Annotated in this window: 51 protein-coding genes and 1 tRNA gene (1 of these 52 only partly in view); 22 read left to right on the forward strand and 30 right to left on the reverse strand. The window is 75.2% G+C overall.

What is annotated here, in order from left to right; genetic code table 11:
* Nucleotides 1-68 precede the first annotated feature (68 nt).
* A complete protein-coding gene (locus tag ACPCUX_RS07755; protein WP_423388484.1) occupies nt 69-1,163 on the forward strand; it encodes a Gfo/Idh/MocA family protein in 1,095 nt (364 codons plus the stop codon).
* A gap of 21 nt (nt 1,164-1,184) precedes the next feature.
* Here the strand turns inward: ACPCUX_RS07755 and ACPCUX_RS07760 are convergent, their stop codons facing one another.
* Nucleotides 1,185-1,394, reverse strand: coding sequence for a hypothetical protein (locus ACPCUX_RS07760; protein ID WP_021482922.1), 210 nt, complete (start codon nt 1,392-1,394; stop codon nt 1,185-1,187).
* Between the two features lie 122 nt (nt 1,395-1,516).
* On the opposite strand from ACPCUX_RS07760, the gene ACPCUX_RS07765 reads away from it, so the two are divergent.
* Nucleotides 1,517-2,020 carry a MarR family winged helix-turn-helix transcriptional regulator gene (locus ACPCUX_RS07765; protein ID WP_051027593.1) on the forward strand — a complete coding sequence of 168 codons (504 nt, stop codon included), beginning with the start codon at nt 1,517-1,519 and terminating at the stop codon, nt 2,018-2,020.
* Between the two features lie 86 nt (nt 2,021-2,106).
* Here the strand turns inward: ACPCUX_RS07765 and ACPCUX_RS07770 are convergent, their stop codons facing one another.
* A complete protein-coding gene (locus ACPCUX_RS07770; RefSeq protein ID WP_415297891.1) occupies nt 2,107-2,835 on the reverse strand; it encodes an HAD-IA family hydrolase in 729 nt (242 codons plus the stop codon).
* Between the two features lie 100 nt (nt 2,836-2,935).
* On the opposite strand from ACPCUX_RS07770, the gene tmk reads away from it, so the two are divergent.
* Nucleotides 2,936-3,700, forward strand: coding sequence for a dTMP kinase (gene tmk, locus ACPCUX_RS07775; RefSeq protein ID WP_083385458.1), 765 nt, complete (start codon nt 2,936-2,938; stop codon nt 3,698-3,700).
* Nucleotides 3,697-4,833 (forward strand): DNA polymerase III subunit delta', encoded by a 1,137-nt coding sequence (locus ACPCUX_RS07780; protein WP_061266602.1) that lies wholly within the window; start codon nt 3,697-3,699, stop codon nt 4,831-4,833. The genes tmk and ACPCUX_RS07780 overlap by 4 nt, the downstream gene beginning before the upstream one ends.
* Nucleotides 4,834-4,839: 6 nt before the next feature.
* Here the strand turns inward: ACPCUX_RS07780 and ACPCUX_RS07785 are convergent, their stop codons facing one another.
* The 3 genes from ACPCUX_RS07785 to ACPCUX_RS07795 form a co-directional block, all read right to left on the reverse strand.
* The gene (locus ACPCUX_RS07785) at nt 4,840-5,829 is read right to left on the reverse strand and encodes a TIGR03557 family F420-dependent LLM class oxidoreductase (protein ID WP_034650456.1); all 990 of its coding nucleotides are present in this window, start codon (nt 5,827-5,829) and stop codon (nt 4,840-4,842) included.
* 70 nt (nt 5,830-5,899) lie between these two features.
* A complete protein-coding gene (locus ACPCUX_RS07790) occupies nt 5,900-6,280 on the reverse strand; it encodes an SHOCT domain-containing protein (protein WP_051027601.1) in 381 nt (126 codons plus the stop codon).
* Nucleotides 6,281-6,388: 108 nt separating this feature from the next.
* A complete protein-coding gene (locus ACPCUX_RS07795) occupies nt 6,389-7,714 on the reverse strand; it encodes a low temperature requirement protein A (RefSeq protein ID WP_423388485.1) in 1,326 nt (441 codons plus the stop codon).
* A 126-nt stretch (nt 7,715-7,840) separates the two neighbouring features.
* On the opposite strand from ACPCUX_RS07795, the gene ACPCUX_RS07800 reads away from it, so the two are divergent.
* The 3 genes from ACPCUX_RS07800 (at nt 7,841) to ACPCUX_RS07810 (ending at nt 10,279) form a co-directional block, all read left to right on the forward strand.
* On the forward strand, nt 7,841-8,449 hold the full coding sequence (locus ACPCUX_RS07800; protein WP_423388486.1) for a hypothetical protein: 609 nt from the start codon (nt 7,841-7,843) through the stop codon (nt 8,447-8,449).
* An 88-nt stretch (nt 8,450-8,537) separates the two neighbouring features.
* Nucleotides 8,538-10,091 carry an alpha/beta hydrolase gene (locus tag ACPCUX_RS07805; protein ID WP_423388487.1) on the forward strand — a complete coding sequence of 518 codons (1,554 nt, stop codon included), beginning with the start codon at nt 8,538-8,540 and terminating at the stop codon, nt 10,089-10,091.
* Nucleotides 10,092-10,203: 112 nt separating this feature from the next.
* A tRNA-Thr gene (locus ACPCUX_RS07810) sits at nt 10,204-10,279 on the forward strand.
* A gap of 100 nt (nt 10,280-10,379) precedes the next feature.
* On the opposite strand, the gene ACPCUX_RS07815 is transcribed toward ACPCUX_RS07810, so the two are convergent.
* From ACPCUX_RS07815 to ACPCUX_RS07825, 3 genes are all read right to left on the reverse strand, one after another.
* Nucleotides 10,380-11,147: a hypothetical protein gene (locus tag ACPCUX_RS07815; RefSeq protein WP_423388488.1), complete on the reverse strand. Its 768-nt coding sequence runs from the start codon at nt 11,145-11,147 to the stop codon at nt 10,380-10,382.
* A gap of 92 nt (nt 11,148-11,239) precedes the next feature.
* Nucleotides 11,240-11,839, reverse strand: a complete 600-nt coding sequence (locus ACPCUX_RS07820) for an alpha/beta family hydrolase (protein ID WP_423388489.1) — start codon at nt 11,837-11,839, stop codon at nt 11,240-11,242.
* 135 nt (nt 11,840-11,974) lie between these two features.
* Nucleotides 11,975-14,341: a heavy metal translocating P-type ATPase gene (locus tag ACPCUX_RS07825; RefSeq protein WP_423388490.1), complete on the reverse strand. Its 2,367-nt coding sequence runs from the start codon at nt 14,339-14,341 to the stop codon at nt 11,975-11,977.
* A 357-nt stretch (nt 14,342-14,698) separates the two neighbouring features.
* Between ACPCUX_RS07825 and ACPCUX_RS07830 the strand changes: the two genes are divergently transcribed.
* A complete protein-coding gene (locus ACPCUX_RS07830) occupies nt 14,699-15,193 on the forward strand; it encodes a hypothetical protein (RefSeq protein ID WP_409141362.1) in 495 nt (164 codons plus the stop codon).
* 69 nt (nt 15,194-15,262) lie between these two features.
* Here ACPCUX_RS07830 and ACPCUX_RS07835 read toward each other — a convergent pair whose 3' ends face one another.
* On the reverse strand, nt 15,263-15,973 hold the full coding sequence (locus tag ACPCUX_RS07835) for a hypothetical protein (protein ID WP_423388491.1): 711 nt from the start codon (nt 15,971-15,973) through the stop codon (nt 15,263-15,265).
* A gap of 46 nt (nt 15,974-16,019) precedes the next feature.
* Complete coding sequence (locus ACPCUX_RS07840; RefSeq protein WP_085386519.1) at nt 16,020-16,352, reverse strand: cupin; 333 nt, start codon at nt 16,350-16,352, stop codon at nt 16,020-16,022.
* A gap of 165 nt (nt 16,353-16,517) precedes the next feature.
* Between ACPCUX_RS07840 and ACPCUX_RS07845 the strand changes: the two genes are divergently transcribed.
* Nucleotides 16,518-18,584, forward strand: coding sequence for an ABC1 kinase family protein (locus ACPCUX_RS07845; RefSeq protein ID WP_415297897.1), 2,067 nt, complete (start codon nt 16,518-16,520; stop codon nt 18,582-18,584).
* Nucleotides 18,585-18,586: 2 nt separating this feature from the next.
* Here the strand turns inward: ACPCUX_RS07845 and ACPCUX_RS07850 are convergent, their stop codons facing one another.
* Nucleotides 18,587-19,540, reverse strand: a complete 954-nt coding sequence (locus ACPCUX_RS07850) for a universal stress protein (protein WP_423388492.1) — start codon at nt 19,538-19,540, stop codon at nt 18,587-18,589.
* 170 nt (nt 19,541-19,710) lie between these two features.
* On the reverse strand, nt 19,711-20,358 hold the full coding sequence (locus ACPCUX_RS07855) for a hypothetical protein (protein WP_409141364.1): 648 nt from the start codon (nt 20,356-20,358) through the stop codon (nt 19,711-19,713).
* Nucleotides 20,359-20,639: 281 nt separating this feature from the next.
* Here ACPCUX_RS07855 and ACPCUX_RS07860 point away from each other — a divergent pair, with 281 nt between their 5' ends.
* From ACPCUX_RS07860 to ACPCUX_RS07895, 8 genes are all read left to right on the forward strand, one after another.
* Complete coding sequence (locus ACPCUX_RS07860) at nt 20,640-23,207, forward strand: ATP-dependent Clp protease ATP-binding subunit (RefSeq protein WP_031315080.1); 2,568 nt, start codon at nt 20,640-20,642, stop codon at nt 23,205-23,207.
* A 521-nt stretch (nt 23,208-23,728) separates the two neighbouring features.
* Complete coding sequence (locus ACPCUX_RS07865) at nt 23,729-24,847, forward strand: ABC transporter substrate-binding protein (RefSeq protein ID WP_423388493.1); 1,119 nt, start codon at nt 23,729-23,731, stop codon at nt 24,845-24,847.
* Entirely contained in the window at nt 24,844-25,707 is an 864-nt protein-coding gene (locus ACPCUX_RS07870; RefSeq protein ID WP_423388494.1) for an ABC transporter permease, read from the forward strand. The genes ACPCUX_RS07865 and ACPCUX_RS07870 overlap by 4 nt, the downstream gene beginning before the upstream one ends.
* Nucleotides 25,683-26,501, forward strand: a complete 819-nt coding sequence (locus ACPCUX_RS07875; RefSeq protein ID WP_423388495.1) for an ABC transporter ATP-binding protein — start codon at nt 25,683-25,685, stop codon at nt 26,499-26,501. Before ACPCUX_RS07870 ends, ACPCUX_RS07875 begins: the two co-directional genes overlap by 25 nt.
* Complete coding sequence (locus ACPCUX_RS07880) at nt 26,498-27,907, forward strand: LLM class flavin-dependent oxidoreductase (RefSeq protein ID WP_409141368.1); 1,410 nt, start codon at nt 26,498-26,500, stop codon at nt 27,905-27,907. Before ACPCUX_RS07875 ends, ACPCUX_RS07880 begins: the two co-directional genes overlap by 4 nt.
* The gene (locus ACPCUX_RS07885) at nt 27,904-28,980 is read left to right on the forward strand and encodes an LLM class flavin-dependent oxidoreductase (protein WP_114553918.1); all 1,077 of its coding nucleotides are present in this window, start codon (nt 27,904-27,906) and stop codon (nt 28,978-28,980) included. Before ACPCUX_RS07880 ends, ACPCUX_RS07885 begins: the two co-directional genes overlap by 4 nt.
* A 167-nt stretch (nt 28,981-29,147) precedes the next feature.
* Nucleotides 29,148-30,020 carry a methyltransferase gene (locus tag ACPCUX_RS07890; protein ID WP_423388496.1) on the forward strand — a complete coding sequence of 291 codons (873 nt, stop codon included), beginning with the start codon at nt 29,148-29,150 and terminating at the stop codon, nt 30,018-30,020.
* Between the two features lie 155 nt (nt 30,021-30,175).
* A complete protein-coding gene (locus ACPCUX_RS07895; RefSeq protein ID WP_423388497.1) occupies nt 30,176-30,745 on the forward strand; it encodes a hypothetical protein in 570 nt (189 codons plus the stop codon).
* Nucleotides 30,746-30,748: 3 nt separating this feature from the next.
* Here the strand turns inward: ACPCUX_RS07895 and ACPCUX_RS07900 are convergent, their stop codons facing one another.
* Nucleotides 30,749-31,462, reverse strand: a complete 714-nt coding sequence (locus ACPCUX_RS07900) for a uridine kinase family protein (protein WP_409141371.1) — start codon at nt 31,460-31,462, stop codon at nt 30,749-30,751.
* Between the two features lie 72 nt (nt 31,463-31,534).
* Between ACPCUX_RS07900 and ACPCUX_RS07905 the strand changes: the two genes are divergently transcribed.
* Entirely contained in the window at nt 31,535-32,230 is a 696-nt protein-coding gene (locus ACPCUX_RS07905; protein WP_409141372.1) for an NUDIX hydrolase, read from the forward strand.
* A 64-nt stretch (nt 32,231-32,294) separates the two neighbouring features.
* On the opposite strand, the gene ACPCUX_RS07910 is transcribed toward ACPCUX_RS07905, so the two are convergent.
* Genes ACPCUX_RS07910 through ACPCUX_RS07920 form a run of 3 tightly spaced genes read right to left on the reverse strand, consistent with a single transcriptional unit; the run spans nt 32,295 to nt 35,379 of the window.
* Complete coding sequence (locus ACPCUX_RS07910) at nt 32,295-32,981, reverse strand: LutC/YkgG family protein (protein WP_423388498.1); 687 nt, start codon at nt 32,979-32,981, stop codon at nt 32,295-32,297.
* Nucleotides 32,978-34,588: a LutB/LldF family L-lactate oxidation iron-sulfur protein gene (locus ACPCUX_RS07915; protein WP_423388499.1), complete on the reverse strand. Its 1,611-nt coding sequence runs from the start codon at nt 34,586-34,588 to the stop codon at nt 32,978-32,980. The genes ACPCUX_RS07910 and ACPCUX_RS07915 overlap by 4 nt, the downstream gene beginning before the upstream one ends.
* The gene (locus tag ACPCUX_RS07920; RefSeq protein WP_086149108.1) at nt 34,585-35,379 is read right to left on the reverse strand and encodes a (Fe-S)-binding protein; all 795 of its coding nucleotides are present in this window, start codon (nt 35,377-35,379) and stop codon (nt 34,585-34,587) included. The genes ACPCUX_RS07915 and ACPCUX_RS07920 overlap by 4 nt, the downstream gene beginning before the upstream one ends.
* A 174-nt stretch (nt 35,380-35,553) precedes the next feature.
* Between ACPCUX_RS07920 and ACPCUX_RS07925 the strand changes: the two genes are divergently transcribed.
* Complete coding sequence (locus ACPCUX_RS07925) at nt 35,554-36,258, forward strand: FadR/GntR family transcriptional regulator (protein WP_144681765.1); 705 nt, start codon at nt 35,554-35,556, stop codon at nt 36,256-36,258.
* 40 nt (nt 36,259-36,298) lie between these two features.
* On the opposite strand, the gene ACPCUX_RS07930 is transcribed toward ACPCUX_RS07925, so the two are convergent.
* The 4 genes from ACPCUX_RS07930 to ACPCUX_RS07945 all read right to left on the reverse strand — a co-directional run bounded on the left by ACPCUX_RS07930 (nt 36,299) and on the right by ACPCUX_RS07945 (nt 38,717).
* A complete protein-coding gene (locus ACPCUX_RS07930) occupies nt 36,299-37,630 on the reverse strand; it encodes an RNA polymerase sigma factor (protein WP_423388532.1) in 1,332 nt (443 codons plus the stop codon).
* Between the two features lies 1 nt (nt 37,631).
* The gene (locus ACPCUX_RS07935; protein ID WP_009862891.1) at nt 37,632-37,988 is read right to left on the reverse strand and encodes a YciI family protein; all 357 of its coding nucleotides are present in this window, start codon (nt 37,986-37,988) and stop codon (nt 37,632-37,634) included.
* Nucleotides 37,988-38,161, reverse strand: coding sequence for a hypothetical protein (locus ACPCUX_RS07940; RefSeq protein WP_157838011.1), 174 nt, complete (start codon nt 38,159-38,161; stop codon nt 37,988-37,990). The genes ACPCUX_RS07935 and ACPCUX_RS07940 overlap by 1 nt, the downstream gene beginning before the upstream one ends.
* A gap of 139 nt (nt 38,162-38,300) precedes the next feature.
* Nucleotides 38,301-38,717 carry a TIGR03618 family F420-dependent PPOX class oxidoreductase gene (locus ACPCUX_RS07945; RefSeq protein ID WP_085388515.1) on the reverse strand — a complete coding sequence of 139 codons (417 nt, stop codon included), beginning with the start codon at nt 38,715-38,717 and terminating at the stop codon, nt 38,301-38,303.
* A 124-nt stretch (nt 38,718-38,841) separates the two neighbouring features.
* Between ACPCUX_RS07945 and ACPCUX_RS07950 the strand changes: the two genes are divergently transcribed.
* Nucleotides 38,842-39,867: a beta-ketoacyl-ACP synthase III gene (locus ACPCUX_RS07950; RefSeq protein ID WP_137279661.1), complete on the forward strand. Its 1,026-nt coding sequence runs from the start codon at nt 38,842-38,844 to the stop codon at nt 39,865-39,867.
* 23 nt (nt 39,868-39,890) lie between these two features.
* Here ACPCUX_RS07950 and ACPCUX_RS07955 read toward each other — a convergent pair whose 3' ends face one another.
* On the reverse strand, nt 39,891-40,427 hold the full coding sequence (locus ACPCUX_RS07955) for a DUF488 family protein (RefSeq protein ID WP_034656293.1): 537 nt from the start codon (nt 40,425-40,427) through the stop codon (nt 39,891-39,893).
* A 107-nt stretch (nt 40,428-40,534) separates the two neighbouring features.
* On the opposite strand from ACPCUX_RS07955, the gene mgrA reads away from it, so the two are divergent.
* Nucleotides 40,535-41,584, forward strand: coding sequence for an L-glyceraldehyde 3-phosphate reductase (gene mgrA / locus ACPCUX_RS07960; protein ID WP_409141377.1), 1,050 nt, complete (start codon nt 40,535-40,537; stop codon nt 41,582-41,584).
* Between the two features lie 63 nt (nt 41,585-41,647).
* On the opposite strand, the gene ACPCUX_RS07965 is transcribed toward mgrA, so the two are convergent.
* The 3 genes from ACPCUX_RS07965 to ACPCUX_RS07975 all read right to left on the reverse strand — a co-directional run bounded on the left by ACPCUX_RS07965 (nt 41,648) and on the right by ACPCUX_RS07975 (nt 44,371).
* Complete coding sequence (locus ACPCUX_RS07965; RefSeq protein WP_423388500.1) at nt 41,648-42,985, reverse strand: RNA polymerase sigma factor; 1,338 nt, start codon at nt 42,983-42,985, stop codon at nt 41,648-41,650.
* Between the two features lie 33 nt (nt 42,986-43,018).
* On the reverse strand, nt 43,019-43,456 hold the full coding sequence (locus tag ACPCUX_RS07970; protein ID WP_423388501.1) for a YciI family protein: 438 nt from the start codon (nt 43,454-43,456) through the stop codon (nt 43,019-43,021).
* 117 nt (nt 43,457-43,573) lie between these two features.
* Nucleotides 43,574-44,371, reverse strand: coding sequence for an ABC transporter ATP-binding protein (locus tag ACPCUX_RS07975; RefSeq protein WP_423388502.1), 798 nt, complete (start codon nt 44,369-44,371; stop codon nt 43,574-43,576).
* Nucleotides 44,372-44,621: 250 nt separating this feature from the next.
* Here ACPCUX_RS07975 and ACPCUX_RS07980 point away from each other — a divergent pair, with 250 nt between their 5' ends.
* Complete coding sequence (locus tag ACPCUX_RS07980) at nt 44,622-46,907, forward strand: SpoIIE family protein phosphatase (protein WP_423388503.1); 2,286 nt, start codon at nt 44,622-44,624, stop codon at nt 46,905-46,907.
* An 80-nt stretch (nt 46,908-46,987) separates the two neighbouring features.
* Here ACPCUX_RS07980 and ACPCUX_RS07985 read toward each other — a convergent pair whose 3' ends face one another.
* The 6 genes from ACPCUX_RS07985 to ACPCUX_RS08010 form a co-directional block, all read right to left on the reverse strand.
* Nucleotides 46,988-47,461, reverse strand: coding sequence for an ATP-binding protein (locus tag ACPCUX_RS07985; protein ID WP_061266630.1), 474 nt, complete (start codon nt 47,459-47,461; stop codon nt 46,988-46,990).
* Nucleotides 47,458-47,793, reverse strand: coding sequence for an STAS domain-containing protein (locus tag ACPCUX_RS07990; protein ID WP_228485224.1), 336 nt, complete (start codon nt 47,791-47,793; stop codon nt 47,458-47,460). The genes ACPCUX_RS07985 and ACPCUX_RS07990 overlap by 4 nt, the downstream gene beginning before the upstream one ends.
* 227 nt (nt 47,794-48,020) lie before the next feature.
* Nucleotides 48,021-51,620, reverse strand: coding sequence for an Ig-like domain-containing protein (locus tag ACPCUX_RS07995; protein ID WP_423388504.1), 3,600 nt, complete (start codon nt 51,618-51,620; stop codon nt 48,021-48,023).
* A 194-nt stretch (nt 51,621-51,814) separates the two neighbouring features.
* On the reverse strand, nt 51,815-53,998 hold the full coding sequence (locus ACPCUX_RS08000) for a beta-galactosidase (RefSeq protein WP_423388505.1): 2,184 nt from the start codon (nt 53,996-53,998) through the stop codon (nt 51,815-51,817).
* Between the two features lie 138 nt (nt 53,999-54,136).
* A complete protein-coding gene (locus ACPCUX_RS08005; protein ID WP_043654300.1) occupies nt 54,137-55,468 on the reverse strand; it encodes an ABC transporter substrate-binding protein in 1,332 nt (443 codons plus the stop codon).
* Nucleotides 55,469-55,578: 110 nt separating this feature from the next.
* Nucleotides 55,579-56,057, reverse strand: the 3' portion of a protein-coding gene (locus ACPCUX_RS08010; protein WP_043654299.1) for a carbohydrate ABC transporter permease. It continues 460 nt past the right edge of the window; only the last 479 of its 939 coding nucleotides appear in the window; the start codon falls outside the window, past its right edge; the stop codon is at nt 55,579-55,581.

Genomic DNA, 56,057 nt, shown 5'->3' on the forward strand with positions numbered 1-56,057 from the left:
TCGCGCGCCCGACGCGCGGCCTGTGGACGAGCGGCGGCGAGGCCCGCGCAGGGCGATAGCGTGGGCGCATGAGCACCGTCGCCCCGCCGCCCGCCGCGCACCCCGACGAGACCCCGGCCGCCACCGGCGTCCACCCGTTCCCCGACCTGTCCGCCGAGGTGACGGGCACGGTCCCCGACCCGCGCAGCGCGCCCCCGATCCGCTGGGGCATCCTCGGCGCAGGCGGCATCGCGTCGTCGTTCGCGGAGGCGGTGCGCCTGCACACCCAGGGTCGCGTCGCCTCGGTGGGCTCGCGCGACCGCGTGCGCGCCGAGCGCTTCGCGACCGCGCACGGCGTCCCGACGACGCACCACGGCTACGACGAGCTCGTCGAGGACCCGCAGGTGGACGTCGTGTACGTCGCGACGCCGCACTCGCACCACCACGAGCACGCCCTGCTCGCGATCCGCGCGGGCAAGCACGTCCTCGTCGAGAAGGCGTTCACGCGCAACGAGGCCGAGGCGGTCGAGGTGCTCGACGCCGCGCGCGAGGCGGGCGTGTTCGTCATGGAGGCCATGTGGACGCGGTTCCTGCCGCACGTCGCCGCGCTGCGCGGCGTGATCGCGCGCGGCGAGATCGGCGACGTCGTGAACCTCAGCGCGGACCACGGCCAGTGGTTCCCGTTCGACCCCGAGCACCGGCTCTACGCGCCGGAGCTGGCGGGCGGCGCGCTGCTCGACCTGGGCGTCTACCCGGTGTCGTTCGCGCACGACCTGCTGGGCGCGCCGTCGACAGTGACGGCCGTCGGTGCACTCACGGAGACGGGCGTGGACGGGCAGGTGAGCATCGTGCTCGGCTGCGGCGACACGCAGGCGACGCTCTCGACCACGCTGTGGTCGCGCACCGCGAACACGGCGGTGATCTCGGGCACGGCGGGCCGCATCGAGGTCGAGGGCACGTTCTACGCGCCGACGTCGTTCCGGGTCGTCCGGCACGACGGCGCGTCCTGGTACTACGACGGCTTCTCCGGCGAGGGCAAGCAGTACCAGGCCGCCGAGGTCGCGCGCCGCGTCGCCGCGGGCGAGACGCAGAGCCCGCGCATGTCGTGGGACTCGACGCTCGAGGTCATGCGCACGCTCGACGAGGTGCGTCGCCAGGTCGGGGTCGTCTACCCCGGGGAGTGACGCCCGCGGGCGGGCGTCGCGTCAGTCGGTGTGCTCGACGACGTAGCTGCGGCCGTCGGGGCCGGTGACCCGCTCGAAGCGGGTGCGCAGCTCCTGGTCGCGCTCGCGCTCGGCGTCGGACACGCCGCGGCCGTCGGCCTCCTGTCGCCCCAGCTGTGCCGGGCCGAAGATCGGCAGGAAGCCCTCGGTGATGCGCATGCCGAGCGTGCGCTTGTCGTTCTTGCGCGCCACGGTGTCCTCCGCTGGTGTCGCGTCGCCGGCCCGGGGGCCGGTGGCTGGTGCTCGTCCGCTGATGGTTGGTGCACCAATGATTGGCGTACCAAGAATAGCGCGATCCTCGGTAGCATGGCGCCATGACGAGCGAGGAGAACGGCGGGGCGTCCGCACCGGGCGCGGCGACGCTGTTCGCGGACCCGCTCGCGCTCGAGGCGCAGGTGTGCTTCGCGCTCTCGGCGGGCGCGCGCGGCATGGTCGCCCTGTACCGGCCGCTGCTCGAGCCCCTGGGCATCACCCACCCGCAGTACCTCGTGCTGCTCGCGCTGTGGCAGGACGACGCGGCGGGCACGACGTCGACCGTCGGCGACCTCGCGGCGCGGCTGCACCTCGACGCGGGGACGCTCTCGCCGCTCCTCAAGCGGCTCGAGAGCCTCGGCTACGTGCGCCGTTCTCGCTCGCCCGACGACGGCCGCCAGGTCCGCGTGACGCTCACGCCCGAGGGGCGGGCGCGGCGTCGTGACGCGGAGCGCATCCCGCCCGCGATCGTCGCCGCCACGGGCCTCACCCTCGACGAGCTGGCGGAGATTCACGCCGCCGCGTCGAAGGTCGTCGCGGCCGCCCAGCGAGCGTCCGTCTACTGAGGATCAGCCCGCTGCAGTCCGCCGAGCAGGGGGGTTGGCCCGTCAAGGGAGGAGGACGGGAGACGACCGCAGGGTCGGCGGGGTGGTCAGGCGTCCGTGATCCGGATGCCGTCCGGGCCTGCGGCGAAGCGCACCGCCGCCAGACCCGCCGCCAGCGCGTCGGGTGCAGGGGACGCGGACGCCAGCTCGTCGGCCGTGTGCGTGCCCGTCACGACGAGCACGGCGCACCCCGCGGCGCGGGCGGACGCGACCCCGGCCGGGGCGTCCTCGACGACGAGGCACCGCGCCGGGTCCACGCCCAGGCGCTCCGCGCCGAGGAGGAACGGGTCCGGGTCGGGCTTGCCGTGGGCGACGTCGTCCGCGGTGACGACCACCGACGGCGCGACGAGGCCCGACGCGGCCATGCGCGCCGCCGCGAGGGGGCGGGTGCACGACGTGACGATCGCCTGCCGCTCCGGGGGCAGGGCGGCGAGCGCGTCGCGCGTCCCCGGCAGGATCGTCACGCCCTCGTTGTCCTCGAGCTCCAGCTCGTGGATGCGGTCGTACGCGGGCTCGACCTGGTCGGCCGGCAGGAGCGTCGCGATGAGCGTGCGCGCGGGGGTGCCGTGCTGGATCTGGAAGTCCTCGGCGTCGGGCAGCCCGTGCTCCGCGGCCCAGCGACGCCAGTTCCGGTCCACCGCCGGGACCGAGTCGATGAGGGTGCCGTCCATGTCGAACAGCACGGCGTGGAACGTCCGCCCGGCGAACGCGACGCCGGGGGTGGGCAGAGGAGCGGGCGCGGGGTCCGTCGCGGGGGCGGTCACGGGATCGGGCATGGCCCGAGGCTATCCCGCGCGTCCGGCGCCTGCGGCCGTCCCGCACGACCGGCGGCCGGGGGACCGGCCCGTGTCCGACGTCGCGACTAGGGTGGTCGCCGTGAGCGCACCCGGGTACTTCATCTCTTTCGAGGGCGGCGACGGCGTCGGCAAGTCGACGCAGGCGCGCCTGCTCGGGCAGTGGCTCGGCGAGCTCACAGGGCGCGAGGTCGTGCTGACGCGCGAGCCGGGCGGCACGGAGCTCGGCAAGGAGCTGCGCGCCGCGGTGCTCCACGGGCAGGACATGGACCCCCGCACGGAGGCGCTCATCTACGCCGCGGACCGCGCGCACCACGTCGCGAGCCTCGTGCGCCCCGCGCTCGAGCGCGGCGCGATCGTCGTCACGGACCGCTACCTCGACTCGTCGGTCGCCTACCAGGCGGGCGGGCGCGAGCTCGGTGCGGACGAGGTCGAGCTCATCTCCCGCTGGGCCGTGCAGGACCTCCTGCCCGACGTGACGATCCTGCTCGACCTCGACCCGGCGGTCGCCGCCGGTCGCATCCGCCGCCAGCACGACCGCCTCGAGCGCGCGGGGGCGGAGTTCCACCGCCGCACGCGCGAGGCGTTCCTCACGCGCGCGGCGTCGGACCCGGACCGCTGGGTCGTCCTCGACGCCGCGGGCTCGGTCGACGACCTCCAGGCGCAGATCCGGGTCGACGTCGCCGCGCGGCTCGAGCTCACGCCCGTCGTCGAGGAGGCCGAGGACACGGTCGCCGCGCTGCCCGACGACGGCTTCGACGACACGGACAGCGCGATCGGCTACGCGCCGGGCACGGACCTCCTCCCGGGCGCCCCGGCGCGGCCTGCCGGGGACGCGCGCGCATGAGCGTCTGGGACGACGTCGTCGGGCAGGAGCAGGCCGTCGCGACGCTCCGTGCCGCGGCCACCGACCCCGCCGCGATGACCCACGCGTGGCTGCTCACCGGCCCGCCCGGGTCCGGCCGCTCGAACGCCGCGCGCGCGTTCGCGGCCGCGCTCCAGTGCGAGCAGGGCGGCTGCGGGCGCTGCCAGGCGTGCCGCACGACCCTCGCCGGGACGCACCCGGACGTGACGCTCGTCGCGACCGAGCTCGTGACCATCAAGATCGACGACGTGCGCGACCTGGTGACGGTCGCGAGCCGCAGCCCGTCGCAGGGTCGGCGTCGGGTCATCGTCGTCGAGGACGCCGACCGCATGGCGGAGCGCACCACGAACGTCCTCCTCAAGGCGATCGAGGAGCCCGCCCCGCACACGGTGTGGATCCTCTGCGCCCCGAGCCCGCAGGACGTGCTCGTGACGATCCGCTCGCGGTGCCGCGGGGTCGTGCTGCGGGTGCCGCCGGTCGAGGCCGTCGCGGGCCTGCTCGTGCAGCGCGACGGCGTCGACGAGCACGTCGCCCTCGTCGCGGCGCGCGCGGCCCAGAGCCACATCGGCCTCGCCCGGCGCCTCGCGCGGGACGCGGGCGCGCGCGAGCGCCGCACGTCCGTGCTGTCGCTCGCCCGGCGGGTCCGCGGGGTGGGCGACGCCGTGCTCGCGGCGGGAGAGCTCGTGGACCTCGCGCAGGCCGAGGCGAAGGCGGCGACGGAGGAGCGCGACGCCGCGGAGAAGGCCGAGCTCCTGCGTGCGCTCGGCGTCGCGGACGGCGAGACGCTCCCGCCGCGGCTGCGCTCCCAGCTCCGCGACCTCGAGGCCGACCAGAAGCGGCGTGCGACGCGCCACCAGCGCGACGTGCTCGACCGCGCGATGGTCGACCTGCTCTCGCTGTACCGCGACGTGCTCGTGGTCCAGCTCGGGGCGCAGGTCGAGCTCGTCAACACCGAGCTCGCCGAGACGGTGAGCGCGCTCGCGCAGGACTCGACGCCCGAGCAGACGGTGCGGCGCATGGACGCGATCGGCGTCGCGCGCGAGCGGCTCGAGGGCAACGTCGCGCCGCTGCTGGCCGTGGAGGCGATGGTCGTCGCGCTGCGCCCCCAGGGCTGACGGCCGCTAGCTCGACGGCGCCGCCGCGCGGAGCTTCTCCAGGAGCGGCCCGGCCGCGGTCTCGAGGAACTCGCGCTGCCCGACCTCGCCCACCTGGACGAGCGCGAGGTCGGTGAATCCTGCCTCCCACCACGCGGACGCCGCCTCGACGACCGCGTCCAGGTCGGGGCCGCACGGGATGGACGCGGCCACGTCCTCGGGCCGCACGAACGCCGTCGCCGCCTCGAACGCCTCGGTCGTCGGCAGGTCCGCGTTGACGCGCCAGCCGCCGCCGAACCACCGGAACTGCTCGTGCGCGCGCGCCACGGCGGTCTCCTCGTCCGGGTCCCAGCAGATCGGCATCTGCCCGACGACGCGCGACGGCGCGAGCTCGGCGCGCTCGCGGACGGAGGACCACCGCTGCACGACACCGGCCTCGGGCTCGGTGGTGACGAGGTGGTCGGCCAGCGGGGCGAACCGCTCGATCGACTGCGGCCCGGAGACGGCCACGCCGATCTCGACGGTCTCGTCGGGCAGGTCCCAGAGCTTGGCGGAGTCGACGCGGTAGTGGACGCCGTCGAACGTGAGGCGCTCGCCGTCGAGCAGCGAGCGGATGATCTGCACCGCCTCCTCGAGCATGTCGTGCCGCTCGCCGACGGCGGGCCAGCGCTCGCCCGCCACGTGCTCGTTGAGGTTCTCCCCGGCGCCGAGCCCGAGGGTGAAGCGGTCGTCGGACAGGAGCGCCACGGTCGCGGCCTTCTGCGCCACGACCGCGGGGTGGTAGCGCAGGAGGGGGCAGGTCACGTACGTCATGAGGCCGACGCGCTCGGTCGCCTGGGCGACCGCCCCGAGCACGGACCACGCGTACGGGGCGTGGCCCTGGGCGTCGAGCCAGGGGAAGTAGTGGTCGCTCATCACCTCGAAGTCGAAGCCGACGCGCTCCGCGTCGACCGCGTGCTCCACGAGCGCACGAGGGCCGGACTGCTCGGTCATGAGGGTGTAGCCGAAGCGGGTCATGTCTCGATCGTGGGACGGGCCGGGCGCACCCGCACGCGGGTACGCCCGGCCCGGGGGAGGGAGGGGTCGGTCAGGCGAGCGCCTTCGCCTTGAGCTGCGCGAACTCCTCGGGGGTGATGGCGCCCGAGTCGAGGAGCGACTTGGCGTGGGAGATCTGCTCGGCCGGCGACGTCGTCGCGACCTGGCGGATGTAGGCGTCCGTGTCGTGCTTCGCCTGGACGACGGCCGCGGCCTGTCGCTCCGCCATGCCGCGCCCCCGCGCGATGAGGTAGACGAGCGACGTCAGTACGGGCAGGAAGATGAGGAAGATGATCCAGACTGCCTTCCACCACCCGGAGAGCTCCCGGTCACGGAACAGGTCCGCGATGATCTGGAAGAGCACGATGAGGTACGCGATGAAGAAGAAGCTCCACACGAGGAGCCAGAAGAAGTCCCAGAAGTCCACGGTCACGCCCTTTCTCGACGGGTCCCGCGACGCGACGGCCTGCTGCCCCGCGCCATCAGGGCGAACGTAGCGACGTCGCGACGATCGCGCCCGGCGAGACGCACGGTGCCCGGCTCACGGGGTCCCGGACGGCGCCTCGGGGGGTGGCCCCGTCGGCGCGCCCGGCCCGTCCGACGGCGCACCCGACGGCCCGTCCGACGGCGCGGCCGACGGTGGGGTCGGGACCCGCCGCGCGCGGACCACGTCGCCCACGATGACCGCCAGCAGGACGCCGTCCGTCACCCAGTTGAGCGCGAGCGGCGAGAGCCACGCGTGGAGGGCGAAGAGCACGCCGACCGCGACCGCGCCCAGCACGTGCGGGAGCGACCAGCGCCCGCCCGTCGCGCGCCGGAACAGCGCGTTCCCCACGAGGTACGTCGCCGCCGCCCCGCACACGAGGCCGGCGGTCCAGGCGTCGGCGTGACCGCCGTCGTGCCCGAGCGGGTGCAGGAGCACGAGCTCGTCGGCGACGGCGGTGAGCACGATCCCGGCGACGATGACGAAGGGGACGTACGTGTACGCCGTCTGGGCGACCATCCCGCGCTCGGCGCGCGACGTGAAGTACTCGGTGGCGCGCCGTTCGGACCGGTCGAAGAACAGCAGCCACATGAGCACGGTGCTCGCGAACGCGGAGCAGAACGCGGAGACGGTCGTGAGGTCGAGGGGGAGCTCGGCGAACGCGGCGCCCGTGACGATGATCGACTCGCCCAGGCAGATGATGACGAACAGGCTGACGCGCTCGGCCATGTGCTCCCCGCGGACCACCCACGTGCTCGCGCGCGACGCCCCGATCCCCGGGAGCCAGAACATCGCGCGCGGCCCGGCGACGTCGATCGCGGCCGCGACCGCCCACAGCAGCAGCCGGTGCTCCTCGACGAGGCCGCCCGCGACCCAGAGCACGCCCGAGGCCGCGAGCCACGTCGTGATGCGGACGAAGTTCACCGCGTTCTCGGGCCACACGCGGCCCATCGCGACCATCGTGAAGAGGCTGCGCCCCACCTGCATCGCGACGAGCATGACGGCGAACAGCAGGCCCTTGTCGTCGAACGCCTCCGGGATCGCGCTCGCGAGGACGAGGCCCAGCAGCATGAGCACCACGAGCAGGCCCCGCACCGGCAGGCGCTCGGGGTCGAGCCAGTTCGTCACCCACATCGTGTCGACCCACACCCACCAGACGGCGACGCCGAGCAGGAGCGTGTGCCCGAGCGCCTCGACGCCGGGGTGCGCGATGAGCCCGTGCGAGAGCTGGGTGACCGCGAAGACGAACACCAGGTCGAAGAACAGCTCCACGTACCCGACGCGGCTCGAGTCGCCGCCGTCGCCGTGCCGCAGGAGGTCGGTGCGCAGGCCCCAGCGCAGCGGGGGCCGCTCGGTGCCGCGGGTCGGGTGCGGTGCGTCCATGCGGGGATGCTCCCACCCCGGGTCACCGTCGGGTCACGATCCCGCGGCGCGTCGGCGGTTCGGCGCGCGCGAGGTCCCGGCGCGGACCACGATGGTCGCGCACCCGTCGCCGACCGAGGAGTCCCCATGGTCCCCGCCCGTCGTCCCGCCGCCCGGACCGCGCGCCTCACCGCGGCGCTCGCGCTCACGGCCACGGTCGCCCTGCTCGGGGCGTGCGCGTCCGACACTGACGGGGGCGGTGACGGCACGAGCGCCACCGAGGAGACCACGGAGCCCGACGGCGACCCCTCGTCGGATCCCTCGGCGGAGCCGACCGACGACCCCACCGACGAGCAGCAGGGCCTGCCCGACGCCGCGACGATGGACGTCGTTGCGGGCGCGCACGGCAAGGGCCTGCCGCCCGGCGCGGACGCGCCGACCGAAGGCGGCACCGGCGCCGCGTGGAGCGCCGAGCCGGGCCTCCTGCTCGTCGTGACGTTCGGGTCCAGCTCGTGCCCGCTGCTCGCCGAGGACGACGCCGCGGTCGAGGGGAGCGACGTCGTCGTGTCGTTCGTCGACATCCCCGCCGACACCGCGTGCACCATGGACTACGTCCCCGCGACGTCCGTCGTCGCGGTGCCCGACGACGTGGACACGAGCGCCGACGTGAGCGTCGTGCTCGGGGACCGCGGGACCGTCGTCGTGCCGCCGCCGGCCGAGGGCGCGGCCGGCGAGTTCGCCTGGACCGCGGGGTGACGACCCGCGCGGTGAAGAGCGCGTGAAAGGACGGGCCGCCGCCGGTGGGCCGTCTCCCGCGCGACGGGCGAGCGGCTACCGTGTCCGGGTGACGACGTCCCCCTCCTCCCGCCCCGCTCGCCGCGCCCTGGCCTGCGCCGCGACCCTCGCGCTGGCCCTCGTCGCGGGCGCGTGCTCGGCGCCCCCGAAGCAGCAGACCCCGGTCGAGGACGTCCCGACCGCGTCGTCGACCGGCACGGGCGAGACGGGACCGGAGGGCTTCGAGGAGTTCTACGGGCAGACCCTCGCGTGGGAGGACTGCGGGGCCGGCTGGGAGTGCACGACGGCGCGCGCCCCCCTCTCCTGGCAGGACCCGGCGGCGGGCGAGATCGAGCTCGCGGTCAAGCGCCAGCCCGCGACCGGCGAGCGCATCGGCTCGCTCCTCACCAACCCCGGCGGGCCCGGCGCGTCGGGCGTCGACTTTGTCGCGTCGCTCGCGCCGACCGTCGGCGAGAGCGTCACCGCGGCCTACGACCTCGTGGGCTTCGACCCTCGCGGCGTCGGGCAGTCGTCGCCCGTCGTGTGCCTCGACGACGCCGCCAAGGACGAGTCCCTGTCGCGCGACTTCGACACGGACGAGGCGGGGCTCGAGGCGCTCGCGGAGGACCGTCGCGCGTGGGCCGACGCGTGCGCCGAGAACACGGGCGAGCTGCTCGGCCAGGTCGACACCCAGAGCGCCGCGCGCGACATGGACATGCTGCGCGCCGTCCTCGGCGACGAGAAGCTCGCGTACCTGGGCTACTCCTACGGCACGCAGCTCGGGGCCACGTACGCCGGGCTGTTCCCGGACAAGGTCGGCCGCATGGTGCTGGACGGGGCGATCGACACCTCGCTCGACCCGGACGAGATCTCCGAGCAGCAGGCCGTCGGCTTCGAGAACGCCCTGCGCGCGTACGTCGAGGACTGCGAGGCCGGCGCCAAGTGCCCCCTGGAGGGCGACACGGACGCGGGGATGCGTCAGATCCGCTCGCTCCTCGACGCCGCGAAGGCGAACCCGCTCCCGACGGACTCGGGTCGCAGCGTCACGCAGACCCTCGGTTTCTACGGCGTCGCCGTCACGCTGTACAACGACCAGAGCTGGCCCGTGCTCACGCAGGCGCTCACCGAGGCGTTCGAGGAGGGCACCGGCAACGGCCTGCTCTACCTCGCCGACTTCTACAACGACCGGAACGCCGACGGCACGTACTCGTCGAACTCGTCCGAGGCGTTCCGGGCCGTGAACTGCCTCGACGGGCGCCAGGACGACGACCCCGCCGCGATGCAGGCCCAGCTCGAGCGGCTCGAGGAGGAGGCCCCGACCATGGGCTACTTCTTCGCGTTCGGCGGGCTCACGTGCGAGGGCTGGGCGTACCCCGTCGTCGACCAGGAGTTCGACCTCGCCGCGGAGGGCGCCGCGCCGATCCTCGTCATCGGCACGACCAACGACCCGGCCACCCCGTACGTGTGGGCCGAGGGCCTCGCCGACACGCTCGACTCCGCCGTCCTGGTCACCTGGGAGGGCGAGGGACACACCGCGTACGGGCGCGCGAACGACTGCCTGAGCGACGCCGTGGACGCCTACCTCGTGGACGGGACCGTCCCCGAGGACGGGCTCCGCTGCTGACGCGGAGGGTGCCCGACGGCGGCCCTCGGGCCCGCTTTGGAATCTGGCCCGGTCGTTGGGTACAGTAGGCGCTCGTTGCCACCGGTTCGCCGAGCGGACCGCGACGTAGCACGCCGCCTTAGCTCAGTCGGCAGAGCGATTCACTCGTAATGAATAGGTCAAGGGTTCGATTCCCTTAGGCGGCTCCATCACGGCAGGTCAGGCCGGGTCCTCGGACCCGGCCTTTTCTGCTCCCGGAGCACGGTGTCGCCGTGGACCCCCGGCCCGCCGCAGAGCCTCGTCGAGGCCTCAGCCCACGCGGCGCACGAGCAGGATCACGCCGCCGGCCGCCGCGGCGACGAGCCCGCCGACACCCACCGCGGCGAAGGTCGGGAAGGTCTCGCCCGCGGGCGGGGGCGGCGCCGTGCGGTCGACGGACGCGAGCGGGACGCGCGCGGGCTCGGGGCCCGCGGTCGTGGGCGCGGCGGTCGGCGTCGGTTCGGCAGGGGCGGCCGTGGTCGGTTCCTCCGTCGGCTCGGCGGTCGGCTCCTCCGTGACGTCGGGCTCCGGCGCCTCCGGCGTCTCGACGGGCGCCTCCACGACCGCCGCGACCGGCGGCGCCTCGGCCGTCGGGGCCGAGGTCGCGGGGGCGTCGGGGGTCGGCGCCGGGGGCGGCGTCGTGGGGGAGGGCGCGGCCTGCGCCGTCGTGCAGACGGGGTCGTCCCCGTTCCAGCGCGCGTGCTGCGCGCGCAGGCCGGACACCTGGGCCCACGTGACGCAGTAGCCGTCGGGGAACGTGCGCGACGGCACCGAGAAGGCCAGGAACCCGTCCGCGGAGTCGCGCGGGCCGTAGGAGTCGGAGTAGTACCGCTCGCGGCTCCCGTCCGGCGCGCTCACGGCGTACGAGACGGCGCCCCACTCGGACCAGAGGCGCTCCGGGTCGAACGAGACGCCGTCGACGCTCACCTCGAGCCCGCTCTCGCCGTCCCGCCCGACGGCGGTCGCGGGTGCGGCGGCGACGGCCACCACGAGCACCGCCAGCGGTGCGAGGGCGAGCAGGCGGCCAGCGGCACGCATCAGCACCTCCGGGTCGTTCGGGAGCGGTCCGCGGCACATCGTACGCAGTCGTGCGGGCCGGTCGGAACGCCGGAGCGGCGCCCTGGGGTGCGTCAGGCCCCGAGCGTCGCGAGCCACCGGACGACGGCCTCGCACACGGCCGCGTCCTGCCCCTTGAGGTCGTGGGCACCGGGCAGCTCGACGCGCGTGACGGGCCCGGGGATCGCGGCCGCGTGCTCGGCGAGCTCGTCCGGCGTCGCGAACGGGTCGGTGCGCCCGGAGACGAGGAGGACCGGCACGTGGAGGTCCGGGAAGTGCTCGGTCCGCAGCCGCTCGGGCTTGCCCGGCGGGTGCAGCGGGTAGCTGACGAGGGCCAGCCCGGCGGCGGGGAGCCCCTCGGCGACGGCCATCGAGCACATGCGGCCGCCGTACGAGCGGCCACCGAGCAGGAGGTGGTCCGTCGTGGTGCCGAGCTCGGCGGCGAACGCCTCCGCCTCGGCGCGGACGTGCGCGATCGCGACGGGCGGCCGGTCGGGCATCCGCTTGCCGGCGATCCGGTAGGGGAAGTCGACGCGGCGCACGGGGACGGGCGGGTCGAGGGCGGCCAGCGCCTCGTCGATCGCGACGAGCGCGCGGTGGTCGCGGCTCGCGCCGGCGCCGGGCGTGAGGAGGACGCCGGCGACGGGCCGGTCGTCGGGGTGCGGCGTGGTCACCGGCCCAGTCTCGCAGCGCGCACGAGGTTCCTCACGGTCGAGCACGACCTTCCGCGCGGCCGACCACGAGGTTGCTGTCGCCCTGCGCGGCAGGACGACAGCAACCTCGTGGTCGAGGGGGTCTCGCGGCCCCGGTCACCGCGACGCGAGCCGGGCCGGGTCGAGGTCGGTGCGGCGCAGGAGCTGCGCGTTGAGCGCGACGATGACCGTCGACGCGGACATGAGGATCGCGCCCACCGCCATCGGCATGACGAACCCGACGGGCGCGAGCACGCCCGCGGCGAGGGGCACGGCCGCGATGTTGTAGCCCGCGGCCCACCACAGGTTCTGCTGCATCTTGCGGTACGACGCGTGCGACAGCTCGATGATCGACAGCACCGCCCGCGGGTCCGAGCTCGCGAGGATCACCCCGGCGGACGCGATCGCGACGTCGGTGCCCGCGCCGATCGCGATGCCGACGTCCGCCTGCGCGAGCGCCGGGGCGTCGTTGACGCCGTCGCCGACCATCGCCACGACGCGCCCGCCGTGCTGCAGCTCGGCGACCTTCGCGTCCTTGTCCTCGGGGCGGACGCCCGCGAAGACCTGGTCGATGCCGAGCTCGCGCCCGACCGCGCGGGCGACGGGCTCGGCGTCGCCGGTGATCATGACGACCCGGATGCCGCGCCGGTGCAGCGCGTCGACGGCCTCGCGCGACTCGGGACGGATCGCGTCCGCCAGGGCGAACGCGCCCACCACCTCGCCGGACCGCGCGTCCGGTGCGGTGCCGGTGCCGGTGCGGGCGCCGGCGTCGTCCGAGACGACCACGTGCAGGACGGTCGACCCGTCCTCGGCCCACGCCGCGGCGTCGGGCAGGGGGTCGAGCCCGCGCTCGCGCAGGAGTGCCGGCCCTCCGACCGCGACGCGGCGCGCGCCGTCGGGTGTCGGGACGGTCGCCTCGACGCCGACGGCCGTCAGCGACCGGAAGTCGGTGGCGCGGGGGACGTCGTCGCCCCGCTCCTCGGCCGCCCGCACGATCGCGCGGGCGAGCGGGTGCTGGCTGTCCGCCTCGGCCGCCGCCGCGAGCGCGAGCAGCGCGGCCTCGGACGTGCCGCCCGCGGTCGCGAGGTGCACGACGACCGGCTCGCCCGCGGTGAGCGTCCCGGTCTTGTCGAACAGGACGGTGTCCACGGTGCGCATGCGCTCGAGCGCCAGGCGGTCCTTGACGAGGACGCCCGCCTTCGCGGCGCGCTCCGTCGACAGCGAGACGACGAGCGGGATCGCGAGGCCCAGCGCGTGGGGGCACGCGATGACGAGGACGGTGATCGCCCGGATCAGCGCCTGCTCGGGCGTGCCGAAGACCAGCCAGAGGCCGATCGTCAGGGCAGCCGCCCCGAGCGCGTACCAGAACAGCCACCCGGCGGCGCGGTCCGCGAGGCGCTGCGTCTTGGTCGACGACGCCTGCGCGTCCGCGACGAGCCGCTGGATGCCCGCGAGCGCGGTGTCCTCGCCGACGGCCGTGATCCGCACGCGCAGCGCGTCGTCCGTCGCGACGGTCCCCGCGACGACGGCGTCCCCGACGGCGCGGCGCACGGGGCGCGACTCGCCGGTGATCATCGACTCGTCGACGTCCGCCGAGCCGGACGCGACCTCGCCGTCCGCGGGCACGCGCCCTCCCGGCCGGACGACGACCAGGTCGCCCACGCGCAGGTCCGTCGGCGCGACGGTCGTCACGGTCCCGTCCTCGGCGACCCGCTCCGCCTCGTCCGGGAGGAGCGCGGCGAGCGAGTCGAGCGCGGACGCCGTCTGCGCGAGCGAGCGCATCTCGAGCCAGTGGCCCAGCAGCATGATGACGACGAGGAGCGCGAGCTCCCACCAGACGTCGAGCTCGTGCGCGAGCAGGCCCAGGCTCGCTCCCAGCGACGACACGAACGCGACCGTGATGGCGAGCGAGATGAGCGTCATCATCCCGGGCTTGCGGCTCCGCAGCTCGCTCACCGCACCGGTGAGGAACGGGCGCCCGCCCCAGGCGTAGATCACCGTGCCCAGGACGGGGGACACCCAGGGCACCCACGCGGCGTCGGGCAGGTCGTAGCCCAGGAGCATCGCGAACATGGCGTTCAGCGCGACCGTGGGGATCGCGAGGACGAGCATGATCCAGAACAGGCGGCGGAACTGCCCGACGTGGTCGCCGTGCCCGCCGTGCCCCCCGTGCCCGGCCATGTCGTGTCCGGCGTGGCCCGCCGTGCCGTGACCGGCCGTGTGGTGACTCTCGTGCCCGGACGTGCCGTGGCCCTCGTGCCCGGCGGTGCCGTGACCCGCGGTGGCGTGACCCGCGTGGTGGTCCTCGTGCCCCGTGTCGTGGCCGCGGTGCGCGGCCGGGTCGTGCGTCGCGTGGTCGACGGCGGCGGTCGCCGCCGCGCCGGGGTGCCCGTGCGCCTCGGGGTGCCCGTGCGCCTCGTGGTGCTCGTGCTCGCCGTCCGCGCCGGTCCGACGCCCGGGGCCGTGCTCCGTGCGGTGGTCCACCGTGTCTCCTCTCGGCTGCTGATACCCCTAGGGGGTATCGTCTCCTCCCGATCATGCCCCCGTGGTGCCGATCCGTCAACCGTTCGAGCGCGACCCGTCCGTGAGGGGCGGCGGCAGGGGCGCGGGGTGGGCTCCCGCAGCACGACCGGGCACCGGACCGCCACGCGCCGGGGTGCGTCGTCGCCCGGGCGACCGCGAGGCGCAGCGCCTGCTCGCCGACCTCGGCGTCGCTGGGGGTGGGCCCGGGCGCGGGACCCGGCGGGCGGCGCGCCGCGCCGCCGGGTGGGCCGCCCCGGGAGCGGCTACGTTCGGGAGAACCCGGTCGACCGGGCCACCACCACACCGCAGGAGGACCCCATGACGTCCCAGGACGCAGCCGCCCCGCGCGGCACGACGGCGGTGCTCGCCCGGGCCCTCGCGCTCGGCGTCGCCGCGGGCTCGCGCAGCAGCCTCGGGGTCGCGGCGCCGGTGCTGGCCGGCCTCGTGCGGCCCCGCGGGTCGCGCCGGTCGGGCCACGGACCCGGGCCGCTCGCGCGCGGCGCGGCGCTCCTGGGCGTCGTCGGCGAGCTGGTCGGCGACAAGCTGCCGCAGACGCCGAGCCGGCTCGCGCCGCCCGGCCCCGTCGTCCGCGTCGCGAGCGGCGCCGTCGGCGGCGTGCTCGTCGCCCGGCACCGGACCGGTCCGGTCGGGCTGGTCCTCGCCGCCGTCGCGGGAGCCGCGGGCGGGGCCGTCGGGACGTGGGGCGGTGCGGCGTGGCGACGCCTCGCCGTCGGCGAGCGGCCCGACTGGCCGGGCGCCGTCGCGGAGGACGTCACGGCGCTGGCCCTCGCCGCCTGGGCCGTCCGGGTCTGAGCGCCCGCCACGGCGACCCGGGGCACGACGTCCCGGGAGTGAGTCTCCCGGGCGGGAGGACGCCGTCCGTCAGCAGCCCGCCTGCTCGTAGCGGCACAGCAGCTCCCACGCGGCACCGGCCTGCTCCGCGACCGTCTCGCGGGCCGCGCCCACGGTGCTCTCCCCGCCGTCGAGCGCGACGAGCGTGACCGCGGCACCGCGGCGCGTGGTCGCCAGGTAGGTCCCGAGCGCCGTGTCCAGGTCCCCGCTCCCGCCCGACCCGTAGTAGTCGGTGGCCAGGCCGCCGCCCTGGGCGCCGACGTCGAGCGGCTCGGCCGTGTACGTCGTGCCCTCCGCCCCGCCCTGCGCCGCGCACGCGGCGAGCAGGTCCGCGAGCCGCGCGGCTTCCGCGGTGGCGGCGTCGGCGTCGGCGAACACCGCGACCTGGTGGACCCCCACGACGCCCTCGGCCGCGCCGTCGCCCTCGGTCGCGGTGCGCATCGCCGTGGCGTCCGCGGGGCCGCCGTCGGCGCACGCCTCCGGAAGGTGCCAGTCCGCGACCCCCTCCGCCTCGTCGCGTGCTCCATCGCCGCCCCACGCGCCCGCGGGGAGGAGGACGTCGGCGGGCGCGTCCGTCGGGAGCGCCGCGGCGGGATCGCCTGGTGCCGGGGTCGCGGCAGAGGTCGAGGGGGCCGGGGCCGACGGTTCCGGGGTGCCCGGGGCGTCGCCGGGGGTCGCGGTGCAGGCCGCGAGGACCAGGGCGCTCGCGGCGAGGACGGTCGTCGTTGTCGAGGCTCTCATCCGCACCACCCTGGCAGCCGTGCGGGCGGTTCGCAGGAGCAGGCGCTCAGCTGCCCGGGACGCTCGTCACGGTCGTCAGGAGGAACGCCGCGTCCTCGATCGCGCTCACCGCGTGCCGCTCGTGCGTGAGCACGCGCAGCTCGCCCTCGCCCAGCTCCACGTCGCCCTCGCCGAGCGCCGTGACCCGGACCCGCCCGCGCAGCACCTGGATCGACGCCGCGGGCGGGGAGTTGTGCTCCCCGAGCTCGACGCCCGCGCGCAGCGCGAGGATCGTCTGGCGCAGCGGGCCGTCGTGCAGCACGACCTCGGCGCTGCGACCGTTCGGCGCGGTGCGGGCGGTCGTGAGGTGGGCTTCCGTGAGGAGGTCGACGTTCGTCATCGGGGCTCCGGCCTGTCGGGGAGCTCCATCATGCCGCGCCGCGGACGTCGGTGCCCCCCCATGCCGCGGCCGTGCGGCGCTGGTCGCCGCGACCGGCTCGGGCGGGCGGGGCGCGCCGGTGGCGCGTGCTGGTGGTCTGCCGTGCGGTCCGGAAGAGTGGCCGCCATGCAGGTGGTCTCCGGTCTCCTCGTCGGTCTGTTCGGCCTCGTCTTCACCGTCGGCATGCTGCTGCTCCTCGCCGCGACGGCGCGGCGCGTCATGGGCGCGCCGGTCGGCTGGATCCGCTCGGCGGTCGTGGCCCTCGCGATGCTGTCGGTCGCGTCCTGGGTGCTCACGGGCGGCCTGCTCGACGTCGGCTGGTCGCGCCCGGACGGGACGCTCACCGTCGCGCCGGGCGTCGCGCTCGTCGCCGTCGTGCTCGCGTTCGCGTGGGCGTTCGTGCTCGGGCTGTGCGTGCTCCTCGTGCTCGAGCTCCTCGTCCCGACGGGTTCCGTCCCGGGGCCGTGGCGCGCGCTCCGGGGGCTGCGCCAGGGCCGCCGCGAAACGCGGCGCTACGCCCAGATCCTGGGGATCGGCGTCCGGCACGGCCTCGGCGGGGCGCTCACGCGCGGGGCTCGGCAGCCGGACGGGTCGCGCCTGTCGCGCACCGACCAGCGGCGCCAGGCCGCCGCGCTGCGCGACGCTCTCAGCGACGCCGGCGTGACCTTCGTGAAGTTCGGCCAGGTGCTGTCCACGCGCCGGGACCTGCTCCCCGCCGCGTTCGCGGACGCGCTCGCCACGCTCCAGAGCGAGGTCCCGCCCGCGCCGTGGTCGCAGGTGGAGGCGGCCGTCGCGGGCGCGCTCGGGCGCCCGGTCGACGAGGCGTTCGCCGGCTTCTCGCCGGAGCCCCTCGCCTCGGCGTCCGTGGGCCAGGTCCACGCGGCCCGCCTGCTCGACGGGCGCGACGTCGTGGTCAAGGTGCAGCGCCCGGGCGCCCGTGCCCAGGTCGAGACGGATCTCGCGATCCTCGGGCGGCTCGCGCGCCGCATCGAGCGCGACACCGCGTGGGGCCGCTCCCTCGGCGTCGTCGACCTCGCCGACGGCTTCGCCGCGTCGCTGCGCGAGGAGCTCGACTACACGGTCGAGCTGGAGAACACGCTCGCGCTGCGCGCCGCGCTCGCGCGGGGAGCAGCGAGGGACCGGCGCCCCGACGACGGCGCCACCGACCCGGGCGCGGGCCCGCGCGTCCGGGTCCCCGACGTCTACCCCGAGCTCTCCGGGACGACGCTGCTCGTCATGGAACGGCTCGACGGCGTTCCCCTCGGCCGCGCCGCGGACGTGCTCGCGAGCCTCGACGACGCCGTGCGCGCCGACCTCGCCTCGCGGCTCCTCACCGCGACGCTCGAGCAGGTGCTGGTCGCGGGCACCTTCCACGCCGACCTCCACCCCGGCAACGTGCTCGTCACCGCCGACGGCCGCCTCGGCCTGCTCGACATGGGCTCCGTCGGGCGGCTCGGCGAGCCCGACCGGCTCGCGCTCGCGGCGGTGCTGCTCGCGGTCGACGCCGACGACGCCGTGGCCGCGACCGACGCCCTCCTGGAGCTGCTCGACGCCCCGGCCGACCTCGACGTGCGCCGCCTGGAGCGCGCCGTCGGGCAGGTGATCGTGCGGTTCCGCGGCGCCGGCGCGAGCGGCGCGATGTTCACCGCGCTGTTCCGGCTCGTCACCGACGCGGGCCTCGCCGTCCCGTCGCAGGTCGCCGCCGCGTTCCGCACGTTCACGTCGCTGGAGGGCACGCTGCGCCTGCTCGACCCCGGGTTCGACCTCGTCGCCGGGGCCCGCGCGACCGCGCAGCCGCTCGTGCGGCGCGTCGTGACGCCGGAGGGCCTGCGCGAGCGGGCGACGAGCCTGTTCCTCGGCCTCGCGCCCGAGCTGGAACGGCTCCCGCGCCGGCTCGCGAAGATCACGAGCGACGTCGAGGCCGGGCGGCTCACCGTCAACGTCCGCTCGTTCGCGCACCCCGAGGACCGCGCGTTCCTCACCGGCCTCGTGCAGCAGGTCGTGTCCACCGTCATCGCTGCCGCGGCCGTCGTCGCGGCGGTCGTGCTCGTCTCCGCGGACTCCGGCCCCGAGCTCGTCGAGGGTCTGCGCCTGTTCGCCGTCCTCGGTGCGGCGCTCGGGTTCGTCGGGACCGTGCTCGCCGTGCGCGTCCTCGTGTTCGCGTTCCGGGGGTCGGCCGCGCGCCGCGGGTGACCTCAGGCGTCGTGCGCGCCCGAGGGGTGCGTCGCGTCCGCGGGCCGCACGACCGTGACCGGGCAGTGCGCGTACTCGACCGCGTGCCGGCTCACCGAGCCCAGGAGCAGCCGGTCGAACCCGCCGACGCCGCGGTTGCCGAGCACGAGCCGCTCCGCGCGCGACGACGCCTCGATGACCCCCTTCGCGGCGTGCACGTGCTGCACGCTGCGCACGAGGCGGTCGTCGGGCAGGTCGACCCCCGCCGCCTCGAGCGCGGCGTCGAGCTTCTGGGCGGCGAACTTCTCGTAGTCGTCGATGGGCGGCGTCCATCCCCACGAGTCGGGCAGGGGGGCGAGCGAGACGATCTGCCAGCAGAACAGGGCCTCGAGCGTCGCGCCCGTGCGCCGCGCGACGTCGGCGCCGTGCCGCAGCGCCTGGACCGACGTCGACGACCCGTCGACCCCGACGACGACGGGCCGCGCGTGGTCGTGGCGCACGTCGGGCGTCCCGCGCACCACGGTCACGGGGACGGTCGCGTGCTGCACGACGGCGGTCGGCACCGACCCGAGGACCATCCGTCCGAGGCGGCCCCGGCCGCAGCGGCCGAGGACGAGCAGGTCGGCGTCGTCGCGGTCGGTGGTGTCGGGCCGCACGTCGTCCTGGGCGGCCTGCGCGACGCGCGGCTGGGCGAGGGCGAGCAGGACGGCCGCGGGGCTGCCGCGCTCGGCGACGGCCGTCGCGGTGACCGCGTCCGGGCCGATCCCCGTGCGGGCGTGCGCGGCGTCGAGCCACTCCTGGGCGAGCGCCCGCTTCTCCTCGGCCGCCGCGTCGGGGCCGTCGCCCGGCCCCTGCCGCGACTCGAACGCGAGCACGGCCGTCAGTGGCACCGCCCGGTCGGCTGCCTCGCGCAGCGCCCAGTCGAGCGCGCCGCCCGACTCCTCCGACCCGTCGACACCGACGATCACGCCGCGCATCTCGCCACCTCCGCCCGGTCGGCCGACCGCGTGCGCCGTCGGCGTGCTGTCCCCGACGCCGTCGGCGGCGCCGGTGCTGACTCGACCCTAGGCCGCGGGGCCGCGCCGCGCCCGGGACGGGCGTCCCGGGGTGGTGGACGAGAGTCCCGTGGCGCGGCGCGCGGAGCCGGTCAGAACCGCGGGTCGGGCTCGTCCTGGAGGATGTTGCGCAGGGGGCGGGTGACGACGTCGACCCGCGCGAGCAGGTCCGCCGGGCCCGAGACGACCAGCGCCCGGTCCTCGACCGGCACGTACGCCGCGGCGTGCTCCCGCACGGTGACGTACAGGCAGGGGCGGGTCTCGCCGTCGACCCGGAACGTGGTGCGCACGACGGGCGCGACGTCCACCTCCTCGACGATCGCGCGCATCGCGGCGCGGTACTCCTGGTAGGAGTCGAGGAAGTCGTCGTCGCCGGGGGAGTCCGAGTGCAGGGGCGCGGCGAGCGCCCCGCTGAGCGCGGTGCGGGCGATGTCCTCGGCCTGCTCGTCGTGCGCGGCCCGCACCCGCAGCGTCTCGACGTCGAGCGTCTCGCCCGTGAACGACACGTAGGAGCGCAGGAAGCGCTCCTCGGCCGGGTCGTGCGCGCCGTGGCCGGCGCCCGTGAGCGTCTCCTCGTCGAGGTCGAGACCCCAGGTGAGCGGGTCGTCGACCTCCGCGACGGCGCCGTGGAACCGCGCGACCACCTGCTCCCACGACGCGGCCGAGCCCGTGGGGCGTGCCTCTCGCTCGTCCGCGTCCGGTGCGGGGGTGTCCTCCGGCGGCTGGTCCGGTTGGTGCATCGCTCTTCGCCACCCTTCTGGACGTCGTGCGGGGCGCACTCCCGAGCCTGCCCGTGGCGCGGGCCGCGGTCAACGCCCCCGGCGCGTGTCGGGCCGGGTGATCTCCGCCGTCGTGCCCCCGGGACCGCCCGGCAGGTCACGGCGCGACCCCTCTTTCACGCCCCTGGCGAACAACGGCATACGGAGGGGGTGCGGCTCGTTCGAACCGCATAGAGTCAATGCGGTCAGGCTTGTACCCGTCGTCCGGCGGGCAGGTGTACGCCGCTCACGAGGAGCAGCACATGTTCGAGAGATTCACAGACCGAGCCCGTCGGGTCGTCGTCCTCGCCCAGGAAGAGGCGCGGATGCTCAACCACAACTACATCGGCACCGAGCACATCCTCCTCGGCCTCATCCACGAGGGCGAGGGTGTCGCGGCCAAGGCGCTGGAGTCCCTCGGGATCTCCCTCGACGGCGTCCGCACCCAGGTGACCGAGATCATCGGCGAGGGCCAGCAGGCCCCGAGCGGGCACATCCCGTTCACGCCGCGCGCCAAGAAGGTGCTCGAGCTGTCGCTGCGCGAGGCGCTCCAGCTCGGCCACAACTACATCGGCACCGAGCACATCCTGCTCGGCCTCATCCGCGAGGGCGAGGGCGTCGCCGCCCAGGTCCTGACGAAGATGGGCGCCGACCTCAACAAGGTGCGCCAGCAGGTCATCCAGCTCCTGTCCGGCTACCAGGGCAAGGAGCCGGTCGCCGCCGGCGGTCCCACCGAGGGCCAGCCGTCGGGCTCGGCCGTGCTCGACCAGTTCGGGCGCAACCTCACCCAGGCCGCGCGCGAGGGCAAGCTCGACCCGGTCATCGGGCGCAGCCTCGAGATCGAGCGCGTCATGCAGGTGCTGAGCCGCCGCACCAAGAACAACCCCGTCCTCATCGGCGAGCCCGGCGTCGGCAAGACGGCCGTCGTCGAGGGCCTCGCCCAGGACATCGTGCGCGGCGACGTCCCCGAGACGCTCAAGGACAAGCAGCTCTACACGCTGGACCTCGGCGCGCTCGTGGCCGGGTCCCGCTACCGCGGCGACTTCGAGGAGCGCCTCAAGAAGGTGCTCAAGGAGATCCGCACGCGCGGCGACATCATCCTGTTCATCGACGAGATCCACACCCTCGTCGGGGCGGGTGCCGCCGAGGGCGCGATCGACGCCGCCAGCATCCTCAAGCCGATGCTCGCGCGCGGCGAGCTGCAGACCATCGGCGCGACGACGCTCGACGAGTACCGCAAGCACGTCGAGAAGGACCCGGCCCTGGAGCGCCGCTTCCAGCCCATCCAGGTCGCCGAGCCGTCGCTCCCGCACGCCATCGAGATCCTCAAGGGCCTGCGCGACCGCTACGAGGCGCACCACCGCGTGTCCATCACGGACTCCGCGCTCGTCTCCGCGGCCACGCTCGCGGACCGGTACATCAACGACCGGTTCCTCCCGGACAAGGCGATCGACCTCATCGACGAGGCGGGCGCGCGCCTGCGCATCCGCCGCATGACGGCCCCGCCGGAGCTCAAGGAGCTCGACGAGGAGATCGCCGAGGCGCGCCGCGAGAAGGAGTCCGCGATCGACGCGCAGGACTTCGAGAAGGCCGCCGGCCTGCGCGACAAGGAGAAGCAGCTCACCGCGAAGCGCGCCGACAAGGAGAAGGCGTGGAAGTCCGGTGACCTGGACACCGTCGCGGAGGTGGACGAGGAGCTGATCGCCGAGGTCCTGGCCATGGCCACGGGCATCCCGGTCTTCAAGCTCACCGAGGAGGAGTCCAGCCGCCTGCTCAACATGGAGGACGAGCTGCACAAGCGCGTCGTCGGCCAGGAGGCCGCGATCAAGGCGCTGTCGCAGGCCATCCGCCGGACGCGTGCTGGCCTCAAGGACCCGAAGCGCCCCGGTGGGTCGTTCATCTTCGCCGGCCCCACGGGCGTCGGGAAGACGGAGCTGGCCAAGGCGCTCGCCGAGTTCCTCTTCGGGGACGAGGACGCGCTCATCCAGCTCGACATGTCGGAGTTCTCCGAGAAGCACACCGTCTCGCGGCTGTTCGGCTCGCCCCCCGGCTACGTCGGGTACGACGAGGGTGGCCAGCTCACCGAGAAGGTGCGGCGCAAGCCGTTCTCGGTCGTCCTGTTCGACGAGGTGGAGAAGGCCCACGCGGACATCTTCAACTCGCTCCTGCAGATCCTCGAGGACGGTCGCCTGACCGACTCGCAGGGCCGCGTCGTGGACTTCAAGAACACCGTCATCATCATGACGACCAACCTCGGCACGCGGGACATCGCCAAGGGCGTCCAGACCGGCTTCAACGCCGGCGGCGACCTGGTCACGTCCTACGAGCGCATGAAGGCGAAGGTCAACGACGAGCTCAAGCAGCACTTCCGGCCGGAGTTCCTCAACCGCGTCGACGACGTGGTGGTCTTCCCGCAGCTCTCGCAGGCCGAGATCATCCAGATCGTCGACCTGATGATCGCCCGTCTCGACGCCCGCCTGCGGGACAAGGACATGGGCATCGAGCTCACGCAGCCCGCGAAGCAGCTCCTCGCCGAGAAGGGCTACGACCCGGTCCTGGGTGCTCGTCCGCTGCGCCGCGCGATCCAGCGCGACATCGAGGACGTGCTCTCGGAGAAGATCCTGTTCGGCGAGCTCAAGGCCGGCGAGATCGTCCTGGTCGACGCCGAGGGCGAGGGCCTGCTCGGCGAGTTCACCTTCCGGGGTGTCTCGAAGGGCGAGCACGACCGCGGCCCGGTGAGCGTGGGCGCGGCCGCCGCGCTCGACGCCCCGACCGGCGTCTCGGTCCGCGACCTGCCCCCGACGGGCGAGCTGCAGGCCGGCGCGGAGTGACGCACTCCTGAACGCCTGACACACGGGCCCCGATCCTCCTCCGGGAGGGTCGGGGCCCGTCGTCGTCCCGGCGCCCCCTCTCCCGCCGAGCAGGTGGTCGTGGCGCGTCCGGGGCGACCGACGCACCACCATCGCCTGCTCGGCCGACACGGACCACCTGGTCGGCGGGCGAGGGGCCGTTGCACGGCGTTACGTCCGTCCTCGTCGTGGGACACGGGTCGACCGCCCTTTGCGGGGCGTGCGCACGCTGGCACAGTCGCCCGCATGCCGACGAAACCGGGGGGCCTCGTCGCCCTCCCCGCCACCGACGCCGGGCACGTGCCCGGACTCGCGTGTCGTCGCGCCCTGCGTGCGCGCCTGCGCCGTCGGGCCGCGTGTCGTCCGACCCCGTGCCGCTGAGCACCCCGACGCACTGACCGACGGCCGCCCCGGGCCGCCGTCGAGCCGTCCCACCACCCTCCCGCGCACGGCACCCGCGCGCCCTCGTGCGTCCCCGTGCGCTCTCCCTGAGAGGACCCGTCATGCCTGCTTCCCCGCCCCGTCCGTCCGCACCGCCCGGCCGCCGGAGGGCGACGGCCGTCGCGCTCGGTCTCGTCGCGCTCCTCGCCGCCGGTGCGTGCAGCACCGCCGAGGCGTCCGGGGGCGGTGACCCGGCCGACGGCGGCACGCTCGCCCCGGACGCCGAGCTGCCCACCGAGGTGCCGGAGGGCACCGTCCTGCGGGTCGGCGACCCGACGACGCAGAAGGCGTTCGAGCTCGCGGGCGACGACCTGGACAGCGACTTCTCGTTCGAGATCGAGTGGGCCAACATCTCGGGCGGCCCGGCGACGACGGAGGCGTTCCGGGCCGGCTCGCTCGACGTCGGCGCCGTCGCGGAGATCCCGCCGATCCACGCGACGTGGACGGGCCTGGACGTGCAGGTGTACGCGTCCGTCTACCGGGAGAACTGGGAGGACGCGCCGGTCTACGAGTTCGCGGGGGCGCCGGGGGTCGAGCTCGACTCCCTCGAGGACTTCCGCGGTCACCGCATCGCGTTCAGCCCGGGCCAGGCGCAGGGCGCGATCGTCCTCAAGGCGCTGCAGGAGGCCGGGCTCACGCAGGACGACGTCGAGCTCGTCGAGCTCCCGAGCACGGGCGACGTCTACTCGACGGCCCTCGCGGCGGGCGAGGTCGACGTCGCGCCGCTCGGCGGCACGCAGCTCTTCCGGTACCTCGCGACGTACGAGGCCGACGGCGCGACGTCGGTCCAGCACCACCTGCGCGACGACGCGTCGCACCTCTACGGCCCGACCGAGGTCGTGCGCGACCCGGCCAGGGCGGCGGCGCTGCGGGAGTACGTCGCCGCGTGGGCGGCCGCGAAGATCTGGGTCGCGGAGCACCCCGAGGAGTGGAAGCAGGGCTACTACATCGAGGACCAGGGGCTGAGCGAGGAGGACGCGCAGTATCTCGTCGACCACGCGCCGGTCCCGGACGTCCCGTCCGACCTCACGGAGGGCATCGAGCGCACGCAGGCGACGGTCGACCTGCTCGCGGCGGAGCTCGACGAGCAGCCGCTCGACGCGGCGGACCTGTTCGACGTGCGCTTCGGCCCGGTCGCGGGCGAGGCGGCCGCCGCCGCGCGGGACGGGGGCGCGCAGTGAGCGCCGCGGTCGTCGAGCGGGTCGACGTCGCGGTCCCGCGGGACGACGCCGCGCCGTCGACCCCGGCGGACGTGCGACCGCGCGGCACGCGCCTCGGGCTCGGCCGGCCGGTCCCGCTCGCGGCGCTCGTCGGGGTCACGCTCCTCGCGGTCGTCTGGTCGGTGGGGTCCGCGACGGGGCTCGTCGACCCGCGCGTGCTGTCCGCGCCGTGGACGGTCGTCTCGACGGGCGCGGAGCTCGTCGCGAACGGCAAGCTCGGGGCGCACCTCGGCGTCTCCCTGACGCGCGCCGCGCTCGGGCTCGTGGCCGGCATCGTCGCGGGCGTCGTGCTCGCGCTGGCCGCCGGGCTGAGCCGGGTCGGCGACGCCGTGCTCGACGGCCCGATCCAGGTCAAGCGCGCCATCCCCAACCTCGCGCTCCTGCCGCTGCTCATCCTGTGGTTCGGCATCGGCGAGGAGATGAAGGTCATCACCATCGCGCTCGGCGTCTTCATCCCCATCTACCTGCACACGCACAACGGCCTGCGCGCGATCGACAGCCGCTACGTCGAGCTCGCCGAGACGGTGCAGCTCTCGCGGTGGCAGTTCGTGCGCCGCGTCATCCTGCCGGGCGCGCTGCCCGGTTTCTTCCTCGGCCTGCGGTTCGCGGTCACGGGCTCGATGCTCGCGCTCGTCGTCGTCGAGCAGGTCAACGCGACGGCCGGGATCGGCTACATGATGGAGCTCGCCCGGACGTACGGGCAGACGGAGATCATCCTCGTCGGCCTCGTGGTCTACGGCGTGCTGGGCTACTCCGCGGACCTCGCCGTCCGCCTCCTGCAGAGGAGGGTGCTCTCGTGGCGGCGCACGCTGGAGGACTGACCGCGCAGGAGGCCCGCCCGACGGCGCCGGGCGCGGCCGTGCGGGTCCGCTCGCTCGTCCGGTCGTACGGGGAGCAGCGCATCCTCGACCACCTCGACCTCACCGTGGACGACGGCGAGTTCGTCGCGATCCTGGGCCGGTCCGGCTCGGGCAAGAGCACGCTCCTGCGCGCGCTCGCCGCGCTCGACCACGGGGTCGCGGGCTCGGGCGAGGTCGTCGTGCCGGACCAGGTGTCCGTCGTCTTCCAGGACTCGCGGCTCCTCCCGTGGGCGCGCGTGCTGGACAACGTGGTGCTCGGTCTCGACGCCGGGGCGCGCGGGCGGAGCGCCGCGCGGGACGCCGGCCGCGCGAGCCTCGCGGAGGTCGGTCTGGCCGGGCGCGAGCGCGCGTGGCCGAACGAGCTCTCGGGCGGCGAGCAGCAGCGCGTGTCGCTCGCCCGTTCGCTCGTGCGCTCGCCGCGGCTCCTGCTCGCCGACGAGCCGTTCGGCGCGCTCGACGCCCTGACGCGCATCCGGATGCACGCCCTGCTGCGCGACCTGTGCGCGCGGCACCGCCCCGCGGTCCTGCTCGTCACGCACGACGTCGACGAGGCGATCGTGCTCGCGGACCGCGTCGTCGTGCTCGACGAAGGACGGATCGCGGCCGAGCGCCGCATCGACCGGAGCTACGGCCCCACCGAGGCCCGCGACCCCGCGGACCCCCGCTTCGCCCGGCTCCGCACGGAGCTGCTCGACGCGCTCGGCGTCGTCCGCGACGCCCCGACGACCTCCGACCGGAAGGACACCGCCGCATGACCCGCCACGCCTCCTCGGGCCACCGCCCCGGCCGCCTGCACCTCAACGCGTTCCTCATGAGCACGGGCCACCACGAGGCGTCGTGGCGCCTGCCCGAGAGCGACCCGTCGTGGACCTCGACGAACATCGCGCACCTGCAGCGCCTCGCGCAGGTCGCGGAGGCGGGGAAGCTCGACTCGATCTTCTTCGCGGACGGCCCCGGGCTGCGGTCCGACGTCGGGCGCCGCCCGGCGGGCTCGCTCGACCCGCTCATCGTGCTGACGGCGATCGCGACCGTGACCGAGCGCATCGGCCTCATCGCGACGGCGTCGACGACGTACAACTCGCCGTACAACCTGGCGCGGCGCTTCGCGTCGATCGACCACGTGTCAGGCGGCCGGGCCGGGTGGAACGTCGTCACGACGGCGGGGCCGGAGATCGCGCGCAACTTCGGCCTCGACGACCAGCCGGCGCACGCCGTGCGGTACGAGCGCGCGGCCGAGTTCCTCGACGTCGCGTTCCGGCTCTGGGACTCGTGGGAGGACGACGCCGTGCTCGCCGACAAGGCCGCGGGCGTCTGGGCGGACCCGGCCAAGATCCACGGGCCCGCGCACGTCGGCACCCACTTCTCCGTGCACGGCGCGCTCACGACGCCGCGCTCGCCGCAGGCGCGCCCGCTCATCGTGCAGGCCGGGTCGTCCGAGGACGGCAAGGACCTCGCCGCGCGCTACGCCGAGGCCGTGTTCACCGCGCACCAGACGCTCGCCGACGCCCAGGCGTTCTACTCCGACCTCAAGGCCCGGGCGGTCACGGTCGGGCGGGACCCGGGCACGGTGAAGATCCTGCCCGGCATCGTCCCCGTCATCGGGTCCACGGAGGCGGAGGCGCTCGCGCGGGAGCGCGAGCTCGACGAGCTCATCGTCCCCGAGTACGCGCGCGCCCAGCTCGCGAAGACGCTGCGCCTCGCGCCCGAGGACCTGCCGCTCGACCGCGAGCTGCCCGACGGCCTGCCCACCGAGGACGAGATCGAGGGGGCCAAGAGCCGGTACACGCTGATCGTCGAGCTCGCGCGGCGCGAGCGGCTGACGGTGCGCCAGCTCATCGGGCGCCTCGGCGGCGGGCGGGGCCACCGCACGTTCGCCGGCACGCCCGAGCAGGTCGCCGACGCGCTCCAGGACTGGTACGACGCCGAGGCCGCCGACGGGTTCAACATCATGCCCGCGGTGCTGCCGTCGGGGCTCGAGCAGTTCGTCGAGCACGTGCTGCCCGTGCTGCGCGAGCGCGGCCTGTTCCGCACCGAGTACGAGGGCCGGACGTTGCGCGAGCACTACGGGCTCGAACGACCGGCGAACCGCTACACGGACGCGGCCCCCGCCGGGACGTCGTCCGACGGCGGGGCACGAGTCGTCGAGGGGGCCTTCGCATGAGCGCGGAGCACCTCTGGTACATCCCGAACCAGGTGCGGCCGGGGCACCGCGGCGACGACACCACCGAGGACCACAACAGCCTCGACACCCTGACGAGCCACGCGCACGCCCTGGAACGCCACGGGTTCGCGGGCGCGCTGCTCGGGACGAGCTGGGGGCGTCCCGACACGTTCACGGTCGCGACGGCGCTCGCGGCCCGCACCACGACGTTCGAGCCGCTCGTCGCGATCCGGCCCGGGTTCTGGCGGCCCGCGCACTTCGCGTCCGCCGCCGCGACCCTCGACCACCTGAGCGGCGGCCGGCTGCGCGTCAACATCGTGTCCGGCACCGACGGGCAGGAGGCGTACGGCGACGGCGAGGCCGACCCGGCGCACCGCTACGCCCGCACGCGCGAGTTCCTGCAGATCGTGCGGCGCCTGTGGACGCAGGAGGAGGTCACGTACGCGGGCGAGCACTTCTCGGTGACGCGCTCGTCGCTGGGGCCGCGGCCCGTGGTCCGCGGCGACCGCGCCCACCCGCGGATCTACTTCGGCGGCGCCTCGGAGGCGGCGGAGCGCGTCGCGGCGACCGAGGCCGACGTGCAGCTCTTCTGGGGCGAGCCGCTCGACGGGATCGCGGAGCGCATCGACCGGCTGAGGCAGCTGAGCGCCGAGCTCGGCCGTGAGCACGCACCGCTCGAGTTCGGGCTGCGCGTCACGACGTTCGTGCGGGACACGACGGAGGAGGCGTGGGCCGACGCCGAGGCGAAGGTCGCGCAGCTCGCGGCCCGCTCGCCGGAGCGCGAGGCGTGGTCGGCCCGGGACCGGGGGCGGAGCACCGCCGTCGGGCAGCAGCGCCTGCTCGACCTGGCCGAGCGGGGCGAGGTGCTCGACGACAACCTGTGGACCGCCCCGGGCCGGTTCGGCGGCGGGGGAGCGGGCACGACGTGGCTCGTCGGCTCCGCGGAGGACGTCGCGAAGTCGCTGCGGCGCTACGAGGACCTCGGCGTGACGCACTTCGTCCTGTCCGACACCCCGTACCTGCGGGAGATCGAGCGCCAGGGCACCCGGCTCCTCCCGCTCCTGCGCGACTGACGGTCACCGTCGCGGGGATCGACCCGGGCGTCATGGGGTCGACCCTCTGCGGGTCGGACCGGTGCGTACGGGTCGATCCAGGGCGCGGGCTGATCTCGGGCGCGCGGGTCGATCGCCAGCCGGTCGAGGATCCCCGGGCGGCCGCGACCCGGAGTACCGTCCGGAGCGTGGACCAGAGCAGGCTCGACGACCTCACCGCCCGCCTGCGCGCCGCCGGGTGCGTCTTCGCGGAGGACGAGGCCGCGCTCCTCGCCGAGCGGGCCGACGACGCCGCGCACCTCGAGGCGCTCGTCGCGCGCCGGGTCGCGGGCGAGCCGCTCGAGCACGTCCTCGGGTACGTCGACTTCCACGGGCTGCGGGTCGCCGTGGACCCCGGGGTGTTCGTGCCGCGCCAGCGCACCACGCTGCTCGTCGACGAGGCGGTCGCGCTCGGGCGGCGGGCCGGGCGCCCGGCGCAGCTGTCCGACGGCGGCCCGGGCAGCGGCCCCGGCGGCCGTCCGGAGGGTGGCAGGGACGGCCGGACGGTCGTCGTCGACCTGTGCTGCGGCGCCGGGGCGCTGGGGCTCGCGACGGCGGTGGGCCTCGGCGGAGCGGAGGCCGCCGCGCTGCACGCGAGCGACGTGGACCCGGCCGCGGTCGCGTGCGCGGCGCGCAACGTCGGGGCCGTCGGCGGGACCGCGTACGAGGGCGACCTCTTCGACCCTCTGCCCGCCGGTCTGCGCGGGCGGGTCGACCTCCTCCTCGCCAACGTGCCGTACGTCCCGTCGGGCGAGATCCCGCTGCTGCCGCGCGAGGCACGCGACCACGAGGCGCACGTCGCCCTCGACGGCGGCGGCGACGGGCTGGACGTGCTGCGCCGCGTCGCGACCGAGGCGTCCGCCTGGCTCGCCCCCGGCGGTCACCTGCTCACCGAGTCCGGCGAGCGCCAGGCAGCGGGTGCCGTCGCGGTGCTCGGCCGGGCCGGGCTGGTCGCGCGCGTCGTCCGGGACGACGACATCGGCGCGACGATCGTCGTCGGGACGCTCCCCTACGAGACGTGAGAAATGGCCCCTGCGACGCGCGGGTCAGGGGCCACTTCTCACGTCTCGGCAGGCCCGTCGAAGGAGAACGTGGGCCGTGGTGCAAGGCGCGGGCCGTCCGTGACACAGGGTGGACGAGGGCCCGACGGGCGGGCGGGCCGCGAGAGGGGACGTCGGTGAGCACCGCACGAGCGCGACGGCGCGCGCACGGCCTGGCCGGTGCGCTGCTCGTCGCCGCGCTCTCGGCGTGCAGCGGTCCCGGAGGTCTGGTCACCGCGTGCCCGGCGGTCGGCTACTCGGCTCGCCTGGAGGTCCGGCTCGACGACTCCTGGCCGGACCGCGACGCGTACGGCGTCACGGTGGCCTGCGTCGGCGCCGACCCCTGCGGGCTCGTGCGCGACGGCACGCTCCTGCCCGGCCCGGAGCCGGCCCCCACGACGATCCCGGTCGACCCGGTCGATCCGGTCGATCCGGTCGATCCGGTCGACCCGGCCCCGCCCCAGGCCGTCGAGACCTCGCCCGAGCCGAGCGAAGAGGCGCAGGACGCGCCCTCCGTCGCCGAGTGGACCGGGTCCGCGCTGAACGGTCCGGTCGGTCCGGTCCTCGTCCGCGTCGTCGAGGTCGCCTCGGGCGACGTCGTCGTGGAGCGCGAGATCGACCCGACGTGGGAGAGCGCGGACGGTACCGCGTCGGAGTGCGGCGGACCGTCGGTCGCGACGATCGAGATCGCCGCCCCGCCGGGCTGACGCCTACGCCGAGGCGGGCCGCAGCAGCGCGCGGATCTCCTTCTCGGCCTGCGCGGGCGTGAGCGCGCGGCAGCCGAGCGACTCCCAGTGCCGCACGAGCGCGGGCTCGGCGCGCAGCAGCGCCCACCCGCGCCGGAACAGGGTGAGCGGCGGCTTGCGCATCTCGGCGAGGTCGCGCAGCAGGCGGAACCAGAACGTCACGAGGCGCGGTCGGTAGAGGCAGATCGCGTCGGCCAGCACGTCCTGCGCGCGGCAGGCCGCGACGATCTCCGCCGCGAAGATGCCCTCCGCCAGGACGACGCGCGAGCCCGTGACGTCGACGTGGGTCGTGCCGGTGCGGCGCGACGTCGGGATGTCGTAGACCGGCACGTCGGCGTGGCCCGTGCGCGCGAGGTCGACGAGCGCCGCGACCGCGCCCTCGGCGTCCCACGAGCGGGGGTCGTCCCAGTCCACGATGCCGAAGCGCTGCGGCAGGTCGGGATGGTCGTGGTCGAGGTAGAAGTCGTCGAGCGCGACGACCGGGAGCCCGAGCCGGCGGGTGAGCGACGTCTTGCCCGAGCCCGACGCCCCGGTGAGCAGCACGATCCGCGTCGGGACCTCGCGCGACCCGGGCGGGAGGTCGAACAGCGCCGGGTCCCCGGCGGGTCCGGTCGGCACCGGGTCGGTCCGGGTGGCGTCGGTGGGGCCGCCGTCGGCGTCGTGCTGAGGGTCGCTCACGGGACACCATTGTCGCAGCGTCCGGCGTGAGCCCCGAGGCGGGGCGTCGGGTGCGGCGCGTAGCCTTCCCCGGTGACCGCTCCGGACCCCGCCGCCCTGCTCGCCCGCGACGCCCTCGACCGCCTCGACCGGTGGGAGCCCGTGGATCCCCGTCAGGAGGCGCTCGCGGCGGAGTACCGCGCGTTCGTCCGCGGCGACGCCGGGCCGCGCGCCGAGGCGGTGCGGCGCGACGGCGGTCCGCAGCACCTCACGGCGAGCTGCTTCGTGCTCAGCCCCGGTCTCGACCGCGTGCTGCTGTGCTTCCACCGCAAGGGCCGGTTCTGGGTCCAGGTGGGCGGCCACACCGAGCCGGAGGACACGACGCTCGCCGGTGCCGCCTACCGCGAGGCGCGCGAGGAGAGCGGCGTCGAGGACCTCGTCCCGTTCGACCCGGACCCCGAGCCGGGCGTCCCGTTGGACGCGGACCCCGAGCAGGGCGTGGAGTCCGTGGCCGGGTCCCGCGCCGGCGCCGCGCCGGCCGCCCCCGTGGACGTGCACCGGCACGACCTCGCCGCGGCGTTCGGCACCTGCCGGACGCACTGGGACGTCGGGTTCGTCGCGTTCGCCGACCCGGACGCGCGCACGGTCGTCAGCGACGAGAGCGAGGACGTCGCGTGGTTCCCGGTGGACGCGCTGCCGCCCGGCACGCCCGACGACTTCCCCGTCCGCCTGGCGACGGTCCTCGCGGAGGTGCGCCACCGCCGTCGGGCAGGACTCCCCACGAGGTAGAGCCCCGGTCGCGCGAGGTAGAGCCCTGGTCACGACCAGGGCTCTACCTCGGCTGACCAGGGCTCTACCTCGGCGGACCGGGGCTCTCCCTCGGCGGGGCGAGGACGACGTGGAGGGTGCGGGGGCCGTGCACGCCCTCGACGCGGGAGAGCTCGATGTCGCTCGTCGCGCTGGGGCCGCTGATCCACGTCTGCGGGCGCCCGGGGTGCGCGGCGAGCAGGCGCACGGCCTCGGGCACGGTCTGCACCACCTGGTCCGTGCGCACGACGCACACGTGCAGGTCGGGCACGAGCGTGATCGCCCGGCGGCCCTGGTCGGGCTCGCCGTCGAGCACGATCGTCCCGGTGTCGCCCACCGCGACGCGCGCCGCGGTGACGACGGCGTCCGTGCGGTCGAGCTCGTCGGGCGTGCGCGGGTCGTCGCGCGCGTCCCGCACGACGGCGATCCCGGCGCCCAGGCCCGCGAGCCACGCCTCGTCGAGACCGGCCGGCACGACGACGGACGTCGCGTCGGCGAGCAGGTCGCCGACGACCGTCGCCACGTCCGCCGCCGTCTCGGCGCGGTGCACGTGCGCCCGGTAGTCGACGAGCCGGTCGACGAGCACGTCCACGGCCTCGGGCGAGCCCGGGGCGAGCTCGCCGTGCTCGCGGTAGGCGCGCGGCACGCTGCCCGACGCCGCGGGGCCGCCCGCCGCCGTCGACCCGCCGAGCGCGGTGCGCACGCGGGCGAGGACGTCGTCGCGCGCGCTCACCGGTCCTCACCTCCCTCGGTGCGGGGCTCGTCGGCCGGGCGGTCGCGCCACCAGTCGCGGAAGGTCTGCTTCGCGGGCGCCGGGAGGTCGCGCGAGCGGGTCCACGCGGACGCGGGCGGGGGGAGGGTCGAGATCCGGCCCTTCGGACCGGCGACCAGGCGCCCGACCCCCGCCGCCTTCTCCGCGATCTCGAACCGGCGCGCGTCGGACATGACGAACGAGGCCGCCTTCATCGCGGCGCCCCACCCGGTGGGGCGGCCGCGGTCGGCGTCGACCTCGCGCGCCCGGAGCTCGACGAGGATCGACGGGATGTCGATCTTCACGGGGCACACCTCGTAGCACGCGCCGCACAGCGTCGAGGCGTAGGGGAGCGACGCGTTCGGGTCGTGGTGGCCGGAGAGCCCGCCGGAGGACTTCGTGAGCTGCGGCGTGAGGATCGCGCCGATCGGGCCGGGGTACACCGACCCGTACGCGTGGCCGCCCACGCGCTCGTACACCGGGCACACGTTGAGGCACGCGGAGCAGCGGATGCAGTGCAGCGCGGCCCGCCCGACCTCGTCGGCGAGGACGTCGGTGCGTCCGTTGTCGAGCAGCACGAGGTGGAACTCCTGCGGGCCGTCGCCGGGCGTGACGCCCGTCCACAGGGAGGTGTACGGGTTCATGCGCTCGCCCGTGGACGAGCGCGGCAGGAGCTGGAGGAACACCTCCAGGTCGGTGTACGTGGGAACGACCTTCTCGATCCCCATGACGGTGATGAGCGTCTCGGGGAGCGTGAGACACATGCGGCCGTTGCCCTCGGACTCGACGACGGTCAGCGTCCCCGTGTCCGCGACGCCGAAGTTCGCCCCGCTGATCGCGACCTTCGCCGAGAGGAACTTGCGGCGCAGGTGGGCGCGCGCGGCCATCGCGAGCTCGCGCGGGACGTCCGAGAGGTCGGGCGGGGCGTCGCCCATGCGCGCGAGGAAGATCTCGCGGATCTCCGCGCGGTTGCGGTGGATCGCGGGCACGAGGATGTGCGACGGCATGTCGTCGGCGAGCTGCACGATGAGCTCCGCGAGGTCCGTCTCGTACGCCGCGATCCCCTCGGCGGCGAGCGCCTCGTTGAGCCCGGTCTCCTGCGTCGCCATGGACTTCACCTTGACGACCTCGTCGACCCCCTTCGCCTTGACGAGGTCCGCGACGATCCGGTTCGCCTCGTCCGCGTCGCGCGCCCAGTGCACGACGCCGCCGCGCGCCACGACGTTGCGCTCCAGCTCCTCGAGGAGCTCGGGCAGGCGCGCCATGACGTCGGTCTTGATCGCGGAGCCCGCGTCGCGCAGCGCCTCCCAGTCCGGTACCTCGCCGACGACGGCCGCGCGCTTGGCCCGGATGGTCGACGTCGCGTGCGCGAGGTTGCGCCGCAGCTGCGTGTTCTGGAGCGCCTCGCGCGCCGCGTCGGGGAACGACCCGCCCCAGCGCAGCGGGGCGTCCGGGTGCGGCACGTCGCCGAACGCGTCCGACGCCGCCCCCGCACCCGCCGAGGTGCCGTGCCCGCCCGGGTGGGCGACGTCGTCGGGCAGGGTGCGCGCGCCGCGCCGGACGGGCAGGCCGAGGAACGTGCGGCTCACCGGGCACCCCCGCGCGTCGACGGGCCGACTCCGGCGGGGGCGGGCGTGTCCTTCGTGGACGCGAGGATCTCCGCGAGGTGCAGCGTGCGGACGCCCGCGCGGATGCGCGACAGGCCGCCACCGATGTGCATGAGGCACGACGCGTCGCCTGCGGTGAGGACCTCGGCGCCCGTCGCCTTCACGTGCGTCATCTTGTCGGCGAGCATCGCCGTCGAGGTCTCGGCGTTCTTCAGCGCGAAGGTGCCGCCGAACCCGCAGCACTCCTCCGCGGCGGGCAGCTCGACGAGGTCGATGCCCTCGACCGCGCGCAGGAGCCGCAGCGGCTTGTCGCCGACGTGGAGCATGCGCAGCGAGTGGCACGTCGGGTGGTAGGTGACCCGGTGCGGGAAGTAGGCGCCGACGTCGGTCACGCCGAGCACGTCGACGAGCAGCTCGGACAGCTCGTACGTCTTCGCGGCGACGGCGTCGGCGGTGCGCGCGAGGTCGTCGAGACCGGCGCGCCGGCAGACCATGCCTTGCTGGTGCCGCACGGACCCGGTGCACGACCCGGACGGGACGACGATCGCGTCCCACTCGCCGTCGAGCACGGGGGAGAACGCCTCGACGTGGTTGCGCACCACGGGGACAGCCTCGTCGAGGTACCCCGTGTTGACGTGCATCTGGCCGCAGCAGGCCTGGCGCTCGGGGAAGAACACCTCGTGGCCGAGGCGCTCGAGGAGTTGGGCGGTGGCGCGCGGTGCCTGGGGGAACATCACGTCGCCGATGCAGGTCGCGGTGAGGGCTATGCGCATCGTTGCTCCGGGGGAGGGCGAGTCGGTCCAGTCTCGCCGGGCCGCGTCCGTGCCGCCTGCCGAGACCGCCGCGGTGAGGCGCCGCGGCTGTGGTCTGACCACAGTCCGTCCACTGTAGACCACGCGGTCGGCGTGGTCTGACCACAGCGTGCCGGGGTCGCCTACCCTGAGCGGGTGCGCACCCACGAACGCGTCCTCGCCCGCATCGAGGCGGACCTCGCCGCGGGCCGCTGGGCGCTCGGCGAGCGCCTCCCGGCCGAGCGCGCGCTCGCGGAGGAGCTCGGCGTCTCGCGCCCCTCGGTGCGCGAGGCGCTCCGCGTGCTCGAGGCCATGGGCATCGTGCGCACCGCCGTGGGCTCCGGGCCCGACGCCGGCGCCACCGTCGTCGACCGGCCCGCCGCCGGGCTGGGCGCGGCCGTGCGCCTGCACGTCGCGTCCGGGACGCTCGCGGTGCGCGACGTCGTCGAGACGCGCGTGCTGCTGGAGACGTGGGCGGTCCGGGCCGCGGGGGAGCGAGTGGGTGCGGGAGACGACGAGGCCGCAGCGACGCTCGCTGAGGCGGGCGCCCTGCTCGACCGGATGGAGGACCCGACGCTGCCCGCGGCCGACTTCCGCGAGCTCGACGCGACGTTCCACGTGCTGCTCGTGCGGCTCGCGGGCAACGCGCTCGTCGAGGCCGTCATGACCGGGCTGCGCGGCGCGATCGAGTCGTACGTCGCCGCGGGCAGCGCCGCGCTCCCGTCGTGGGAGCGGACCGCCGCACGCCTGCGCGCCGAGCACCGCGCCGTGCTCTCCGCCGTCGCGGAGGGCGACGGCGAGCGCGCGGCCCGCGCGGTGCGCGCCCACATCGAGGGCTTCTACGCCGAGACGGGCCTCTGAGCGGACCGTCGTGCGCGTCCCGTGAGGGGTCTCGCGACGGCTAGGTCGATCCGGCGCGAGGCAGGCCGGCCAGGCGGCGCTCCAGGAGCCGGCGGTCGCCCTCGCGGTCCACGAGCGTGAGCGCACGGCACAGGTCGACGGCGGCGTCCGCGGGGCGCCTGGCCCGGACGAGCAGCTCGGCGCGGACGGCGGGCAGCAGGTGGTAGCCCGCGAGCGCCGGCTCGTCCGCGACGGCGTCGACCGCGGCCAGTCCCGCGTCGGAGCCGTGCACCTCCGCGACCGCGACCGCGCGGTTGAGCGCGACGACGGGCGAGCCGGTGAGGTCGAGCAGCACGTCGTAGAGGCCGAGGATCTGCGGCCAGTCGGTCGCAGCCGCGTCGGTCGCCTCGTCGTGGAGCGCCGCGACGGCGGCCTGCACCTGGTACGGCCCAGGTCGCCCGACGGCGAGCGCCGCGTCCAGCTCGGACAGCCCCTCGGCGATCTCGTCGTGCCGCCAGCGCGCGCGGTCCTGCTCGGTCAGGGTCCGCGTGACGCCGTCGGGCCCCACGCGCTCGTCGCGGCGCGCGTGCTGGAGCAGCAGCAGGGCGAGCAGCCCGCGGGCCTCGGGCTCGTCGTCGAGCAGGCGCGCGGTGAGCCGCGCGAGCCGGACGGCGACGTCGGCGAGCGCGCGCCGCTCGGCCGAGCCCTCGACGGCGTCGGCGGGCTCCGCCCACGCGTCGTACCCCTCGGTGAACAGCACGTACAGCACCGCGAGGACGCCCTCGACGCGCTCGGACCGCAGCGCGGCCGGCGGCACGCGGAAGGTCATGCCGGTGGCGCGGATACGGCGCTTGGCCCGGACCAGGCGCTGCGCCATCGTCGCCTCGGGGACGAGGAAGGCGCGCGCGACCTGGGCGGTGGTCATGCCGGTCAGCGACCGCAGGGTGAGGGCGACCCGCGCCTCGGCGGGCAGCGCCGGGTGGCAGCACGTGAAGAGCAGGCGCACGAGGTCGCCGTCCGGGTCGTCGGCGTCCCAGGGGTCGTCGTCGAGGCCGCGCGCTACCTGCTCGACGACCGGGTCCGCGGCTCGGCTCCCGCCCCGGGGACCCGGGTCGACGCGCTCGCCCAGGCGGCCCGCGGACGCGACCCGCTCCGCCTCGACCCGACGACGGCGCAGGACGTCGATCGCGTGGCGGCGCGCGGTCGTCGTCAGCCACGCGCCGGGACGCTCCGGCACGCCGTCGCGGCGCCACGTCCGCAGCGCCGCGGCGAACGCCTCCTGCGCGGACTCCTCGGCCAGGTCGAGGTCGCCCGTGCTGCGCGCGACGGCGCCGAGGACGCGTCCCCACTCGGTGCGGAACGCGTCCTCGACGGGGTCCGTCGCGGGCGTCAGCTCAGGACCCGTCGAGGTCCAGCGGCCACGCGGGGTGCAGCTCGATCGCGCCGCCGTACGCCATGGGGTGCTCGGACGCGATGGCGATCGCGGTGTCCAGGTCCGGCGCCTCGAGGACGTCGAAGCCCGCGATCGACTCCTTCGTCTCGGAGAACGGCCCGTCCGTGACGAGCACCTTGCCGCCCCGGACCCGCACGCCCACGGCGTCCTCCGGGGGGCGCAGCCGGTCGCCGACCACCGCGGCACCGCTGCCGTAGTGCCGCCCGACCCACTCCCCGATCGGGGCCGCGGCCTCGGCCTCCTCGGGCGGCAGCCCCGGGTCGTCCGGGGTGCCGAGCACGAGCATGAGGTAGCGCATCAGAGGTCCTCCGCCCTCGTCGCCGCGGGCCGGCGGAGCACCGTCGGCCCGGAGGACGCGACGTCGGCGGCGGACGTCCCGTCCCCGGCGCTGCGTCGCCCGTCACGGTACCGCGCACGGTCCGGCGGGTGCTCGCGGTCCGCCGCGAGGATCGTCTCCAGGAACGTCGTCATCGTGCCTCCTCCTCTCGCACGGCCCGTGCGGCCGTACGAGAGGACGACGAAGCCCGGTCGCCGAGATCGACACCTTTCTCGCGACCGTCTCTCGCGGGGCGGCGCGCCGCGGGGGACGGGCGGAGGGCGGCCGACGGCGCTACGCGTCGTCGCCGGACTTCGCCTCGCCCCAGCCGTACCAGCGCTCGACCTCGACCCAGGCGCTGACGCGCGGGTCGGTCCGGTTCGCGTACTCGTGGCCGGTGTAGTGGCGCGAGATGCGGTCGATGTCGGCCAGGCCCTCGTCGGCGCGCAGCTCGACGACGCGACCGATGAGCGTCACGTGGGTGTACCAGTTCTCGTCGAGCACGGTGAGCGAGACCCGGGGGTCGTTGCGCAGGTGCTTGAGCCGCACGCGGGACTCGTCGAGGTTGACGAGCACGCGGCCGTCGTCCTCCCAGACGTACCAGGTGGCGGCGGTGACGGGCGCGCCGTCGGAGCGCACCGTCGCCATGACGGCGGCGTTCGGGCGGCGGAGCATCTCGACGAGACGGGAGGGCAGCGGCGGACGGGACACGACGGCTCCTTCGGTGGCACGACGGCGGACCTCCCGACGGTACGTCACGGGTGTGGCGCACGACCTCCCGGAGCCCCGCCCGGAGCGTTCTGACGACGAGCGGCCGCGTGACATGATCGTCCTCATGCTCACTCCCGCCACCGGCGCGGCCGGGTCGCGCATCGTCGGCCTCGGTCACTTCCAGCCCGAGAAGACGCTGACGAACGACGACATCGCGCAGCTCGTCGAGACCAACGACGAGTGGATCCGCTCGCGGACGGGCATCGTCACGCGGCACGTCGCGGACGACGACACGACCGTCGCCGACATGGCGACCGCGGCGGCCCGCCACGCGCTCGACGACGCGGGCGTCGACCCGGCCGAGGTCGACCTCGTCATCGTCGCCACGGCGACCGCGACGGACCGCTCGCCCAACACGGCGGGACGCGTCGCGTACCACCTGCGCACCGGCGTCATGCCTGGGCAGTCGACGCCCGAGGAGGCGTCCGAGCTCGACCTGCGAGGCGTCGTCGGGCCGGCGGTGCTCGACGTGAACGTCGCGTGCTCCGGCTTCGCCCACTCCGTCGGCCTCGCCGACCAGGCGATCCGGGGCGGGTCGGCGCGCACGGCCGTCGTGGTCGGCGCGGAGAAGCTCACCGCGTTCACCGACTGGACCGACCGCAGCACGTGCATCCTCACCGCGGACGGCGCGGGCGCGGCCGTGCTGCGCGCGACGGACGAGCCCGGCGTCGGCCCGGTGACCTGGGGCTCCGAGCCCGACCTCACCCCGGCCGTGCTCATCGAGGCGCCGCAGGAGAAGTTCGCCCAGGACGGCCGCGCCGTCTTCAAGTGGGCCATCACGCGCGCCGCCGAGCGCGCGCGCACCGTCGTGGAGCGCTCCGGCGTCTCGCTCGACGACATCGAGGTGCTCGTCGCGCACCAGGCCAACCTGCGCATCATCGAGCCGCTCGCGAAGGCGCTCGGGATGGAGTCGAAGGTCGTCGTCACGGACATCGTCGAGTCCGGCAACACGTCCGCGGCGTCCATCCCGCTCGGGCTCTCCAAGTGGTGGCACGCGGGCAAGATCCCCGCGGGCGTCCCGGCCCTGCTCTTCGGCTTCGGCGGCGGGTTCGCGTGGGCGGGCCAGGTCGTGGAGACCCCGACCCGCTGACGCGGGACGACGAGCCCGCTGTGTCAGCCCGCCGTGTGGTCCGGCTCCGGCGGGTACCAGACGCGCGTGCCCTCGACGCGGGCGAAGGACGTCAGGGTGTGGGGCCGTGGCGCGGCGTCGGAGACGATGTCGCGCACCTCGACGCCACGGACGACGAGCGCGTCCCCGACGAGCGACCGGTGGCAGCGCCACGGGACGGCCTCCGCGCACATCAGCACGAGGTCGTCGTGGGCGCTGCGCCGCACGAGGTCGTCGACCGCGGCGCCGAACTCCGGCGTCTGCATGTGGTCCGCGTACCCGCGGAACGACAGGTTGCGCCACGCGCCGTTCGGGCTGTCGGGACGGGCGTGCCGCAGGCCGCCGAGCGCGCGCACCCAGCGGTACGTGATCCCGTGGGACCGCAGGACGGGCGCGAGCGCGTCCTGGCCGAACTGGGGGTTGTGCCGCGACCGCGGGACGGTCCGGACGTCGACCAGGCGGCGGATGCCGTTCGCCCGGAGGAGCGCGAGGAGCTCCTCGACCGGACGCGTGGAGTGCCCCACCGTGTACACGACGCTCACCCGGCCACTCTAGGAAGGCGCTCCGTCGCCGGCACGGGGACCGGGCCCGGGCGGCGCGGTCGTGGACCGGGGTGGGCGTCGCGGCCGGCGCGCGCCAGAATGGGCCCATGCCTCTCGCCCCGCGCTACCTCGCCGCCGACGACCGCTACGACACCATGACCTACCGGCGGACGGGGCGCAGCGGCCTCGACCTGCCCGCGATCTCGCTCGGTCTGTGGCACAACTTCGGTGACGTGAACCCGTTCGAGACGCAGCGCGCGGTGCTGCGCCGCGCGTTCGACCTCGGGATCACGCACTTCGACCTGGCGAACAACTACGGCCCGCCCTACGGCTCGGCGGAGGAGAACTTCGGCCGCCACCTCGCGCAGGACCTCGGCGCGTACCGCGACGAGCTCGTCATCTCGTCGAAGGCCGGCTACGACATGTGGCCCGGCCCCTACGGCGACGGCGGCTCGCGCAAGTACCTGCTCTCCTCGCTCGACCAGTCGCTCCGCCGGATGGGCCTCGACTACGTCGACGTCTTCTACCACCACCGGCCGGACCCGAGCACGCCGCTCGAGGAGTCCATGCGCGCGCTGCACGACGCCGTCCAGCAGGGCAAGGCGCTGTACGTGGGCGTGTCCAACTACTCGCCCGCGCGCACGCGCGAGGCCGCGGCGATCCTGGCCGACCTCGGCACCCCGCTGCTCATCCACCAGCCGAGCTACTCGATGCTCAACCGCCACGTCGAGGACCCGGCGCACGAGGACGCGTACGACGGCGTGCAGACCGAGTCGCTGCTCGACGTCGTCGGCGACCTCGGCGTCGGCACCATCGTGTTCTCGCCGCTGCAGCAGGGCCTGCTCACGGACCGGTACCTCTCCGGGTCGGCGCCCGAGGGGTCGCGCGCGGCCCGCCCGGACTCGCCGTTCCTGTCGGAGAAGAACCTCGACGAGACGTACCTGGGGCGTGCCCGGGCGCTGAACGAGATCGCGGGTGCCCGCGGCCAGACTCTCGCGCAGCTCGCCCTCTCCTGGGTGCTGCGCGACGATCGCGTCACCTCCGCCCTCGTCGGGGCGAGCAGCGTCCGCCAGCTCGAGAACAACGTCGCGGCCCTCTCGGCGCCCCCGCTCACCCCGGAGGAGTCGGCCACCATCGAGTCCGTCCTCGCGAGGTAGAGCCCTGGTCGCGCGAGGTAGAGCCCTGGTCGCTACCAGGGCTCTACCTCGCAGGTGGTCGGGTCAGGCGGGGTGCGCGTCCGCGGACGACGACGCGGCGGCGGCGCGCTCGAGCAGGAGCTGGCGCTCGTGGCGGGTCGGGGCGAGGGCCGCGGCGCGCTCGAGCACGTCAGCCGCCTCGGCGTGCCGACCCAGACGGGTGAGCAGGTCGCCGCGCACGGCCCCGTAGAGGTGGTGGCGCGCGAGCCGCGGGTCGTCCGCAACGCCGTCGAGCACCATGAGCGCGGCCGCGGGGCCGTCCGCGAACCCGACGGCCACGGCGCGGTTGAGCTCGACGACCGGCGAGGGCGCGACGGACGCCAGCGCGTCGTAGAGCGCGACGATCGCGTCCCAGTCGGTTTCCGCCCAGGTCCGGGCACGCGCGTGGCACGCCGCGATCGCGGCCTGGAGCGAGTAGGGGCCGAGCGCCCTGCCAGTCTGCGTGCCGAGCGCGAGCGCGCGGTCGAGGGCGGCGAGCCCGTGGCGCACGAGGAGCCGGTCCCAGCGCGAGCGGTCCTGGTGCTCGAGGAGCACGGGCTCGCCGTCCGTCCCGGTGCGCGCGGCGAACCGGGACGCCTGGAGCTCCATGAGCGCGACGAGCCCGTGCACCTCGGGCTCGGCCGGGAGAAGCCCGGCGAGCACACGCCCGAGGCGCATCGCGTCGTCGGCGAGCTCGCGCCGCACCCACGTGTCGCCCGACGTCGCGGCGTAGCCCTCGGTGAAGACGAGATACACGACCTCCAGCGCGGCCGGAACGCGCGCGGCGAGCTCGTCGGCCTGGGGAACCGCGAACGGGACGTTCGCCTCGGCGAGAGTCCGCTTCGTTCGGGAGATGCGCTGCCCGACGGTCGCGGACGGCACGAGGAAGGCGCGCGCGATCTCGTCGGTGCTGAGGCCTCCGACGAGGCGCAGCGTGAGCGCCACGCGGGACTCGCGCGGCAGCACGGGGTGGCACGCGACGAGGACGAGCGCGAGCAGGTCGTCGCCCACCGGGTCCTCGACGACCGCGTCGGGCGCCGGGACGGACCCGACGAGGACGGCACCGCCGTCGGCGGGGTGCGCCGTCGGGCCTCCCCTCCCGCCGGGCACGGCGAGCTCCGCCGCGAGCCGCGCGTACTTCTCGTCGCGCGTGCGCTCGCGGCGGACCAGGTCGACGGCCCGACGGCGTGCGACGGTCGTGAGCCACGCGCCGGGGTTGTCCGGCACACCCCGCGCGGGCCACTGCTCGAGCGCCGCGACGAACGCCTCCTGCGCGACCTCCTCGGCGAGGCCGACGTCGCGCAGGGTGCGGGCGAGACCGGCCACGAGCCGTGGCGACTCGATGCGCCACACGGCGTCGACGGTGCGGGAGACGTCGGTCATGACCGGCCCCGGCCTCGTCGTGCGGGTCTGGCGTCAGGCGCCGTGCTGCGCGCGGATCTGGTCGGCGAGGCGCTCGTCCTTCTCGCGCTGCTCGGGCGTGTACTCCGCGCCGAAGTCCTCGGCCTCGAAGATCGGCCGGATCTCGAGCACCTCCTCCAGGCCCGCGCTGGGGTCGCTCGGGCACTTCCGCGCCCACTCGACGGCTTCCTCGAGCGAGGAGACCTGCCAGACCCAGTACCCGGCGACGATCTCCTTGGACTCGGTGAACGGCCCGTCGACCACGGAGGTCTCGCCGCCGCGGAACACGACGCGCGCTCCCCGGGACGTCGGCTGCAGGCCCTGTCCGTCGAGCATGATGCCGGCCTGGACGAGCTGCTCGTTGTACTCGCCCATCTGCGCGAGCATCTCCTGCGTCGGGGCGATCTTGTCCTCGTCGGCCCCGCTGCCCTTGATCATGACCACGACTCGCATGACGTTCCTCCTCGGTGAGTGCCCCCTCGACCGTAGTGTCGTGGAGGCGGGTTCACCAGGACGTCGGACGGCGGACCTCGGTCTTCGACACGGCCCGCCGACGAGTTCTCCCGGACGTCAGCGGAAGCGCTGGACGGCGAGCGGGGCGGCCTCGGCGAGTCCGCGGACGGCCGGGTGGTCGGCGCCCGGGGCAGTGCCCGCGAACACGTCGCGCAGCGACCCCGACGCCACGAACGTCCCGTCGGCGAGCACGTGCACGGTGGGGCACATCCGCTCGACGAGCTCGAGGTCGTGCGAGACCAGCAGCACGGCGGTGCCGAGGGCGGTCGTCGCGTCGGCGAGGCGGCGCACGACGTCGCCGCGCATCGCGGGGTCGACGGCGGTGAGCGGCTCGTCGAGGAGGAGCGCCCGGGGGCGCGTCGCGAGCGCGACGGCGAGCGCGACCCGCTGCTTCTCGCCGCCCGAGAGCGACTGCACGGTCCGCGGCGCGTAGCGGGGCTCGAGCGCGACGTCGCCGAGCAGGTCCTCGACGGAGCGTCCGCTCGGGCGGCCGGCACGCCGCGCGTCCTTGAGCGCCGCGGACAGCGTGCGGTCCACCGTCCAGCGGGGGTCGATGCCGATGCCGGCGAGGCCGTCCTGGGAGACGCGGCGGACGTCGGCCGTGAACTGCTTCTTGTCCCGGCGGGAGAGCTTGCCCACCGTCCGCTCGGCGTAGGTGACGTGCCCCGCCGTGGGGCGCACGAGGCCGACGAGCGCGCGCACGATCGTCGACTTCCCGGCGCCCGACTCCCCGACGATCCCGACCGGCGCGGTGCCGGGCGTCACGTCGAGGTCGATGCCGTGCACGACGTCGGAACCTCCGTAGCCGGCCGCGAGGCCGCTGGCGCGCAGGAGAGGGGTCGTCGTCGTGCTCATGGGTCACCTTCTGGTCGTCGGGGTCCGGGCGGGCGGTCCGGGCTCCCGCTCGTCCGACGAACGACGCTACCGCGGAGTTCCGTGGCGTCGCTCACGGGGCTCGCCCGCCGAGCTCCCGGGAGGTCCGGCGCACGAACGGGCGTCGGGGCGCGGTAGCCTGAGGCACGCGTCTCCGGATCCTCGAGCCAAGGTGGTCCGCCGACCGTAGTACGGCAACCGTCCGCGGGACGTGATGCCCGGACGGAGGATCGTGACCAGGACGGTCGACGAGCCGGAGCTCCTCGCGCCCGGCGAGGCGGTGGACCTCGACAACTGTGCCCGCGAGCCCATCCACGTCCCAGGCATGATCCAGCCGCGCGGGGTCCTGCTGGTGGTCCGCGAGGCGGACGGCGTGCTGCTCCAGGCGTCGGCGAACGTGGAACGGCACCTCGGCGTCCCCGCGGAGGAGCTCGCGGGCCGGCCGCTCGCCGACGTGCTCGGCGAGGAACCTGCGCGTGACCTGCTCGCGCACGCGGCGGACGGCGCGGACCTCGCGACGCGCAACCCCGTGACCCTGCACCTCGACCGCTGGGACGGCAGGCCGCTCGACGTCGACGCCGTGCTCCACCGGCCGCCGCTGCCGGAGGAGGGCCCGGGCTCCGAGCCGGTGCTCGTCGTCGAGCTCGAGACCGCGGCGGGCGCGCGCCCGCTGACGTTCCCCAACACCTACCTCGCCGTCCGGCAGGCGCTGCGCGACCTCGAGCGCGCCGCGACGCTCGACGAGCTGTACGACGACGCGGCCCGGCACGTGCGCGAGCTCACGGGCTTCGACCGCGTGATGATCTACCGCTTCGACGCGGACTACAACGGGGAGGTCGTGGCCGAGGCGCGCCGGGACGACCTCAACGCGTTCCTCGGGCTGCACTACCCGGCGTCGGACATCCCGCCGCAGGCGCGCGCGCTGTACGAGAAGAACTGGATCCGGCTCATCGCGGACGTGGACTACGCGCCCCAGCCGATCGTCCCGACGCTGCTCCCCACGACGGGCGCGCCGCTCGACCTCACCTACTCGACGCTGCGCAGCGTCTCGCCGATCCACCTCGAGTACCTGCGCAACATGGGCGTGCGGGCGTCGATGTCGATCTCGCTCCTGCGCGACGGCCGGCTGTGGGGGCTCGTCGCGTGCCACCACTACTCCGGCCCGCACGAGCCACCCTTCGAGGTCCGCACCGCCGCGGAGTTCCTCGGGTCCGCGCTCTCCGTCCGGCTCGTCTCCCAGGCGGAGGACGAGCGCGAGACCGAGGTGCGGCGCGCCGAGGGCGTCCTCGCGCACCTGGCCGCGGACAGCCGCGACGAGAGCGTCCCCATCGGCATCGCCCTGACGCGCTCGGGGTGGCTGCGCCGCCTCGTGCGGGCCGACGGCGCGATCGTCGTCGCGGAGGGCGGCCTCATCGCGGTCGGCAACGTGCCCGACGAGGACGGGTGCCGCGCGCTCGTCGCGTGGGTCCTCGGGCACGGCGAGGACCTGGTCATGTCCGACGCCCTGCACCGGGACGCGCCGGACGTCGCGGCGATCGTGCCCGACGTCGCGGGCGTCCTCGGGATCGTGCTGCCCGAGGGCCAGGTCGTGCTGTGGGTGCGCGACGAGGTCCTGCGGCACGTGGACTGGGGCGGCGACCCGTACAACAAGGAGATCGCGCGCGGCGAGGACGACTCGGTGCGGCTCAGCCCGCGCAAGTCGTTCGAGCGGTGGCGCGAGGTCGTGCGCGGGCACAGCGTGCCCTGGACGTCGGACCAGACGGACGTCGCGACGTCGCTGCGTGGCCACCTCGTCGAGGCCCTCTACCTGCGCGGCCGCAAGGCGGTGCGGGCGACGGAGGAGCTCCAGCGGAGCCTCCTGCCCGCGCTCCTGCCCGACGTCCCGGGGTGGACGCTGCAGTCGCGCTACGAGTCGGCGGGCACGGGTCTCGTGGGCGGCGACTGGTACGACGCGCTCGTGCTGCCGTCCGGGCGCCTCGCGCTCGTCGTGGGCGACGTGACGGGCCACGGGCTCCAGGCCGCGGCGACGATGGGCCAGCTCGGGACGACGCTGCGTGCCGCGCTCGTGAGCACGGGCTCCGCGGTCGAGGCGGTGACGCTGCTGGGCGACGTCGCGCGCTGGACGCTCCCCGGCGAGGTCGCGACCATCGCCGTCGCGGTGCTGGACCCGGTGACCGGCGTCGTCGAGCACGTGTCCCTGGGGCACCCGCCGCTGCTCGTCGTCGCGCCGGACGGGACCACGAGCTGGACGGAGAGCGCGATCGTGCCGCCGCTCGGCCTCGTGGACCGCGTGCCGCCCGCGCAGCACGTCCAGGTGCCGCCCGGCGGGGCGCTCGTGCTGTACAGCGACGGTCTCGTGGAGCGGCGCGAGGAGTCGATCCTCGACGGGCTCCGGCGGCTCGCGGCGTTCTTCGCGGCGGAGCCGGGGACGGTCGACGTCGACGGCGTCGTCGCCGCCGCGCGCGACCCGCGCTCCGCGGACGACGCGACCCTGCTCCTGGTGCGTCGCGACGCCTGAGGTGCCCCCGGGAAGTGCGGCGGCCGAGCCGCGCGGCGGGGGGAGCCGCGCCGCGGCGGAGAGTGCGTGACGGCGGGGCGTCAGCCGATCGGGAGGAGCGCGCTGCGCACGCCGGCCCCGCCACGGAAGACGGGGACGTCGAAGCGCGCCCAGACGTGCTTCTCGCCGGTGCCGGCACGGAACCAGCCGACGGCCGTCGAGGCGCGCTGCGCGAGCACGAGGCCGAACCCGCCCGCGCCCGGCGAGCGCCGGCCCGCGATGACGGGGACGTCCGGCGAGTGGTCCACGACGTCGATGACGAGCTCGCGCCCGTCGCTGAGCAGGCGCACCTGCGTCGGGGGGAGGCCGTGCCGCAGCGCGTTCGTCGCGAGCTCGCTCGCGACGAGGACGACGCGCTCGGGCGTGGCCTCGAGCGCGCGGTCCGCGGGCAGCGGGGCGCCGGTGAGCATGCGGTGCAGGCCCTCCCGCAGGGTGGCGAGGTCCGCCAGCGTGCGCAGCGGCCAGGCACCGATCTCGACGAAGCCGGGCGGTACCGCCGCGTGGGCGAAGGTCACGCCTCGTCCTCGGCAGGTCCGGCGTCGTCGGTGAGCTCGAACAGCTCGGCGACGCCGCTGAGCTCGAGCAGGTCGCGGACGCGGCGCGGGACGCGCTCCAGCACGGGTGCCCCCGAGCCGGCCGTGGCGGCGTGGTAGAGCAGGCGCAGGCCGCCCGAGTCCATGAAGGTGACCGCGCCGAGGTCGATGTGGATGCGCCCGTCGGCCGACTGCGCGAGCCGCAGCAGTTCGTCCTCGCGCCGGGCCTGGACCGCGGCGTCGATCTCGCCGCGCATGGTCCAGCGCGTGCCGCCGGCCGTCGTCAGGACGTCTCCGCTCGTGGTGGGGGTCACGGTGGTGGGCTCCTCCTCGGTCCCGGCACTGTACCGGGCACCCGGGATACGGTACGCGGCTCCGCCGACGCACGCGAGGCAGTGTCGCGGCGTGGCCGCGATCATCGGGTGACGTGCCTCTCCCGCGCCGCGCAGGGCGGCGCGGGGGAGCCACGACGAGGGCCGCACGGCGGGCCGGGACGGCGTCGCGGAGGACGCCGACCCGGCCCACCGTGCGGCCGGACGGCTCAGCAGGAGCGCGCGTCGAACCCGACCTCGAGCGGTGCGAACCCGTCGACCGTCACGACGGCCGTCCCGCCCGGGACGGACGCCGCGCGCGACGCGAACGACTGGTAGGCGCTCGCGCCCGGCGCCACGGCGGCGACCGTGCGCGTGCCGTACGGCGTCGCGAGGGTCACGTCGAGGGGCGCGTCGCCGTCGTTCGTGGCCCGGACCGCGACGTACACCTTGCCGGCCAGGCACCGCGTCTCGGCGGTGACCGTCACCGGCGCCGCGCCGGCGTCGGCCGTCCAGCGCAGGGCGTACGTCCGCTCCGTGCCGTCCTCGGCCGTGACGCGCACCGTCGTCGTGCCGGGGACGGCGTCGGCGGCCTCGACCGCGACCGTCGCCCAGGGGTCGTGCGCGACCGCCTCGACGGCGGGGACCCCGCCCGCGACGGGCACGTCGTACGCCGTGACGGCCGGGTCGAACCCGGCGAGCGGCTCGCCGGCCACGGTGATGGCCGACGCCGCGGCGTCGGTCCCCGTGCCGGGCACCTTGGCGAGGACCTCGATCTCGGAGACGACCAGGTGGGTGTTCGGCCGTGCCGTGAGGACGACGCGCACGGACGACGTCCGCACGTCCGCGGGGATCTCGACCGCGGGCGCGGGGCCGTCCGGCGAGGCGTCCACCGTGACGGGCGCGCCGACGTCGGTCCACGTGCCGCCCACGAGGGCCTGGAGCCGGACGGACTGCGCCCAGCTCGCGCTGGACCCGTCCTTCCAGAACCGCGTCACGACGCCCGTGACGTCCCGGTCGGCGGGGAGCGTGACGGTGAGCGTGTCGGACGTCCGCTTGGTGCCCGACACCCAGTTCGACCAGGCCTTGTCGGTGAGGTTGCCGTTCACGACGCCGCCGACGGCGTAACCCGGCTCGGTGAAGGTCGCGCTCGCGGTCGTGCCCGCGGCGAGCGCGCCGTTGGCGGACGCCGCCTCGGTCACCTGGACGCGGACGGTGGCCGGGAGCGTGGCGCCCGCCCCGGCGTCGGCCGTGCCCGAGAGCTCGACGACCCCGACGGCGTCGTACGCGCCCGCGGGGGCGTCGTCCCAGACCACCGGGCGCTGCACCTCCGCGCCGCCCGCGGCGACCGCCGTGACGGTCGCGGGCAGGGTCGGGGTGCCGCCCGCGTACGCCTTGGCGCGCGCGGGGAGCGTGGACGTGAGCTCGTCGACGACGACGGTCGCCGTCGCGGCGACCTCGCCGCCGGTGGGCGTGGCCACGGTGCCCGTCAACTCGACGGTGCCGGGCTCGGCCCACGCGTCGTCGTCCGGCACGTCCCACGTCACGGGGAGCGCGCCGCGCGCCCCGTCGCGGTAGACCGGGGTGACGGTCGCGGGGAGCTCGGGCGCGGTGCCCGGCGTCGTGAACGCCTGGACGGGCTCGGTGCCGAGGACCGTCTCGTCGACCACGCGCCAGCGCTGGTTCACGCCGGAGTTCGCGAGGTACGTGCCCACGGGCGAGCCGTCCGCCGTCGCCTGGCCGCCGACCTCGAGGAGGGTCTTCGAGGACGCGTTGACGAGCGTGAAGGTGCCGTCGCCGGTCGTCGAGAGGATCCACTGCGCGGCGAGCGGGGTGTCCGCGACGTCGGCGGGCGCGTCCTGGAGGACAGCGGACGTGTCGGCCGCGACGGCGAGCTGGCGGCCCGTGGCCGCGTTCGTCACGGCGTAGCGCGTGCGGTGCGTGCCGGAGCCCTCGGGCGCGCCGAGCGCCGTGAGCTCCCACGCCTGCTCCGCGACCGGCGCGTCGGTGCGGATCACGACGCCCGTGCCCGACGCCGACGGCGCGAGCGAGCGGTCCGCCTGCACGCCGTCGAGACGGTAGGCGTGCCCGTCCTGGACGAGCGCGGCGTCGTCCGCGACGCCGGAGACGCCGTCGACGACGAACGTCGTCACGGACTCGGCCGGCACGACGAGCGTCGCGCTGGGGCCGTCCGCACCCGTCGTGACCGCCACCGGCTCGCCCTCGACGAGATAGCCGGCCGTGCTCGTGACCACGGGGGTGACGGTCGCATCGGACCCGACCGCACCGAACTTCGACAGGTCGAGCGTCACCGCGCGCTCGGCCTTCGTGGCGTTGACGTGGACGACCGTCGCGGACGTGCCGTCGGCCGACACCGCGGCCGTGCTGCTCGCGTCGTCCGAGCGGATCAGCGAGTCGCCCGGCTCGATGTAGTGCGTGAAGTTCTGGGTCGCCCAGTACTTCGTGTTCGTGTAGATCGGGCACGTCTCGAGCGTGTCCTCGGCCGTGCAGTCGAACGGGATCTGGATCTCGCCCCAGTTCATGCCGTTCGCGCTCTCGCCGCCGGGCGCCATGTTCGCGTAGTCCTCGACCGGCTGCCAGAACACCCACGCGCTCGGCTCGAGCTCGCGCAGGTCGTCGACGATGTGCTGCGCGCTGCCGAGGCCGGACTCCATGGTCTCGAAGTCCTGGCCCGTCGAGCTCCAGTTCCCGCCGACCTCGCTCATCCACAGCGGCTTGTCCTCGCCCTTGGCGATGTCGCGGACCGTCGTGCGCTGGCCCGTGCCGTAGGTGTGGACGTTGAGCTGCGACACCTGGTCGCGGACCGCCTGCGGGTACGCGTTCCAGTTGGTCGCGAACGTGCCGGGGTTCGTCTCGTCCATCGCCGAGATCACGGCGTCGGTCGAGGAGCCCTCGAGCGCCGCGGCGAGCGCCGGGACGACCTTCGCCTGGAGCGCGGGGCTCATGTGGGCGCCCTCCTGGCGGCCCCCGGTCGGGTTGCCGTCGGCCCCGAGCTGCGTGCCCCAGTAGTTGGTGTTGGGCTCGTTGAACGGGTCGATCGTGTCGACCTCGATGCCGTGCGCGTCCTCGAGGCGCTCGGTCACGCCGACCAGGTAGGCCGCGAAGTCGTCGATGCTCTCCGTCTTGAGCTGGTCCGCGGTCGAGCTGAACCCGCCCGAGACGTACCCGCTCACGGTCATGAACCACGGCGGCGAGTTGCTGAACGTCTCCCAGTGCGTGACGTCGTCCTTGATGCGGTCGACCCACCAGCGCTGCGTCGCGTCCGCGTCCTCGTCCCAGTGGTCCGGGTTCTCGGGGTCCCACCAGTCCACGTCGGTGCGCGTCGTGCCCTCGGGCGCCTTCCACCAGCCGTCGACGGCGCCGCCGGCGCGCAGGTAGTCCGGCACGTCCGGAGCGTTCCCGCCGCCGACGTTGTAGCGCGCGATGTTGAGGTTGAGGCCCTCGTCGCCGAACACCATGTCCGCGAGCCGGTCGCGGATCTCGTCCGGGTAGCCGCCCGTGGCGTTGGCGAACCACACGAGGCTCGTGCCCCAGCCCTCGAACGGCGCGCCCGCGTACGACGGGTCGGGCGTCACGGTGACGCCCGCGACGTCGGCGGGGGCCGCCGTCGTGCCGGTCGCGGTGGCCGCGCCCGCGGGCGAGGCCTGCGCGGGCAGGGCCGCGAGCGCGCAGCCCGCGACGAGCGCCCCGGCGCCGAGGCCCGCGACGACGCGGGCCCCCGTCCGGCGGACGGCCGGGCCGCCAGGGCCCGTGCGGCGAGGACCGGGTGGTCCACCCCGCGTGGTCGTGTCGGTCTCGGTCGGGCTCATCCCTGAGCCACCTCCTTCGCGTCGCTGCGAACCGGCGGGGTGCACCGGGTGCGGGTCGTTCCCGCGGGGGTCTGTCGTGCCGAGGTAGAGCCCTGGTCCGCCGAGGTAGAGCCCTGGTCCGCCGAGGTAGAGCCCTGGTCGTGACCACGCCTCTACCTCGGCCTACCAGGCCTCTACCTCGTGGTACCGGGGCTCTACCTCGGCGGGGTCGGCTCGGCCGGGCGGCGGACGACGGCGACGCCGCGCGGCTCGAGCAGCAGCGCGCCTCCCGCCGTGCCCTCCGCCGTGCCTTCCGCCGTGCCATCCGTCGTGACGGCCCTCATGCCCGACGCCGTGAGGCGGCGCCCGGCGAGGACGTCGCCCGCGACGTCGGGCACCTCGACCGGGCGCGCCGTGCGGTTGACGAGGAACCAGAAGTCGTCCGTGCCGTCGGTGCGCACCGCGAGCTCGACGTCGCCGCGCACGGCGGCGGGCAGCTCGCTGCGCACGCCCGCGTCGTCGAGCAGGCGCGCGAGCACGGGGACGAGGCCCTGGCGGCCGAAGCGCGTGGAGACGTAGGCGGCGGAGCCCTCGCGGGCGCCAGCACCGTCCCCGGTGCGGACCGTCCGCCGCGTCACGGCGGCGCGGCCGGCCTGCTCGCCGGTCTTGTACCAGCCCAGCACCTCGACGTCCGGGTCGACGACGTCCACCGGCTCGGTCCACACCGTGCCCTCGAGCTGCTCGCCCGCGAGCTCGACCGTCGCGCTCTCGCCGTCCAGCAGCGGGGCGAACTCCTCGACCCGGATGCCGAGCAGGTCGCGCAGCGCGCCCGGGTAGCCGCCGAGCCACGCGTGGTCGTCCTGGTCGACGACGCCCGAGAAGTAGGTCGTGACGAGGTGGCCGCCCGCCTCGACGAACGCCGTGAGGCGGTCGCGCAGGCCGGCCGGGACGACGTGCAGCACCGGCGCCACGACGACGTCGTACGTCGCGAGGTCCGTCGCGGACGGCACGACGTCCGCGCGCACGCCGAGAGCGAGGAACGCCGAGTACCAGTCGAGCGCCTCCTGGCGGTAGCGCAGCCGGTCCGTCGGGTGGGAGTCGAGCTCGCTCGTCCACCACGAGTCCCAGTCGAAGACGATCGCGGCGCGCGCGGGCTTCTGCGTGCTGCCCGCGACGGGTGCGAGGTCGCGCAGCGTCGCGCCGAGCGCGACGACGTCGCGGAACAGGCGCGAGCGCTCGCCCGCGTGCGGGACCATGCCCGAGTGGTACTTCTCCGCGCCGGCCGCGGACTGGCGCCACTGGAAGTAGCAGACCGCGTCGGCGCCGTGGGCCACGTGGGTGAGCGAGTCGCGCGCGAGCTCGCCCGGCTTCTTCGCGACGTTGACGGGCTGCCAGTTCACCGCGCTCGTCGAGTGCTCCATGAGGAACCACGGGCGGTGCCGGGCGATGCCGCCCGTGAGGTTCGCGGAGAACGACAGCTCGTCGAGCGCCTGCGGGCCGGGCAGGACGTAGTGGTCGTTGGAGACGAAGTCGAGCTCGTCCGCCCACGCGGCGTAGTCCATGCCCTTCGTCTCGCCCATGACCATGAAGTTCGTCGTCACGGGCACGTCCGGCGTGACGCGGCGCAGGATCTCCGCCTCGGCGCGCAGGTACTGCCGGAGCGCGTCGGACGAGAAGCGCTTGAAGTCGAGCTGCTGGGTCGGGTTCGGGTGCGACGCGGCGAGCCGCGGCGGGAGGACCTGCTCCCACGCGCTGTAGCGCTGCGACCAGAACGCGGTGCCCCACGCGGCGTTGAGCGCGTCGAGCGTCGTGTAGCGGTCGCGCAGCCACGCGCGGAAGGCCGCGGCCGCGTCGTCGGAGAAGTCGTAGACGTTGTGGCAGCCGAGCTCGTTCGACACGTGCCACGCGACGAGCGCCGGGTGGTCGCCGTACCGCTCGGCCATGCGCTCGACGAGGCGCAGCGCGTGCTCCCGGAAGACCGGCGACGTCGGGCGCCACTGCTGCCGCGCGCCCGGCCACAGGGTCTCGCCCGTGCGGGTCTGCGGCAGGACCTCCGGGTGCTTCGTCGTCAGCCACGGCGGCGGCGACGCGGTCGCCGTCGCGAGGTCGACCGTGATGCCGTGCGCGTGGAGCAGGTCCATCGCGTCGTCCAGCCACGCGAAGTCCCACGTGTCCTCGGTCGGCTGGATGCGGGCCCACGAGAAGATCGCGAGCGAGACCACCGTCACGCCGGCCTCGCGCATGAGGCGCACGTCCTCGTCCCAGACCTCGCGCGGCCACTGGTCCGGGTTGTAGTCCGCGCCGTAGGACAGACCCGACGGCGTGTGCGCGCCGGGCTCGCCCGGCGGCGTGTGCGGCCCGGGACGGCGCAGCCAGCGGAACGGGGTGGGGGAAGACATGCGTGCTCCTAGCGGGACGGTGCGCGGCGACGGGCGGTGCCCGGCCGGTCGGGAGGACGCGCGACGGCGTCCTCGGGGAGGTCGTCGGGCCGGCGAGCGAGCGCCGGCCCGACGACCGGGGGTGACGGTGTCAGCGCGTCACTCGTTGACGGTGAAGCCCTGGTCCTTGCCGTAGGTGACCGTGGCGTCCTGCCACGCGGTCAGCCCGTCGGCGAGCGGGGTGCCCGAGACGTAGGCCTTGCCGACGGTGTCGTTGAAGACGGAGTTCGCGTACACCTGGAACGGCAGGTACGCCCAGCCCTCGGCGACGTGCGCGGCGGAGTCCGCGAGGACCTCGTTGACCTTCTGGCCGCCGAAGTACTCGAACTCCTGCTGCGTGAAGTCGTCGGCCTCGAGCTCGGCGACGGTCGCGGGGAACGCGCCCTCGGCGACGCGGGTCGCGATCCCGTCACCGACCGTCGCGTACTCGAGGAACGCCCACGCGAGGTCCTGGTTCTTGCTCGCCGCCGGGATGGCGAGCGAGCTGCCACCGTTCTCGGAGGTGACGTCGGCGCCGGCCTCCCACTGGGGCATGGGCGCGACGGCCCAGTCGCCCGAGGCGGACTCGACCGAGGTCTCGAGGTTGCCGCGCATCCAGGCGCCGATCACGAGGCTCGCGATCGACCCGTCAGCGAGGCCCTGGTACCACTCGTCGCTCCACGACGTGACGGGCGCGACGAGGTCCTCGTCGATCATCTGCTGCCACGTCGTCGCGAACTTCTGCGTGCCCTCGTCGGAGAAGTCGACGGTGACGTCGGTCCCGTCGACCTGGTAGGGGCGCCCGCCGGCCTGCCAGATCATGGAGGTCGTGAAGCCGGCGTCGCCCGTGTCGTTGGTGAGGTACGCGCCGGGGTCGGCGGCGTGCAGCGCCCGGGCGGCCTCGACGTACTCGTCCCACGTCGTCGGTACCGCGATGCCGTGCTCGTCGAACACGCGCTTGTTGTAGAAGAGCGCCATCGGGCCGGAGTCGGTCGGCAGCGCGTAGACGCCGTCGCCCTGCGTCACGGCGTCCCACGGGCCGGGCGTGAACGTGCCGTCGAGGTCGTCGGCCCCGTAGGACGAGAGGTCGGTGAGCGCCTCGGAGAGCGCGAACTGCGGGAGGGCGTAGAACTCGATCTGCGCGACGTCGGGCACGCCGGAGCCGGCGGCGATCGCGTTCTGGAGGGCCGTGTACTGGTCGTTGCCGGTGCCGGCGTTGACGATGTCGACCGTCACCCCGGGGTTCTCCTCCTCGAAGTCGGCGGCGACGCTCTCCAGCGTGGGGTCCCAGGCCCACACGGTGATCGTGCCGCCCTCCTCGAGGGCGCTCTCCGCGTCGTCGGAGCTCCCGCCGCCCGACCCGCCGCTGCAGGCGGTGAGCACGAGGGCGAGGACGCCGGTGGCGGCGATGGCGGCGGTCGCTCGGCGCGACCTGCGGGTGATGGGGGACATGCGGGTTCCTCTCACTTCGTCGTCAGACGGACGGGTGGTGCGTGGGGTGGTGCGGGTGGGGGTGTGCGCCGGGGTGCCGGCGGGTGGGTGGACGGTCCGGCGTCGGACCGTCACTCCTTGACCGAGCCGGCCGCGAGGCCGGACTGCCAGTAGCGCTGCAGGAACAGGAACGCGATCACGAGGGGCAGGATCGTCAGGACCGCGCCGGTGATGACGAGGTTGAAGATCGCCTGCCCGCCCGCGGTGGCCGCCTGGGCGTTCCACGCGTTGAGCCCGAGGGTCAGCGGGTACCAGTCGGGGTCCTTGAGCATGATCAGCGGCAGGAAGTAGTTGTTCCAGGTCGCGACCATGGTGAAGAGCAGGACGGTGACGATGCCGGGCGCGAGCAGCGGCAGGGACACCTGGAAGAACGTGCGGGCCTCGTTGGCGCCGTCGACGCGGGCGGCCTCCAGCAGCTCCTGGGGCACCGACTCGGCGGCGTAGGTCCACATGAGGTAGAGGCCGAACGGGGAGATCAGCGACGGGATGATCACGGCCCAGGGAGTGTTCGTCAGGCCCATCTGGCTGAACATGAGGAACGTCGGCACGG

Source organism: Cellulosimicrobium sp. AB352 (assembly GCF_049538415.1).
GTDB lineage: Bacteria > Actinomycetota > Actinomycetes > Actinomycetales > Cellulomonadaceae > Cellulosimicrobium > Cellulosimicrobium funkei.

Bases quoted from the DNA above. Each gene is read 5' to 3' on its own strand.
- ACPCUX_RS07795 (WP_423388485.1), bottom strand. From the start codon at position 7,714: ATGGACGCACCGCACCCGACCCGCGGCACCGAGCGGCCCCCGCTGCGC.
- ACPCUX_RS07840 (WP_085386519.1), bottom strand. From the start codon at position 16,352: ATGACGAACGTCGACCTCCTCACGGAAGCCCACCTCACGACCGCCCGC.
- ACPCUX_RS07755 (WP_423388484.1), top strand. From the start codon at position 69: ATGAGCACCGTCGCCCCGCCGCCCGCCGCGCACCCCGACGAGACCCCG.
- mgrA (WP_409141377.1), top strand. From the start codon at position 40,535: ATGCCTCTCGCCCCGCGCTACCTCGCCGCCGACGACCGCTACGACACC.
- ACPCUX_RS08005 (WP_043654300.1), bottom strand. From the start codon at position 55,468: ATGTCCCCCATCACCCGCAGGTCGCGCCGAGCGACCGCCGCCATCGCC.
- ACPCUX_RS07800 (WP_423388486.1), top strand. From the start codon at position 7,841: ATGGTCCCCGCCCGTCGTCCCGCCGCCCGGACCGCGCGCCTCACCGCG.
- ACPCUX_RS07880 (WP_409141368.1), top strand. From the start codon at position 26,498: ATGACCCGCCACGCCTCCTCGGGCCACCGCCCCGGCCGCCTGCACCTC.
- ACPCUX_RS07815 (WP_423388488.1), bottom strand. From the start codon at position 11,147: ATGCGTGCCGCTGGCCGCCTGCTCGCCCTCGCACCGCTGGCGGTGCTC.
- ACPCUX_RS07940 (WP_157838011.1), bottom strand. From the start codon at position 38,161: ATGACGACGTTCCTGGAGACGATCCTCGCGGCGGACCGCGAGCACCCG.
- ACPCUX_RS07860 (WP_031315080.1), top strand. From the start codon at position 20,640: ATGTTCGAGAGATTCACAGACCGAGCCCGTCGGGTCGTCGTCCTCGCC.
- ACPCUX_RS07935 (WP_009862891.1), bottom strand. From the start codon at position 37,988: ATGCGCTACCTCATGCTCGTGCTCGGCACCCCGGACGACCCGGGGCTG.
- ACPCUX_RS07855 (WP_409141364.1), bottom strand. From the start codon at position 20,358: ATGCACCAACCGGACCAGCCGCCGGAGGACACCCCCGCACCGGACGCG.
- ACPCUX_RS07965 (WP_423388500.1), bottom strand. From the start codon at position 42,985: ATGACCGACGTCTCCCGCACCGTCGACGCCGTGTGGCGCATCGAGTCG.
- ACPCUX_RS07995 (WP_423388504.1), bottom strand. From the start codon at position 51,620: ATGAGCCCGACCGAGACCGACACGACCACGCGGGGTGGACCACCCGGT.
- ACPCUX_RS08000 (WP_423388505.1), bottom strand. From the start codon at position 53,998: ATGTCTTCCCCCACCCCGTTCCGCTGGCTGCGCCGTCCCGGGCCGCAC.
- ACPCUX_RS07780 (WP_061266602.1), top strand. From the start codon at position 3,697: ATGAGCGTCTGGGACGACGTCGTCGGGCAGGAGCAGGCCGTCGCGACG.
- ACPCUX_RS07785 (WP_034650456.1), bottom strand. From the start codon at position 5,829: ATGACCCGCTTCGGCTACACCCTCATGACCGAGCAGTCCGGCCCTCGT.
- ACPCUX_RS07865 (WP_423388493.1), top strand. From the start codon at position 23,729: ATGCCTGCTTCCCCGCCCCGTCCGTCCGCACCGCCCGGCCGCCGGAGG.
- ACPCUX_RS07845 (WP_415297897.1), top strand. From the start codon at position 16,518: ATGCAGGTGGTCTCCGGTCTCCTCGTCGGTCTGTTCGGCCTCGTCTTC.
- ACPCUX_RS07850 (WP_423388492.1), bottom strand. From the start codon at position 19,540: ATGCGCGGCGTGATCGTCGGTGTCGACGGGTCGGAGGAGTCGGGCGGC.
- ACPCUX_RS07835 (WP_423388491.1), bottom strand. From the start codon at position 15,973: ATGAGAGCCTCGACAACGACGACCGTCCTCGCCGCGAGCGCCCTGGTC.
- ACPCUX_RS07765 (WP_051027593.1), top strand. From the start codon at position 1,517: ATGACGAGCGAGGAGAACGGCGGGGCGTCCGCACCGGGCGCGGCGACG.
- ACPCUX_RS07920 (WP_086149108.1), bottom strand. From the start codon at position 35,379: ATGCGCATAGCCCTCACCGCGACCTGCATCGGCGACGTGATGTTCCCC.
- ACPCUX_RS07975 (WP_423388502.1), bottom strand. From the start codon at position 44,371: ATGAGCACGACGACGACCCCTCTCCTGCGCGCCAGCGGCCTCGCGGCC.
- ACPCUX_RS07950 (WP_137279661.1), top strand. From the start codon at position 38,842: ATGCTCACTCCCGCCACCGGCGCGGCCGGGTCGCGCATCGTCGGCCTC.
- ACPCUX_RS07830 (WP_409141362.1), top strand. From the start codon at position 14,699: ATGACGTCCCAGGACGCAGCCGCCCCGCGCGGCACGACGGCGGTGCTC.
- ACPCUX_RS07770 (WP_415297891.1), bottom strand. From the start codon at position 2,835: ATGCCCGATCCCGTGACCGCCCCCGCGACGGACCCCGCGCCCGCTCCT.
- ACPCUX_RS07885 (WP_114553918.1), top strand. From the start codon at position 27,904: ATGAGCGCGGAGCACCTCTGGTACATCCCGAACCAGGTGCGGCCGGGG.
- ACPCUX_RS07970 (WP_423388501.1), bottom strand. From the start codon at position 43,456: ATGCGAGTCGTGGTCATGATCAAGGGCAGCGGGGCCGACGAGGACAAG.